We start from the raw sequence: 57,671 nt of genomic DNA, 5'->3' as shown, positions 1-57,671 counted from the left end.
AGGGCGCGACCCTCAGCGACGGGCGCACCACCGACATCCTTCTCGGACCAGGATCCAGCGGCACCGCCTCCCGCGCAGCCGTCAAGGCGCTCGGAACGAACCTGTCCGAGGCCGGCGCCACGGTCATCGACGCCGACGGCCTCCTCGCGCTGCCGGGCCTCGTCGATCTCCACACCCACCTGCGCGAACCCGGATTCGAGGGCAGTGAGACGGTTCTGACCGGCTCGCGCGCCGCCGCGAAGGGTGGCTTCACGGCGGTCAACGCGATGGCGAACTCGTCGCCGGTCGCCGACACCGCCGGTGTCGTCGAGCAGGTGCAGGCCCTCGGAGATCGCGCGGGCTACGTCACCGTCCGGCCTATCGGCGCGGTGTCACAAGGGCTGAAGGGCACCCACCTCTCCGAGATCGGCGCGATGGCGAACTCGCGCGCGGCCGTCCGCGTCTTCTCGGACGACGGGCTCTGCGTCGCCGACCCGCTGCTGATGCGCCGAGCCCTCGAATACATCAAGGGCTTCGGGGGAGTGCTCGCCCAGCACGCCCAGGAGCCGCGCCTTACCGAGGGTGCGCAGATGAACGAGGGCGAACTCAGTGCGACGCTCGGGCTCGGCGGCTGGCCGGCCGTCGCCGAAGAAGCGATCATCGCCCGCGACGTGCTGCTCGCGCACCACGTCGGCGCCCGCCTTCATATCTGCCACGTCTCGACCGCGGGCAGCGTCGAGGTCGTCCGCTGGGCGAAGTCGCGGGGCTTCGAGGTCACCGCCGAGGTGACTCCGCATCATCTGCTGCTCACCGAAGACCTGGTCTCGACCTACGACGCCCGCTACAAGGTCAACCCGCCGCTCCGCCGCAGCGAAGACGTCGAAGCTCTCCGTGGCGCCCTGGCCGACGGCACCATCGACATCGTCGCGACCGACCACGCTCCGCACACCGCCGAGGCGAAGTCGTGCGAGTGGGCGGGCGCGGCCAACGGCATGGTCGGCCTCGAATCGGCGCTGAGCGTCGTCCAGAAGACCATGGTCGACACCGGCCTCCTCGACTGGGCGGGCGTCGAGCGAGTGCTCTCGGCCGCTCCCGCCCGTATCGGGCAGGTCAGCGGACAGGGTCAGCCGATCGGAGTGGGCTCGCCGGCCGAGATCACGCTCTACGATCGAAGTGTGAGCAGGAGTTTCTCGATCGACGACCTCGCCGGCAAGAGCACCAACTCGCCCTACCTCGAGCGCGAGCTGCCGGGGCGAGTCGTGGCCACATTCCACGGCGGCTACGCGACCGTGCTCGACGGCGCCGTCGTCGACACCGAGACGGTCTCCGCGCACGCCGCCGCGTTGGTCGGCGCTCCGTGATCCGCTGGCTGATCGGCGCCGGGTTCCTCGTCGCGGCCGTGGGCATCTACTTCTGGATGCGCGCGGGCTGGCTCGCGCGACGACGACGACAGGCCGACGTGACCCGTCCGACCCCGGCACCGGCCTCCGCCGAACTCGGCGAGCTCCTTGCCGAGCGCGACCTGTTCTACGTCGCCACGACAAAAGCCTCCGACCGGCTCGACCGGATCGTGGTCGGTGGCCTCGGCTTCCGTGGCCGTGCCGTCGTCAGCGTCCACCCCGACGGTGTCGTGCTCGACATCGCGGGGGAGCCGCCGATCCTCATCGCCCGAGCCGACCTGCGCGACGTCGGCCGCTCGACCTGGACCATCGATCGAGTCGTCGAGACTGACGGGCTGATCAAGCTCGGCTGGCGCCTCGGCGACCTCGACGTCGACACCTATCTCCGCGACTCCGACGATCCCCGAGAACTCGTCGCCGCGATCAGCACCCTCATCAGCACTGGAGAGAAAACCTCGTGACAGATTCGTCCACCGCGAACACGGCCGTCCTCGTTCTCGAAGACGGCACCCGCTTCGTCGGTCGCCCCTACGGCGCCACCGGGCGCACCCTCGGCGAGGCGGTCTTCGCCACCGGCATGACCGGCTACCAGGAGACCCTCACCGACCCGTCCTACGCCGGGCAGATCGTCGTCATGACGGCGCCGCACATCGGCAACACCGGTGTCAACGACGAAGACCCCGAGTCGAGCCGAATCTGGGTCTCCGGCTTCGTCGTCCGCGACGCCAGCCGCGTCGTGTCGAACTACCGCGCCCAGGGCAGTCTCGACGAGCAGCTCACCGACGACGGCATCGTCGGCATCCGCTCGGTCGACACCCGCGCCATCACCCGCCGCCTCCGCGACGTCGGGTCGATGAAGGCTGGCATCTTCTCGGGCGACGAGGCCGGGCTCCCGGACGACGAGCAACTCGCCATCGTGAAGAACGGCCGCGACATGCGCGGGCTCAGCCTCAGCGGCCAGGTCTCCACGCGGGAGCGGTACGACGTTCCTGCGGTCGGCGACCGTGTCGGATCCTTGGCCGTGCTCGACCTCGGCGTGAAGACCTCGACGATCCGCTACCTCTCGGAGCGCGGCTTCGACGTGATGGTGCTTCCGCAGTCGACAACGGTCGACGAGCTCAAGGCCCTCGCGCCCGATGCGCTCTTTTACTCGAACGGCCCCGGCGACCCGTCTGCCTCGGACTCCCAGGTCGAACTGCTGCAGAGCGCCCTCCGCGACGGAACACCGTTCTTCGGCATCTGCTTCGGCAACCAGCTGCTCGGTCGCGCCCTCGGCTTCGGCACGTACAAGCTTCCGTTCGGCCACCGCGGCATCAACCAGCCGGTGTGGGACAAGACCACGGGCACCGTTGAGATCACAAGTCAGAACCACGGCTTCGCCGTCGACGCCCCCATCGACGGAGTGCTCGACTCGCCCGCCGGCTTCGGCCGCGTCGAGGTCAGCCACTTCTCGCTGAACGACAACGTCGTCGAGGGGCTGCGCGCCCTCGACATCCCCGCCTTCTCGGTGCAGTACCACCCCGAGGCCGCCGCAGGCCCCCACGACAGCAACCATCTCTTCGACCGGTTCCGCGCTCTCGTGATCGAGCGCTCATCGACGGCCGACGCCGTCCAGGCCGACCCCAAGGAAAGCAACTGATGCCCAAGCGTTCCGACATCAACTCCGTCCTCGTCATCGGCTCCGGCCCGATCGTCATCGGCCAGGCGGCCGAGTTCGACTACTCGGGCACGCAGGCCTGCCGCGTCCTCCGCGAAGAGGGCGTGCGCGTCATCCTGGTCAACCCGAACCCGGCGACGATCATGACCGACCCGGACTTCGCCGACGCGACCTACATCGAGCCGATCACCTCCGAGGTGCTCGAGTCGATCATCATCAAGGAGCGCCCCGACGCGGTGCTCCCGACCCTCGGCGGCCAGACCGCCCTCAACGCGGCGATCGCGCTCGACGAGGCCGGCATCCTGGCCAAGCACGGCGTCGAGCTCATCGGCGCGAAGGTCGAAGCGATCCAGAAGGGCGAAGACCGCCAGATCTTCAAAGAACTCGTGCTCGAGTCGGGTGCCGATGTCGCGCGCTCGCACATCGTGCACCGGGTCGACGAAGCCCTCGCCGCTGCAGACGATCTCGGCTACCCACTGGTCGTCCGCCCCTCGTTCACCATGGGCGGCCTCGGGTCGGGCTTTGCCCACACGCCCGAAGAGCTGACCCGCATGGTCTCGGACGGCCTGCACTCCAGCCCGACCACCGAGGTCCTGCTCGAAGAGAGCATCACCGGCTGGAAGGAGTACGAGCTCGAGCTCATGCGCGACACGGCCGACAACACCGTCGTGATCTGCTCCATCGAGAACTTCGACCCGGTCGGCGTGCACACCGGCGACTCGATCACGGTCGCCCCGGCGCTGACCCTCACCGACCGCGAGTACCAGAAGCTCCGCGACATCGGCATCGACATCATCCGTCGCGTGGGCGTCGACACCGGTGGCTGCAACATCCAGTTCGCGATCGACCCGGCCGACGGCCGCATCATCGTGATCGAGATGAACCCCCGCGTCTCGCGCTCCAGCGCCCTGGCGTCGAAGGCCACCGGCTTCCCGATCGCCAAGATCGCCGCGAAGCTCGCCATCGGCTACCGCCTCGACGAGATCCAGAACGACATCACCAAGGTCACCCCGGCCTCGTTCGAGCCCACGCTCGACTACGTCGTCGTCAAGGTGCCGCGGTTCGCCTTCGAGAAGTTCCCGGCCGCCGACACCACCCTCACCACCACCATGAAGAGCGTCGGCGAGGCCATGGCCATCGGCCGCAACTTCACGCAGGCCCTCCAGAAGTCGCTCCGGTCGCTCGAGAAGCGCGGCTCGAGCTTCCACTGGAAGGGCGAGCCCGGAGACGTCGCCGCCCTGCTCGAACTCGCGAGCGTCCCGACCGACGGCCGCATCGTCACGGTGCAGCAGGCCCTCCGCGCCGGCGCCACCGCCGAGCAGGTCTTCGAATCGACCAAGATCGACCCCTGGTTCATCGATCAGATCGTGCTGATCAACGAGGTGGCCGAGCGGGTGGCCGCAGCCGACGAGCTCTCGTACGAGGTCATGGAAGAGGCGAAAGACCACGGCTTCAGCGACGCACAGATCGCCGAGCTCCGCGGTCGTCTCGAACACGACATCCGCGACCACCGCCACTACCTCGGCCTCCGCCCGGTCTACAAGACCGTCGACACCTGCGCGGGGGAGTTTCCCGCCACGACGCCGTACCACTACTCGTCGTACGACTTCGAGACCGAGGTCGTGCCCTCCGACCGCCGCAAGGTGATCATCCTGGGCTCCGGCCCGAACCGCATCGGGCAGGGCGTCGAGTTCGATTACTCCTGCGTACATGCCTCGTTCGCCCTGTCCGATGCGGGCTTCGAGACGATCATGATCAACTGCAACCCCGAGACGGTCTCCACCGACTACGACACCAGCGACCGGCTGTACTTCGAGCCCCTCACGCTGGAGGACGTCCTCGAGATCGTGCACGCCGAGAGCCAGGCGGGCGAGCTCGTGGGTGTCGTCGTGCAGCTCGGCGGCCAGACCGCTCTCGGCCTGGCCCAGGGCCTCGCGGCGGCCGGCGTGCCGATCCTCGGCACCAGCCCCGACGCGATCGACTCCGCCGAAGAGCGCGGTCTGTTCTCGAAGATCCTCGACGCGGCCGGTCTCCTCGCCCCAAAGAACGGCACCGGAACCGACTTCGAGAGCGCCGTGGCCGTCGCGGACGAGATCGGCTACCCCGTCCTCGTCCGCCCGTCGTACGTGCTCGGCGGACGCGGCATGGAGATCGTCTACTCGTCCGAGCTTCTCGCCGACTACTTCGAGCGCACCCGCGACGAGGTCGTCATCGGCCACGGCCAGCCATTGCTGGTCGACCGCTTCCTGGACGACGCGGTCGAGATCGACGTCGACGCGCTCTACGACGGCACCGAGCTCTACGTCGGCGGCATCATGGAGCACATCGAAGAGGCCGGCATCCACTCCGGCGACTCGAGCTGCACACTTCCGCCGGTGACGCTCGGTCGGGGCGAGATCGATCGGGTCCGCGAAGCTACCCTCAAGATCGCCGAGGGCATCGGAGTCTCCGGCCTGCTCAACGTGCAGTTCGCCATCGCCGCCGGAGTGCTCTACGTGCTCGAGGCCAACCCGCGCGCCAGCCGCACGGTGCCTTTCGTCTCGAAGGCGCTCGGCATCCCGCTGGCCAAGGCCGCTTCGCGCATCATGGTCGGCGCGTCCATCCGCTCTCTGGTCGAGGAGGGCCTTCTTCCGGTCCAGGACGGCTCCGATGTGCCGCTCGATTCGCCGATCTCCGTCAAGGAGGCCGTGCTCCCGTTCAAGCGCTTCCGCACCAAGGAGGGCCAGGTCGTCGACAGCGTGCTCAGCCCCGAGATGCGCTCCACCGGTGAGGTGATGGGCATCGACCGCAACTTCCCGCTCGCGTTCGCGAAGAGCCAGACGGCGGCCTACGGCGGGCTCCCAACCTCCGGCGTGGTCTTCGTCAGCGTTGCCGACCGCGACAAGCGCGCGATCGTGCTCCCAGTTCTCCGCCTGCAGCAGCTCGGCTTCGAGATCACGGCAACCGAGGGCACGGCGACCGTCCTGATCCGCAACGGCATCACCACGCGCATCGTCGGCAAGTACTCCGAGGGCGGCGAGAGCGTGGTCGACCTGATCAACCGCGACGAGGTCGACATCGTGATCAACACGCCGTCGGGCTCCAGCGGCCGGGCTGACGGCTACGAGATCCGCGCGGCGACGGTAGCGGCCGACAAGGCCCTCTTCACCACGATGGCGCAGCTGCAGGCAGCTGTCGCCTCCATCGAGTCGATCCACACGGGCTACGACGTGACGAGCCTGCAAGACTATGCAGTGGAGCGTCAGGCGGGCCTCGACCGGGCTGCCGCGCTGTGAGCGACGCCGCCGGCGGTGCGTCATTCGGCAGCCGCCTGGCGGCGTCGTTCGACCGCTACGGCCACCTCTGCGTCGGCATCGACCCGCACCCGTTCCTCCTCGAGGAGTGGGGGCTCCCGGTGTCGGCGGAGGGCGTTCGGTCGTTCGGGCTGACCGTGATCGAACAGACCGCAGGATCCGTCGGCATCGTCAAGCCGCAGGTCGCCTTCTACGAACGGTACGGCTCCCAGGGTTTCGCCGCTCTCGAAGACGTCTTGCAGGCGGCTCGCGACACCGACCTCCTCGTGATCGGCGACGCCAAGCGCGGCGACATCGGCACGACGATGGATTCGTACGGCGACGCCTGGTTCGCCGACGACTCGCCGTTGCGCGTCGACGCCCTGACCTGCGCGGCCTATCAGGGGCTCGGCGCCAACGCCGGCTTCCTGCGGCGGGCGCGGGAGACCGGTCGCGGCGTCTTCGTTCTGGCCGCGACGTCGAACCCGGAGGCCCGCCTCACCCAGACGGCGCGCCTGGCGAGCGGCAAGACGGTCGCAGCCGGTATCGTCAACGATGTGCTGAACGACAATTCCGCCTCTGACCAGGGCGATTCCCGCGTCGCGCCGATAGCTGCCGACCTCGGCGACGTCGGTCTCGTGCTGGGCGCGACTCTCGACCTCGCCGACTACGGCATCGCCCTCGATCAGCTGGCGTCGACCCCCATCCTCGCTCCCGGCTTCGGTGCGCAGGGAGCCCGGTACGGCGATGTGAAGAGCCTCTTCGGCCCCGCCGCCGCCAGCGTGCTGGTCTCGGCGTCGCGGTCGATCCTCGGGTCCGGCCCTTCGGGTGTTCGCGACGCCGCTCGGCGAGCTTCCGACGAGGTGACCGCATGCCTCGCATGACGCCGCCGCCCGTCGACCGTGCCGCCGCCGCGAAAGCCGCCGTCGCCGCGCGCCGCGCCCGCGCCGAGGTCAAGCACGACGTCTCGGAGCGCCGTCGCACCGCGCTCGACGTCGCCGACGCCGCCTGGGCCGGCGAGGTCACCGCACCCGAGGCGACCCTCCGAGTGCGCGAGCTCCTCACGAGCATCCCCGGCATCGGGCCGACCCGTGTCGCGCGCATCATGGAGCAGCTCGGCATCGCCGACTCCAAGCGAGTCGGCGGTCTGGGTGTGCGCCAACGCGTGATCCTGGGGGACTGGCTCTCGCAGCGGGAGGCCCGTGGGCGCCTCAAATCGAAGCTCGTCGTGCTCGCCGGGCCGACCGCCGTCGGCAAGGGCACCGTCTCGAGCTACATCCGTGAGAACTACGACGTGCACCTGTCGGTGTCGGCCACGACGCGAAAACCGCGCCCGGGCGAGATCGACGGAGTGCACTACTACTTCGTCACCGACGACGAGTTCGACCGGATGATCCGCGACCGCGAACTTCTCGAGTACGCCACCGTGCACAACTCGCACCGCTACGGCACGCCGCGGCCCCCGATCGACGCCGCTCTCGACAAGGGTCAGAGCGTGCTGCTCGAGATCGACATCCAGGGTGCCCGTCAGGTGCGCGCGGTCATGCCCGAGGCCGTGCTGGTGTTCCTGCTGCCCCCGACGTGGGACGAACTGGTTCGCCGACTGATCGGCCGCGGCACCGAAGACACCGCCGAACAGCAGCGTCGCCTCGAGACCGCCAAGGTCGAGCTGGCCGCGCAGGACGAGTTCGACCACAAAGTCATCAACAACGACGTCAGCGAAGCGGCCCGAGAGGTCGTAGACTTGATGGCAATGCCCGCGGCCGCTCGTGCCACGAGGCATCCGAAAGCTTAGGAGGCACCATGGCCGACAGGAACAAGGGCATCATCGACCCGCCCATCGACGACCTGCTCTCGAAGGTCGAGTCGAAGTACGCACTCGTCATCTTCGCGTCGAAGCGCGCGCGTCAGATCAACGACTACTACGCCGACCTCCACGAGGGGTCGCTGTTCGACAACGTGGGGCCGCTCGTCGACTCGACCATCGACGACAAGCCTCTCTCCGTCGCGATGAAAGAGATCAACGAAGACAAGCTCACGTCGAAGCCCCTCGCGGTCGTCGCCGAGTAACACCTTCCCTTCTCAAGCGGGTCGTCCCTTCGGGGGCGGCCCGCTTTTGCGTGGCGCGGTGAGACCTCACAATCGACGGGTTTCAGCGGCGCCGCCGGGCTGATTTTGAGGTCTCACGGTGCCGCGTGCCGGGCGACCCTTGCGGCGCGGCGGCGGATCCTGAGGTGCTGTCGAAACGACGCGAGACGTTCGCGCCAGACATAAGCGAGGGCCATCGCGACGAGCACAACGGGTAGCAGCTCGGGCGCGAGGGCGAAGCTCGTGAAGATGATCTCGAACACCTCGAAGCCGACGAGAGACCCGGCGGCGACCCAGGTCCAGCCCGAGAACAGCCAGAGCTTCTCGGTCACGGTGTGGATGAGTTGGCGCAGTTGCGCGAACGGGCGAATCGGGCGTGAAATGGGCATGCGGTTGCCTTACTGGTGCGATGCGGACTCGAACGGGAGTCTTCGTACCGGCAGGCTTCAGCGGGTACGAAGAGCCCAGGATCCGGGCGCACGCGCCCCAGCCCCACCGCACGGGGCCTCCCGGCGTGCCTGCTGCCGCCGTCGCCGCTCACGGGGTCGGCGTGGCTCGGGGGCGCTCGCCACGGGCACGTCGATCGCCGGGTACTTCGTGGCCCCGTGCACGACGATCGCGATCGCGATCGCTCCGACGACGGCTAGGAGCAGGAGCCCGAGAGCGAGGTGCGGCAGGGCGTTCAGATAGGTCCGAAGCCAGATGTCGAGGGGCAGGACGAGTTCGAGCAGCGTCCAGCTGAACTCGGTCATCTCGTTTCCCTCCGTCTGCGGTCCACCGTAGCGTCGCCCGGGCAGCGAGTGTCCACGATGTGCTGATGTTCGGCCCCGAACACCAGCAGATCGTGGACGATCAGCTCATGGCGAAGCCGCGAGGCGGCGTATGGTCACAGCGTGAGCGACACTGGCGGATACCGCGTCACCGAGTTCGGTGTCACTCGTGTGGACGACCGCACCGTCGTTGCAGTGCTTGCCGCGGAGGGGTGCATCGAGAGCTGGCCACAGGTGATTCGCGAAGCTCTGGCAGCAGCCGGCGCACCAACTCTGACCACGACGAGCCTCGACGACGAGCAGGCCTTTCTGGTGCCGAAGGGCTTTCTGGCCTTCCACTACGGGGGCGTGCAGCTCGAGTTCTCTAGCTCGGCCACCGTCTCGCGCGTCACGGCACGCAGCCATGTGATCGTGGCCGGAGGCTTTCGCAAGCCGAGTTCGCCACCGTGGATCGCCCCTGACGTGCGGAAGCTATTCGAGGCAATTCGTCAAGTACTCGAGCAGCCCGCCACCGCTCTCTAAGCCCCGAACCGCCCCGTCAGCCGCGAGTGGAACAGCGTGCTCCGCTGATCCAGGCCGTCGAAACCGACCTCGATCCCGTGGTCACGGTACTTCGTCTCGATCGCGTCGAGGGAGGCGACGGTTGAGGCGTCCCAGATTTGCGCACGACTCAGGTCGATCGTGACGGTTGCGGGATCCTCGCTGTACGAGAACCGATCGACGAGATCGTTGCTGCTGCCGAAGAAGAGGGGCCCGGTGACGTCGTAGTGAACGGCTGAGCCATCGGCCGACTCCGTGCGCTCGACGCTGATGACGTGCGCGACCCGGCGGGCGAAGAGGACCATCGCGAGCACGACTCCGACGAGCACTCCGTAGGCGAGGTTGTTCGTCGCGACGACGACCGCCACCGTCAGCCCCATGACGAGCGTCTCAGGAAGAGGCATTCGGCGGAGCGTGGAGGGTTTGAGGCTGTGCCAGTCGACCGTTGTGACGGCGACCACCATCATGACGGCGGCGAGGGCGACCATCGGGATCTGGCCCATGATCGAGCTCAATCCCGTCACGAGGGCCAGGAGGAAGACCCCGGCGACGACGGTCGAGATGCGGGTGCGAGCGCGACCGGTCTTCACGTTCAAGACCGTCTGGCCGATCATGGCGCAGCCTGCGATGCCGCCGTAGAAACCGGCGAGGATGTTCGAGACGCCGAGTGCCCACGACTCACGCCCCTTGTGCGACGGGGTGTCGGTCATCTCGTCGACCAGCTTGGCGGTGAGGAGGGTCTCCATGAGTCCGACGAATGCCACGCTCAGAGCTGTCGGCCAGATCAACTGGAGGGTCGCGAGGTTGAGCGGCACGAGGAACGGCGTGATACCGGGAAGTTGGCCCGTGAGCGGGCCCTCGTCGGCGACATCCGGCACGACGAGCTTCGCGACGATGACGATCGCCGTCACGACCACGATCGCGATCAGCGGCGAGGGGACGACCCGCGTGAACCGCGGCACGATGAAGATGATGGCGAAGGTCAGAGCGAACAGCACATAGGCCAGCCACGGCACGTTCAGCACGTGCGGCACCTGCGCGGTGAAGATCAGCACACCGAGCGCGTTGACGAACCCGACCATGACCGAGCGGGGGATGAACCGCATCAGTCGTGCGAGCCCCGCGAAGCCGAAGACGATCTGCACGATGCCGGCGAGGATGACGGTCGGCAAGACGTACTGCACGCCATGGTCGTGCACCAGCGGGGCGATGACGAGGGCGACTGATCCGGCGGCGGCCGTGATCACACCCGGCCGACCTCCGAGAATCGACATCGTGAGGGCCAGCACGATCGACGCGACGAGGCTGACCATCGGGTCGACCCCGGCGACGATCGAGAACGAGATGACCTCGGGCACGAGGGCGAGGGTCGTCACCATGCCCGCGAGGACCTCGCGGGAGAGCTGCTGCGGCGAGCGCAGGGCGCTGAGCACGGTGATCGGCTTGGTGGCCGGGCGGACTGAGGGCAAAGCTGAGGCCATGGGGCGGCTCCTGCGTGGTCGGCTCTCTCGGGAGAGCGATTGATAAGACGGAGGCGCGCCCCGTTGCGCGTGAGCCCACGCCGTCGTGATCTGCGAGGAGTGGGAAGATCGAGAGGGCCGGTGTATTCGCGGCCCTTTCTTCAACCCTACCGTAACGTAAGGGTTGAGCGACGAGGATGGTGACGGTGGCTACTGAGATGACGGCGGAAGAGGTCGTGGCGACGATGCACATCGGAGAGATGGCCGACCGGTCACAGATGTCGCTCCGCACGATTCGCCACTACGACGAGGTCGGGCTCCTCACGCCGTCGGGGCGCACCGAGGGCGGATTCCGCCTCTACACCGAGCGCGACTTCTCGAGGCTGATGGTCATCCGCCGCATGAAGCCCCTGGGGTTCACTCTCGACGAGATGGCCGAGCTTCTGCGGGTCGTCGACCGCCTCGGCGAATCCGAGGCCACCTCCGGCTCCGGCTCCGGCACCGGAGCAGGGGCAGGCGAGGCCCGCGCAGCGCTCGACGGTTTCATCGAGCAGGCGACCGCTCGGCGAGCGAAGCTCGAGGAGCAGATCAGCATGGCGGACGAGTTCATCGAGCTACTCAAAGCGCAGTAGCGCCCGCAGTGTGTCGGATCCTGCCCCCTGAGTGCCGCCACTTGCGAGGCTGCCCGCCTAGCCGCGGGCATTTCCCGTCACTCGACGCACGCCGGAGTCGCACTCGGGCGAGGCTGAGCGCCGATCGGCCGCATCGGGAGCAAGCTCGATGGGGCAGCAGATACACCCGACGCCGCCAGACAAAGAGGAGACATATGCAGACCCGCACACTGGGCGACCTCGAGGTCGGAGCACTCGGCCTCGGCACCATGGGAATGAGCGCCTTCTACACGGGCGCCGGCACCGACGACGACGAATCGGTCCGCACCATCCACCGCGCCATCGACCTCGGTGTCACCCTGTTCGACACTGCGGAGGCGTACGGCCCGTACTCGAACGAGGAGTTGCTCGCCAAGGCTCTCGGTGATCGCCGCGACGACGTCGTCATCGCCACGAAGTTCGGCCTGCTGCGCCATACGCCGGGGGAGTCGACCCCGAGCACCGAGCGTCACATCACCTCCGACCCCGGCTCGATCCGAGTGGCCCTCGAGGGGTCCCTCCGACGCCTCGGCACCGATCACATCGATCTCTACTACCAGCACCGCGTCGACCCCGACGTGCCCATCGAAGACGTCATCGGTCAGCTCGCGGGCTTCGTCGAGGAGGGCAAGATCCGGCACATCGGGCTATCCGAGGCGAGTGCGGCGACGATCCGGCGAGCGCACGCCGTCCACCCGATCACTGCCCTGCAGAGCGAGTACTCCCTCTGGACCCGCGACCCCGAGGGCGACGTCCTCGACACCCTGCGCGAGCTCCGGATCGGCCTCGTGCCGTACTCTCCGCTCGGCCGCGGCTTCTTGACGGGGGCGATCACGAAGCCGTCCGACCTCGACTCCGACGACTTCCGTCTCGCGAACCCCCGGTTCCAGGAGGAGGCGTTCGCGACGAACATGCGTCTCGTCGACGAGGTCCGTCAGGTGGCGGGCGAGGTCGATGGCACTCCCGCCCAGGTGGCCCTCGCTTGGCTGCTCGCGCAGGGCGACGATCTGGTGCCGATCCCGGGCACGAAGCGCGTGACGAGACTCGAAGAGAATCTCGGTGCCGCCGACCTCACGCTGAGCGCCGATCAGGTCGCACGACTCTCGGCGTTGCCGGCAGCCTCGGGCGACCGCTACCCCGACATGTCGCCGATCGGCCGCTGAGCCAGTTCGGGGAGAACCGCCACGAGACAGAAGCCGAGGATCCGCGGGCCGGATCCTCGGCTTCCGTCTCTTCCGCTGTGTGAGCCGCTCTGCCCCGGCCCGTCCACCGCGTCTCCACAACCGCGATCTCGTTCACACGTCGTCACGCGACGGGGGGAGTGTCGCCACCCCCGGCTAGAGTTGCAAACGCCGAATCGAACGGCATCTCCACCGCTTTCGTCTTAGGGAATCCGTGTCCTCCAGCAGCCCCAGCACCACCGGTAGCCTCCGCCTCTTCACGTCCGAGTCCGTGACGGAGGGGCACCCCGACAAGATCTGCGATCAGATTTCCGACCGCATCCTCGACGCGCTTCTCGAGGTCGACCCGCACAGCCGGGTCGCCGTCGAGACGCTCGTCACGACCGGTCTGGTGCACGTCGCGGGCGAGGTCACGACGACGGGCTACGTCGACATCCCCACGATCGTGCGCGACCTCATCACGGGCATCGGCTACAACGACTCGTCGGTGAGTTTCGACGGCCGCACCTGCGGTGTCGAGGTGTCGATCGGGGCACAGTCGCCCGACATCGCTCAAGGCGTCGACAATGCCCTCGAGGCCCGCACGGGTGCGGGCTCGACCGACGACGCCCTCAACTCGCAGGGTGCCGGCGACCAGGGCATCATGTTCGGGTTCGCCACGACCGAGACCCCGCAGCTCATGCCGATTCCGGTGTGGCTCGCGCACCGTCTCGCCGAGCGCCTCACGGCAGTCCGCAAAGACGCGGTGCTCGACTACCTGCGTCCTGACGGCAAGACGCAGGTCACGATCGGCTATGACGGCTACACACCGAAGACGGTCGACACGGTCGTGCTCTCGACGCAGCACTCGCCGAGCGTCTCGATGGAGCAGCTCGAGCGCGACGTGATCGAGCACGTCATCCGCCCGGTCCTCGCCGCCGAGGCGCCCGGTCTCGACACCTTCGCAACGAAGTTCATCATCAACCCGACCGGGCGCTTCGAGATCGGCGGCCCCCAAGGCGATGCGGGTCTGACCGGCCGCAAGATCATCGTCGACACCTACGGCGGGGCCTCGCGTCACGGCGGCGGCGCGTTCTCGGGCAAAGACCCGTCGAAGGTCGACCGGTCGGCCGCCTACGCGATGCGCTGGGTGGCGAAGAACGCCGTTGCCGCTGGCTTCGCCGAACGTCTCGAGATCCAGATCGCCTACGCGATCGGCCGCGCCGCACCGGTCGGTCTCTATGTCGAGACCTTCGGCACCGCTCACGTGCCCGACGAGACGATCATCGACGCCATCGGCCAGGTGTTCGACCTTCGGCCCGCCGCAATCATCCGCGATCTCGACCTTCTCCGACCGATCTACGGGGCGACGTCGACCTACGGGCACTTCGGTCGCGACCTCCCCGACTTCACCTGGGAGGCACTCGACCGCGTCGATGCCCTCCGAGCCGCGGCAGGCCTCTAGAGACCATCGTCGAAGGCGAGTCACGCATGTCACGGGCCGTCGCGCGGGTGCTGGTCGACACTCCGCTGCCGCAGCTCGACCGCCTGTTCGACTACGCCGTGCCCGAACGGCTGGTCGGCACGGTCGGCCCCGGCATGCGCGTCAAGGTGCCGTTGCGCTCGGCCGGGCGGATGGCCGACGCGTTCGTGATCGAAATGGCCGACGGCTCCGAGCACGAGGGCAGCCTCAGCGAGATCGAAGAGCTCATCTCAGAGGTGCCGGTGCTGGCACCCGAGGTCTGGCGTCTGGCGCGCGCGCTCGCCGATCGCGCCGGCGGGTCAGCGAGCGACGTGCTTCGGCTCGCCGTGCCCACGCGACAGGTGCGGGTCGAAAAGGCGTGGCTCGCCGCGCGTGCGGCAGCCGCCGACGCAAAGGCGGAGGCAGAGGCCGAAGACGCAACGACACCGGCAAAGGCGGAGACCAAGACAGGCAGCACCGACAACGTGTCGGCGCCCGAGCGCGACGAGGTGACCACCCGCGGCATCACGGGCTACCGCTCGGTCGATCTCGTCGCCGCCGTGCGCGGCCGCGCCCGTCTCGCCCTCGACGCGGTGCCGCTCGTGGTCGAGCTGCCCGCGGTGCCGGGCCTGCCGCCGCGCTGGGTCGGCCGCTGGGCCGTCACGCTCGCCGAGCTGGCCGCCGTCGCGGTGGCGGATGGCGAATCGGCCATCCTCGCCGTTCCCGACTACCGCGATCAAGAGCAACTCGTCTCGGCCCTCGAGGCCGTGCTTCCGCCCGAGACGATCGTGCGGCTCGACTCCAAGCAGTCGAACCCCGACCGCTACCGCGCCCTCCTCCGGGCGCGGGGTGACGAGGCCCTGGTCATCGTCGGCAACCGCTCCGTGCTCCTCGCCCCGTCGACCACACTCGGGCTGATCGCCCTATGGGACGACGGCGACCCGCTCTTCTCCGAGCCGCTGACCCCCTACGCCCATGCCCGCGACACCGCCCTGCTCCGCTACGAGCAGCAGCACCCGGCCCTGGTCTTCGCGGGCCACGCGCGCTCCACCGACGTACAGCGACTGGTCGAGATCGGGTGGCTGAGCGAGGTGCTACCGGATCCTCGGTATCAACCGCACGTGATCCCCACTACCCAGCAGGGTTCCCGCGACGGCTTCGCGGCCAACGCGCGCATCCCGTCGACGGCCTATCTCGAGGCCCGGAACGCCGTCGAGCACGGTCCCGTGCTCGTGCAGGTGGCGCACCCCGGGTATGCGCCTCGGCTGGCGTGCACCGAGTGCGGCGACACGGCGCGGTGTCTGCGCTGCAGCGGGCCGCTGCAGAAGAAGAGCGCCGACGCGACGCCGGCGTGCGCCTGGTGCGGTGCCCTCGCGGTCGGCTGGCACTGCGTCACGTGCGAGAACACGATGATGCGGTCGGTCGGCACCGGCGCGGGTCGAACCGCCGACGAGCTCGGGCGGGCGTTCCCGGGCGTGCGCGTCATCGTCTCCGACGGGTCGCGGCCGGTGCTCGAGGTCGACGACGAGTCGGCCATCGTCGTCGCGACGCGCGGCGCCGAACCGATCGCGCCAGGAGGCTACCGGGCCGTGCTCCTGCTCGACGGCGAGCGGATGCTGGCCCGCGAGAGTCTGCGCGTGGCCGAAGACTGCGTGCGCTGGTGGGCCGACGCGATCGCCCTGGCCCGCCATCGCGCCCCGATCTTCCTCGTCGGGGTCGGCGGCACGATCGCCTCCGCCATGGCGACCTGGAACCTCGCCCGATTCGCCTCGTCCGAGCTGGCGGATCGACGGCAGCTCCGATTTCCGCCGTCGGTGCGCGTCGCCACAGTCACCGGTCGCACCGACACCGTCGAGACCGCTCTCGACGCCCTCCCCGAATCGATTCGCAAAGAGACCCTCGGCCCCGTCGACGTCGAGGGCGGCACCGTTCGCGCCATCGTCCGGTTCGACTACGCGCACGGGCACGACGTGGCATCGATCCTCCGCGGTCGGGTGATCCGTGCTGCGACCGACCGCCGCAAACCACCGCGCGATCTGCGCCCCGGCGATGCCCGCAACACGAACCGCCGCACGCCCGCTCCTACACTCAGAGTGCGGTTCGACGACGTCGAGCCCTTCTCCGATTGATTTCAGTCGCCCGTCCCACCCCGATCACCACTCGAAAGCCTCGAATTGCGCCTCGTCTTCGCCGGTAGCCCCGCCGCCGCTGTTCCCTCCCTCCGAGCTCTCGCCGCCGGTCAGCACGACATCGTCGCCGTCCTCACCCGCGACGACACGCCCCAGGGCCGAAAGCGCGTGCTCACCCCGACTCCTGTCGCCGACGCCGCCGTCGAACTCGGCATCCCCGTGCTCAAGGCCCGCCGCATCACCGACGAGATCACCGCCGCGGTCCGAGCCACCGGGGCCGACCTCGGAGTCATCGTCGCGTACGGCGCCCTCCTCCGCGAGCCGCTGCTCTCGACCCCGAGCCACGGCTGGATCAACCTGCACTTCTCCCTCCTGCCGAGCTGGCGGGGTGCCGCACCGGTGCAGCGCGCCCTCATGGCGGGCGATGCCGAGACCGGGGCAACCGTCTTCCAGCTCGTGCCCGAACTCGACGCCGGCGAGCTCCTCGGCTCGATCCACAAGCCGCTCCGCGGCGACGAGACGGCGGGCGAGCTCCTCGGCGAGCTGGCCATCTCGGGCGCTCTGCTGCTAACGCAGGTCGTCGATGAGATCGCATCAGGATCCCCGACCCGCACCAAGCAGACGGGTCCCGTCACGCTCGCGCCCAAACTCGCTCTCGACGACGGGCTGCTCGACTTCACCAACGGCCGAGCCGCCCTCCACAATCGCTGGCGCGGCGTCACGCCCGAGCCGGGGGCGCACGCTCTGCTCGATGGTGCCCGGTTCAAGGTGCTCGAGCTGCGGGTGCCCGAAGCGGGGCCGAGCGCCGAGGGGGCGCCGAGCAAAGTGGCGCCGGGGCGGATCCTTCTCGACGGTCGACGGGTTCTGGTCGGAACCTCGACCGAGCCGCTCGAGCTGATCACCGTGCAGCCGTCCGGCAAGAAGCCGATGGGGGCCGCCGATTGGCTGCGCGGGGTGCCCGACAGAGACTCGCTGGCCTTCGACCGGGCAGGAGCAGCCTCGTGAGCGAACAGCGCGATTCCGGCGAGAACCGCTCCGGGGCGAACCACCCAAGGGCAAACCACGACGGAACAGGCCGCCGTCGACCGAACCGCACCGGCCCGCGCGGCGGCTCCGAGCGCACCCCGCGCGTCGAGCCGCGCGTCCAGCCGGCCCGACAGGTGGCGCTCGACGTGATCCGCGCGGTCGAGCACGACGACGCCTACGCCAACCTCCTGCTGCCGCAGCGCATCGTGCGAGCCGGATTGTCGCCCCAAGACGCCGGGCTCGCCACCGAGCTCACCTACGGCACCCTGCGCATGTCCGGCTACTACGACCGTGTCCTCTCGATCGCCGCTCGCCGGCCGACCGATCAAATCGATCCGGCCCTTCTCGACGTGCTCCGTCTCGGGGCGCACCAGCTGCTCGCGACCCGGGTCGCTCCGCACGCCGCCGTCGACGAGTCGGTCTCACTGGCGCGTCAGGTCGGCAGTCGCTCGGGCACGGGATTCGTCAACGGCGTGCTGCGAACCGTCTCGCGCTCGACCCCCGACGAGTGGCTCGCCCGGGTGCTGGCCGAGACGACCAGCCCCGACGATGCCCTGGCCGCTCGCTACTCGCATCCCGAATGGGTAGTTCGCGCCCTTCGCGGGGCCCTCGCGGCGGAGGGTCGCGCCGACGAGCTCGAGACCCTGCTCGAAGCGGACAACGAGCCGGCCCGCGTCAGCCTCGTGGCCCTGCCCGGCCTCGCCGACCCTGCCGCCGTCGAGGGTGTCGAGGGGGGCCGGTTCTCGCCCGTCGCTCTCACAGCACCGCACGGCGACCCCGCGAGCCTCGCCGACGTCCGATCCGGCACGCTTCGAGTGCAAGATGAAGGTTCACAACTCGCCGCCCTCGCCCTCTCGCGCCTGAAGCCGATCGAGCCGGGGGAGCGCTGGCTCGACATGTGCGCGGGGCCCGGCGGCAAGGCGGCCCTGCTCGCGGCCGAAGCCGCCGTCGGCGGTGCGAGACTGACTGCCAACGAGCTCGTCCCAGGTCGTGTCGGTCTGGTCAAGCAGGCCCTCGCCGCCGTCACCGCCGCAGCCCGAGCGGCGGGTTCGTCGTCGCCGGCCGCCACGGCCTCCGTACCCGAGCTCGTCGAGGTCAGGCAGGGCGACGCCACCGAGATCGGGGCGTCCGAGCCCGAGACGTACGCGCGGATCCTGCTCGATGCCCCCTGCACCGGCCTCGGCGCACTCCGCCGACGCCCCGAAGCCCGATGGCGCAAGCAACCGCGCGACGTTGCCGAGCTGACCGGGCTGCAGTCCGAGCTCTTCTCGTCGGCCCTCGCCGCGCTCGCGCCCGGTGGCACGCTCGCCTACGTGACCTGCTCACCGCACACGGCCGAGACCCGCGGAGTCGTCGAGTCCGGTCTGAAGCGCTGGGCTCGCGACGGCGGTACGCCGATCGACACGATCGACGCCACCGAGGTGCTGCAGAGCGTGGCGGTCGCCGAGCTCGACCTCGGTGCCGGGCCGTTCGCGCAGCTCTGGCCGCACCGACACGGCACCGACGCGATGTTCGTGGCGTTGCTGCGCAAGCGCGCCTAGCTCGCGTCTCGCCGTCCGCGCGGGCCGACACCGCTTTGCGGGCAGACACCGCTTTGCGGGCGAAAAACCGCCGAAAGGCGGCGTCCTGCCCGAAAAGTCGTGCTGCAGACCGCCCGATAGGCTTGACGCGTGCCCAGCAATCACCCCATCCGCATCAGCCCCAGCATTCTCTCGGCCGATTTCGTCAACCTCGAGCGCGACCTCGGTCGCATCTCGACGGCCGACCTCGTGCACGTCGACGTGATGGACGGCCATTTCGTCCCGAACCTCACGCTGGGCCTGCCCATCGTCGATCGCATCCAGCAGGTGAGCCCGCTGCCCCTCGACGTCCACCTGATGATCGAGGACCCGCTGCGGTGGGCCCCGAAGTACGCCGAGACCGGCGCTTTCTCCGTCACGTTCTCGATCGAGGCGGCACCCGATCCCCGTGCCGTCGCCAAGGCGATCAAGAGCGCAGGATCCCGGGCGGCCGTCGCCATCAAACCGGGCACCCCGATCGAGCCCGTTCTCGACCTCCTCGACGACATCGACATGATCCTGGTCATGACCGTGGAGCCGGGGTTCGGCGGGCAGTCGTTCATGGGCGAGACGATGCCGAAGCTCCGAGCCGCTCGCGAAGCCATCGATGCGTCCGGCCGCGAGATCTGGCTCGAGGTCGACGGGGGTATCACCGCCGAGACCATCGTGACCGCCGTCGAGAACGGTGCCGACACGATCGTCGCGGGATCCTCCGTCTATGGTCCGGCCGGTACCCCGGAGCCCATCGACCGCATCGCCGCGCTCCGCGCGAGCGCGAGCCAGGTAGCGTAGGCGTCGTGAAATCGTTCGACGACCTGTTTGCAGAGCTCAGCGCCAAGATCACGGAGCGCCCCGAGGGCTCCGGCACCGTCAAAGAATTCGACGCCGGAGTGCATCAGATCGGCAAGAAGATCGTCGAAGAGGCCGCCGAGGTGTGGATGGCTGCCGAGTACGAGGGCGACGTCGCCACCGCCGAAGAGATCTCGCAGCTGCTGTACCACCTGCAGGTGCTCATGCTGGCCAAGGGCCTCACCCCGGCCGACATCTACCGACATCTCTGAGCCCGGCTCGACGTTCCGAGCCCCACCGGCCCCGTCACTTCTAGAGAAATCGGACTCATGCTCCGCGTAGCTGTACCCAACAAGGGCTCGCTCTCCGAGACCGCCAGCCAGATGCTCACCGAGGCCGGCTACACCGGTCGTCGCGACCCGAAGTCGCTCTACCTCGCCGACGAGCGCAACGGCGTCGAGTTCTTCTACCTGCGTCCCCGCGACATCGCGACCTACGTCGGCTCCGGTGCCCTCGACGTCGGCATCACCGGCCGCGACCTGCTGCTCGACTCGGGCTCGCCGGCGCGCGAGGTCACCAGCCTCGACTTCGGCTCGTCGACCTTCCGCTTCGCCGGCCCCGCGGGCAAGTACCACCAACTGTCCGACCTCGAGGGCGTCCGCGTGGCCACGAGCTACGCGGGTCTCGTCCGCGAGTTCCTACGGGAGAACGGCGTCACCGCCGAGCTCGTCAGCCTCGATGGCGCCGTCGAGAGCGCCGTTCAGCTGGGCGTCGCAGATGCCATCGCCGACGTCGTCGAGACGGGTACGACCCTCCGGGCGGCCGGTCTCGAGACCTTCGGCCCGGTGATCCTCAAGTCGACGGCCGTGCTGATCGCCTCCGACGAGTCCATCGCCGGCCTCGACGTCCTGCAGCGTCGCCTTCAGGGTGTGCTGGTCGCGCGCCAATACGTCCTGATGGACTACGACCTCCCCGTGCGCCTGCTCGACCAGGCGACCAAGGTCGCTCCGGGCATCGAATCGCCGACGGTCTCGTCTCTCCACGACCCGGAGTGGGCTGCCGTCCGCGTCATGGTGCCACGCACCGACACAAACCAGATCATGGATGCCCTCTACGACCTCGGGGCTCGAGCGATCCTGGTCAGCCCCATCCACGCCGCGAGACTGTGACGGGCGAGCGACCGTGACTCACCGAACGCATGCCTCGGGTGACTCGACCCTCGCCATCCGGGTGATTCCCTGCCTCGACGTGGCTGAAGGCCGTGTCGTGAAGGGCGTCAACTTCCTCGACCTGCGTGACGCGGGCGATCCGGTGGAGCTCGCGCGCACCTACTACGAGCAAGGTGCCGACGAGATCACCTTCCTCGACGTGACCGCGTCGGTCGAGGGTCGGGGCACCACCTACGACATGGTGCGCCAGACCGCCGAGCAGATCTTCATCCCACTCACGGTGGGCGGGGGAGTGCGCTCCACCGACGACGTCGCGCGCCTCCAGGGCGCCGGAGCCGACAAGGTGGGCGTCAACAGCGCCGCGATCGGCCGCCCGGAGCTCCTGGGCGAGATCGCCGACCGGTTCGGCGCCCAGGCACTCGTCCTCTCGCTCGACGTCAAGCGATCGCCCACGACGCCGTCCGGCTTCGTCGTGACCACCCACGGCGGTCGGCGCGAGACCACTCTCGACGCGGTCGCCTGGGCCCGCGAGGCTGTCGAGCGCGGGGCCGGAGAGCTGCTGGTCAACTCGATCGACGCCGATGGCACGAAGCGCGGCTTCGACCTCGAGCTCATCACCCTGATGCGCGAGAACGCCGCCGTGCCGGTCATCGCGTCGGGTGGCGCCGGGCGGCTCGACCACTTCGCCCCGGCGATTCAGGCCGGCGCCGATGCGGTGCTCGCGGCCAGTGTGTTCCACAATGGAGAGCTGACGATCGGCGACGTCAAGTCGGCCCTCGCAGAATCCGGTGCCATCGTCCGCTGACCGGGCGGCCGGGGCACCGTGCGCCTCACCAATCGAAGGATCACCATGACCGAGCAGCTCACCCGCGAGACCGTCGAGCCCGTCGTCGAGCGGGCCGCCTTCGATGCGAAGGGGCTGCTGCCGGCGATCATCCAAGAAGAGAGCACCCGAGACGTCTTGATGATGGGCTGGATGGACGCCGAGGCGCTCCGTCGCACGCTGACCGAGGGTCGGGTCACGTTCTGGTCGCGCTCGCGCCAAGAGTACTGGCGCAAGGGCGACACCTCGGGTCACGCCCAGTTCGTGCGCAGCGCCGCTCTCGATTGCGACGGCGACACCCTGCTCGTCATCGTCGAGCAGATCGGCGCCGCCTGCCACACCGGCGAACACGCCTGCTTCGACGTCGACCCCCTCGTTCCCGCGACCGGCTCCTCCTCGATCGGCTCTCCGCATGTCTGACAGCACCACCCGCGCCGAATTCGACGCGCTCCTCGACGGCCACCGGGTCATCCCGGTCGTTCGCAATCTCTTCGCCGCCGAAGAGACCCCGGTCGGCATCTACCGCAAGCTCGCCGACGGCCGTCCCGGTACGTTCTTGCTCGAGTCCGCCGAGCAGGGCGGCATCTGGTCGCGCTATTCGTTCATCGGCGTCTCGTCGTTCGGCGTTCTCACCACGAGCGGAGTCACGACGCGAGAAGGATCCTCGATCCAGACCGAGTGGATCGACTACGGCGTGTCACGCGAACGGGCGCTGGGTGACGCTTCGGGTGCTCCCCTCGACGTCCTGTCTCACCTCCACGACCGCTGGAAGACCCCCGTGATCCCCGGCCACCCGCCGCTCACCGGTGGTCTCGTCGGATTTATCGGCTGGGAGGCCGTGCGGCAGCTCGAGAATCTGCCCGATGCGCCACCCGCCGAGTTCGACGTGCCGGCTCAGGCGCTGAGCTTCGTCTCCGAGCTGATCGTGCTCGACCACCGCACGGGCACGGCGCTGCTCATCGCCACCGCCCTCAACGACGGCACCGACGACGCCGAGACCCTGTGGACGACGGCGCAGAAGCAGCTCGATGCCCTGCAGACGAAGCTCGCCGGGCCGAGCCCCGCGCACCTCGCCCAGGTGGACATGTCTCTCGAGCCGTCGCCGGTGCGCCGGTCGACCGATGCCGAGTACGCCGAGGCCATCGCTCGCTCGAAGCAGTTCATCCACGACGGCGACGTGTTCCAGGTCGTGATCTCGCAGCGCTTCGACCACGAGCTGACGGCGCCGGCCATCGATGTGTACCGGGTGTTGCGAACCCTCAACCCGAGCCCGTACATGTACCTGGTCAGTCTCGAAGACAGCGCCGGCGTTCCGTATCAGATCGTGGGTTCCAGCCCCGAGGCCCTGGTCAAGGTCCAGGGCTCTCGCGCCTACTCCCACCCGATCGCGGGCTCGAAGCCACGCGGCGCGACCCCCGAAGAAGACCTCGCGTTCGCGACCGCGCTCGAGAGCGACGACAAGGAGCGCGCCGAGCACCTGATGCTCGTCGATCTCGCCCGCAACGACCTCCTCAAGGTCTGCGTGCCGGGCAGCGTCGAGGTCACCGAATTCATGCACGTCGAGCGCTTCAGCCACATCATGCACCTGGTCTCGAGCGTCGAGGGCGACCTCGCCCCGGGCCGCAACGCCATCGACGCCTTCCGCGCGACCTTCCCGGCCGGCACGCTCTCCGGGGCGCCCAAGCCCCGAGCCCTCGAGATCATCGACGCCCTGGAGCCCGCCCAGCGCGGTGTCTACGGCGGCGTGGTCGGATACTTCGATTTCGCAGGATCCGCTGACGTCGCGATAGCCATCCGAACCGTTCTTCTCCAGCCCGGCATCGCCCGCGTCCAGGCCGGCGCCGGCCTCGTGGCCGACTCCGATCCCGCGTCCGAGAACCAGGAGGCCCGCAACAAGGCCGCCGCACCCCTTCGAGCGGTCGCCGTGGCCAACGCCATGACGACCCTTCACTGATCCGTGCCGGTCGACCAGGCCGACGCCAGACAGGCAGCGTCATGACAATCACTCCTCAACGCACCCGCTCGACCAAGCTCCCGTCGATCCTCGCCGGACTGGCTCTGGCCGGTCTCACCCTGCTCACGTACACGCAGACCTGGGTCAACTCGACCGTCACGAGCCCGAGCGGCGGCACCGTGCGGGTGGTGGCCGACGGCAGCGCAGCGGCGCCCGCCCTGTCGGCGCTGGCGTTGGCGGGGCTCGCCCTCTTCGGGGCGATCACGATTGCGGGCCCGGTGTTCCGCGTCATCCTGGGGGTCCTCGAGATCCTCCTGGGTGGGTGCGTCGCCCTGTCCGCGATCCTCGCGGTCTCCGACCCCATCGGCGCTGCGGCCCACGCGATCACGAAGGTGACCGGCGTCGACGGCGACTCGTCCGTCCGTGACATCGTCCAGAGCCACTCGATGACCGCCTGGCCCTGGGTCGCACTCCTCGCGGGCGTTGCCATGGCGGCGCTCGGCGTGGCGGTCATCCTCACCTCGAAGCGTTGGCCCGCCTCCACCCGTCGCTATCAGGCCGTCCGCCTCGTCGACGAGAACGGCACCACCGATCCGGTCGTGGCCTGGGACACTCTCTCGACGGGAGCAGATCCGACAGCTCGCCGCGAGGATGACCCGAGCGACAACCGATAGACTCGGGGCTCGTACCCCCAGCATTTCAAGGAGCACCGTGAGTATCGAGAGCACGAACCATGTGACGAAGGCGTCGGCCGGCAAGGCCGCCGAGGCGAGCCACGACAGCGACTCCGACGGGCACGGCAACTCGCCGGCCGCCTGGACGGCCGTCGTCATCATGCTCGTCGCATTCGCCGTCGGCACCATCGCCTTCTGCGCCGATGTGCCGATCGTGGTCTGGATCGCGGCCGGGTTCATCGTGATTGGGGCCCTCGTCGGCCTCGTCCTCAAAAAGATGGGCTACGGCGTCGGCGGCGCCCGCTACGTTCCGAAGGCTCACCAGTAAGTGCTCGACGACCTCTACGCCGGCGCTCTCGCCGACGCCGAAGCGCGCCGTTCTCTCGTCTCCCTCGCTGACGTAGAACGCGCTGCGCTCGCCCAGACCTCTGCCCTCGACGCCCGTGCTGCGCTCCAGCCAGCCGACCGGGTGAAGATTATCGCCGAGGTGAAGCGCGCGAGTCCGTCTCGCGGTGCCCTCTCCGAGATCGCCGACCCTGCCTCCCTCGCGCACTCGTACGAGACCGGTGGCGCGAGTGCCATCAGCGTCCTCACCGAGGGGCGCAAGTTCAAGGGCACCCTGGCCGACCTGGTCGCTGTCCGCGCGGCCGTCTCGGTGCCGGTGCTCCGCAAAGACTTCATCGCCGAGCCGTACCAGGTGTTCGAGGCACGAGCCGCCGGGGCCGATCTCGTGCTCCTCATCGTCGCGGGCCTGCCGCAGCAGAAGCTCGTCGAACTCCACCAGCTCACTCTCGAGCTGGGCATGACGGCCCTCATTGAGACGCACTCCGCCGACGAGGTCGTTCGCGGTCTCGATGCCGGGGCCACCGTCCTGGGCGTCAATGCTCGCGACCTCACCACGTTCGAGCTCGACCAAGACCTCTTCGGCTCGCTTGCCGGCAGCATCCCCTCGGGTGTCGTGCGGGTCGCCGAGTCCGCCGTCAAGTCGCCGGCCGACGTGGCTCACTACCGCCGTTCGGGGGCCGACGTCGTCCTGGTCGGCGAGGCTCTCGTAGTCCACGGCGACCCTGTCGACGCCCTCACCACTTTCCTGGAGGTCTGATGACCACCCTGCACGATGTAGTTGGCCCGTATTTCGGCGAGTTCGGCGGGCGCTATGTGCCCGAATCTCTCGTCGCAGCCCTCGATGAGCTCGACGAGGCCTACAAGGCGGCCGCCGTCGATCCGTCCTTCCAGGCCGAGCTCGCCGAGCTGCACAAGACCTACACGGGTCGTCCGTCGATCATCACGGAGGTGCCCCGCTTCGCGGAGCACGCCGGCGGCGCACGCGTCATCCTGAAGCGCGAAGACCTGAACCACACCGGCTCGCACAAGATCAACAACGTGCTCGGGCAGGCGCTCCTCGCGAAACGGCTCGGCAAGACCCGCCTCATCGCCGAGACCGGTGCCGGCCAGCACGGGGTCGCGACGGCCACCGCCGCCGCCCTCTTCGGCATGGAATGCGTGGTCTACATGGGCCAGGTCGACACCGAGCGCCAGGCACTCAACGTCGCCCGCATGCGCCTCCTCGGCGCCGAAGTCGTGTCAGTCGCCACCGGCTCGCGCACGCTCAAAGACGCGATCAACGATGCCCTCCGCGACTGGGTCGCCAGCGTCGAGACGACCCACTACGTGCTCGGCACGGTCGCCGGCCCGCACCCCTTCCCGACGATGGTCCGCGACTTCCACAAGATCATCGGCGAAGAAGCTCGGGAGCAGGTGCTGGCACTCACCGGCAAGCTCCCCGACTACATCACCGCGTGCATCGGCGGCGGTTCCAACGCCATCGGCATCTTCAACGCGTTCCTCGACGACCCTTCGGTCGAGCTCTACGGCTTCGAGGCGGGCGGCGACGGCATCGAGAGTGGGCGCCACGCCGCCTCGATCACGCTCGGCAAGACCGGCGTACTCCAGGGCGCGAAGTCGTACCTCATGCAAGACGACGACGGCCAAACCGTCGAGAGCCACTCGATCTCGGCCGGGCTCGACTACCCGGCGGTCGGCCCCGAGCACGCCTGGCTCGCCAAGATCGGCCGCGTGCACTACGAGCCGATCACCGATGCCGAGGCGATGGAGGCCTTCCGCCTCCTCACCCGCACCGAGGGCATCATCCCCGCGATCGAGTCGGCTCACGCGCTGGCCGGAGCGATCAAACTCGGGCTCAAGCACGGGCCTGATGCGACGATCCTGGTGTCGCTGAGCGGGCGAGGCGACAAAGACGTGGCATCCGCGAGCCGCTACTTCGGTCTGCTCGAGGGCGAGATCGTCGACGACGGGGCGGTGCAACTGTGATCGACTCCACCACCAGCAAGGTCGGCGCGGCGATCCACGCCCGGAAAGACGCCGGGTCGGGTGCCGTCATCGGTTATCTGCCCCTCGGGTTTCCCGACATCCAGACGAGCATCGACGCCGCTGTCACCCTGGCGAACAACGGGGTCGACGTGCTCGAGCTCGGTCTGCCCTACTCCGACCCGGTGATGGACGGCCCGGTCATCCAGGCGGCCACCCAGCGTGCTCTCGCTGAGGGGTATCGCGTTCGCGACACGTTCCCCGCCGTCCGCGAGATCGTGTCGCAGGTGAAGACGCCGGTGCTGGTCATGACGTACTGGAACCCCGTGGCGCAGTTCGGCGCTCAGAGGTTCGCCGACGAGCTGTCCGCCGCCGGGGGAGCCGGGCTCATCACCCCCGACCTCATTCCCGACGAAGGCTCCGAATGGATGGCTGCGGCCACCGCCGCCGACCTCGACCGGGTGTTCCTCGCCGCCCCCTCGTCCTCCGAGACACGCCTGAAGCAGGCCGTCGAGGCGAGCCGGGGCTTCGTCTACACCGTCTCGACCATGGGCATCACGGGTGCCCGCTCCGACGTCGACTCGGCCGCGGCCACTCTGGTCGCACGCCTGCGGGCCGTCGGGGTCGACAATGCCTGCGTGGGCCTCGGCATCTCCACCGCCCAGCAGGTGCGAGAAGTCCTCGCGTACGCCGACGGAGCCATCATCGGCTCCGCTTTCGTCCGTGCCCTCGCCGAGGGTGGCCTCGAGCGACTCGCGGCCGTGTCGAGCGACCTCGCTTCGGGCAGTAGAGTCTCGTAGCGGCGGGGTTCGTCGCACGACACCGCACGAACACCCCGGTTTCGGCCGTGACGGATCCTTCGGTCCGGCCCCTGTTTCCCCACGAAAGGCACCTGAACGTTGCTGCCCCTGAGCATTCCGAGCCCGTCTGCCTCGTGGCAGTACTTCGACCTCACGGGGTGGATCAACGACACGTTCGGTGCGTCGATTCCCTTTAGCCTCCGGATCCACGCGTACGCCATCTGCATTCTGCTCGGCATCGTCGCGGCGGTCCTCGTCACCAACTACCGGCTGAACCGTCGCGGTGCCGAGCGCTGGATCATCATCGACCTCGCCATCTGGTGCGTGCCGTTCGGCATCGTCGGCGGGCGCGTCTTCCACGTGGTCACGCACCCCGACGACTACTTCAACGGCCAGCCGCTCTGGCACGTCTTCGCGATCTGGGAGGGCGGGCTCGCCATCTTCGGCGCGCTGATCTTCGGTGCCCTCGGCGCCTGGCTCGGATGCCGCCAGACCGGCCTCCGCTTCACCGTCTTCGCCGACGCACTCGTGCCCGGCCTGATGCTCGCGCAGGCGTTCGGCCGCCTCGGCAACTACTTCAACCACGAGCTGTTCGGCACCCCGACCACGCTGCCCTGGGGCCTCGAGATCGAGACCACCAACGCCGCGTACCCCGTGGGCCTGCCCGCCGGCACGCTGTTCCACCCGACGTTCGCCTACGAGATCATCTGGAACCTCTTCGGCCTCGCCGTGATCCTGCTGATCAACCGCAACGTGAAGCTCGAGTGGGGCAAGACGCTCGCCCTCTACTTCATCTGGTACGGCGTCGGCCGCGCCTGGTTCGAGTCGATTCGCACCGACTACAGCCAGCTCTTCTTCGGTATCCGCACCAACGTCTGGGCCGCCGTGGCTGCCGTCATCCTCGGCATCATCATCTTTGCGTGGCAGAGCCGAAACCACACCGGTATGGTGCCGAGCGCCTACGTCCCCGGCCGCGGGCCGAACGACGTCGACACTCGCGCCGACGCCCACACCGCTGACAGCGACGACGCTGAGCTAGACTCCGTAGACGAGACCGCCGCCGACGACGCCGACGCGACCGCCGCCACCAGCGACAGCGATACCGTCAAAGCCTGACCAGGCTCCTGCCGGCCGCACCCTGTAAGACAAGCACTCCTGCACCAAGCAACCCTGCAGCACCGCACCAGCACCACCCCGCACCACTGGCAGCCGCATCACAGCAGCGGCACCAGCATCCGCTCCACCTCTCCGATCCGCACACAGATCGCCGAGACGTCCACGTGGGTCTTTTTAGACCCACCGCGACGAGACGCCCCGAAGGCCACGACCCCGAGCCCCCGGCGCCTGCCACACCCACTCGGTTTTCTGCCGAGTGCCAGCGAATCGGGCCAGCGACGCCCCGCCCTGCGTAAGTTTTCCTCTACTAGTCAGTCACGACTAGTCCCACATCGTGAGGACGGATCGACATGGCTCTCACGCCAGCGCACCAGACCTTCAGCACCATTCCCGCCGCCCAGGGTCTCTATGACCCTGCCCAGGAGAAAGACGCCTGCGGACTGGCCATGGTCGCCACGCTCCGCGGCACCCCGGGCCACGACATCATCGATGCCGCGCTCGGGGCCCTGCGCAACCTCGAGCACCGCGGGGCGGTCGGCTCGGACGCCGGCACGGGCGACGGTGCCGGGATCCTGATGCAGGTTCCCGACGCTTTCTTCCGCGAGGTGGTCGAGTTCGACCTGCCCGAGGCGGGTCACTACGCGGTCGGCATCGCCTTCCTCCCCACCGACTTCGACGAGCGGAAGACCCTTCAGGCGGCGATCGAGAAGATCGTGGTCGAAGAGAGCCTCCGGGTCGTCGGCTGGCGCGACGTCCCCGTGCGCTCCGGCGAGCTCGGCACCCTGGCTCGCAACGCCATGCCGGCCTTCGAGCAGCTCTTCGTCGCGGCCGCGCACGGCTCCGACCACGTCGAAGGCGTCGCCCTCGACCGCCTGGCGTTCCGCATGCGCAAGCGTGCCGAACGCGAGCTCGGCGCCTACTTCACGTCGCTCTCGAGCCGCACCATGGTCTACAAGGGCATGGTCACGACCCTCCAGCTGGAGCCGTTCTACCCCGACCTCTCCGACGAGCGGGTGGCCTCGAAGCTGGCTATCGTGCATTCGCGCTACTCGACGAACACGTTCCCGTCGTGGCCCCTTGCGCAGCCGTTCCGCATGATCGCGCACAACGGCGAGATCAACACGGTCCGCGGCAACCGCAACTGGATGCGGGCCCGGCAGTCGCAGCTCGAGTCCGAGCTGATCGGTGACGTGACCCCGCTGCTGCCCATCGTCACGCCCGGCAACAGCGACTCGGCCTCGTTCGACGAGGTGGTCGAGCTCCTCAGCCTGACCGGTCGCTCGCTGCCGCACGCGATCATGATGATGGTTCCCGAGGCATGGGAGAACCAGGTCGGCATCGACCCGGTGCTCCGCGACTTCTACGAGTACCACTCGATGCTCATGGAAGCATGGGACGGCCCAGCGGCGATTACCTTCACCGACGGTTCGCTTGCCGGTGCCACCCTCGACCGCAACGGCCTCCGCCCGGGTCGCTACCTCGTCACCGACGACGGACTCGTGGTGCTCGCCAGCGAGATCGGCGTGCTGCCCGACATCGACCAGTCGAAGATCGTCCGAAAGGGCCGTCTGCGCCCCGGCAAGATGTTCCTGGTCGACACCGAGGCCGGCCGCATCATCGAAGACGACGAGATCAAGCAGCAGCTCGCCTCGTCCGAGGAGTACGGCGAGTGGCTCGAGATGGGTCGCATCCACCTCAAAGACCTCCCCGAGCGCGAGCACATCGTGCACACGCCGGCGTCGGTCACGCGCCGCCAGCGCACGTTCGGCTACACCGAAGAAGAGGTCAGGATCCTGCTGACCCCGATGGCCAAGGCCGGTGCAGAGCCGTTGGGCGCGATGGGCAGCGACACCCCCATCGCGGTGCTCAGCGATCGTCCGCGCCTCCTGTTCGACTACTTCACGCAGCAGTTCGCCCAGGTGACGAACCCGCCGCTCGACTCGATCCGCGAATCGGTCGTGACGTCGCTGAAGCTCGGGCTCGGCCCGGAGCGCAACCTGCTCGACGCCACGCCCGAGCACGCCCGCCAGGTGATCCTCGACTTCCCGGTGATCGACAACGACGAGCTAGCCAAGATCCAGCACATCGATCCCGCACCCGGCTCGCGTCTCACCGCAACTCTTCGTGGTCTGTACCGCGTCGACCAGGGTCCGCGCGCGATGGAGGACCGCATCGCGGCCCTCTGCGCCGAGGTCGACGAGGCGATCGCCGAGGGCTCGGAGTTCATCGTGCTGTCCGACCGCGACTCCACCGCGGAGTTCGCGCCGATCCCGTCGTTGCTCATGCTCGCGGCGGTCCACCACCACCTCATCCGCACCGAGAACCGCATGAAGGTCGGCTTGATCGTCGAGGCCGGCGACGTGCGCGAGGTCCACCACGTGGCGACCCTCATCGGCTACGGTGCGTCGGCGATCAACCCGTACCTGGCGATGGAGACCTGCGAGAACCTCGTCCGTAGCGGCATGATCACCGGCATGTCGCCGGAGCAGGCCGTGAAGAACGTGATCAAGGCGCTCGGCAAGGGCGTGCTCAAGATCATGTCGAAGATGGGCATCTCGACCGTGTCGTCGTATGCGGCCGCCCAGGCGTTCGAGGCCGTGGGCCTCAGCCAGGAGTTCATCGACACCTATTTCACCGGCACCTCGACCCGCCTCGGCGGTGTCGGCGTCGACGTGATCGCGGCCGAGAACGCCGAGCGTCACCTCAGCGCCTACCCGGCCGACGGTGCGAGCCCCGCTCACGAGCGCCTCCAGACCGGCGGCGAGTACCAGTGGCGCCGTGAGGGTCCGCCCCACCTCTTCAACCCCGAGACGGTGTTCCGCCTGCAGCACGCGACTCGCACGAGGCGCTACGACATCTTCCGCGAGTACACGAAGATGGTCGACGACCAGGCCGAGCAGTTGATGACGCTCCGAGGTCTCTTCACTCTCCGCACACACGCCCGCCCGACTGTTCCCCTCGACGAGGTCGAGTCGGTGGAGTCGATCGTCAAGCGCTTCTCCACGGGTGCGATGAGCTACGGCTCCATCTCGAAAGAGGCTCACGAGACGCTGGCGATCGCGATGAACCGCCTTGGCGGCAAGTCGAACACCGGCGAGGGCGGCGAAGACGTCGACCGTCTCCTCGACCCGGAGCGTCGCAGCGCCGTCAAGCAGGTCGCCTCCGGGCGGTTCGGTGTCACGAGCATGTACCTGACGCACGCGACCGACATCCAGCTCAAGATGGCTCAGGGTGCCAAGCCCGGCGAGGGCGGTCAGCTGCCACCGTCGAAGGTGTACCCCTGGGTGGCCCGCACTCGTCACGCGACACCTGGTGTCGGCCTCATCTCGCCGCCGCCGCACCACGACATCTACTCGATCGAAGACCTCAAGCAGCTGATCTTCGACGTCAAGCGCGCCAACCCGACCGCTCGGGTGCACGTGAAGCTCGTGTCGCAATCGGGCATCGGCGCCGTCGCCGCGGGTGTGACCAAGGCTCTCGCCGACGTCGTCCTGGTCTCCGGCCATGACGGTGGCACCGGTGCCAGCCCGCTCAACTCGCTCAAGCACGCGGGAACCCCGTGGGAGATCGGCTTGGCCGAGACGCAGCAGACGCTCATGATGAACGGCATGCGCGACCGGGTCGTCGTTCAGGTCGACGGTCAGATGAAGACCGGTCGCGACGTGATCGTCGCCGCCCTGCTCGGTGGTGAGGAGTTCGGTTTCGCGACCGCACCCCTCGTCGTGTCGGGCTGCATCCTGATGCGGGTCTGTCACCTCGACACCTGCCCCGTCGGTGTCGCCACGCAGAACCCCGAACTCCGCGCCCGGTTCACCGGCAAGGCCGAGCACGTCGTCAACTTCTTCGAGTTCCTCGCACAGGAGGTGCGCGAGTACCTCTCCGAGCTCGGCTTCCGCTCGCTTGACGAGGCGATCGGCCACCACGAGTTGCTCGGCGTCGACCGCGCCATCGACCACTGGAAGGCGTCGGGGCTCGACCTCTCTCCCGTGCTCGTCGGCCCGGTGTTCGCCGACGACGAGCCGCGCCGCAACTTCGTCCAGCAGGATCACGAGCTCGAGAAGCACTTCGACAACCAGCTCATCGCCGCGTCCGCCGATGTCATCGCCACCGGCGGCTCCATCGCGCTCGACCTCCCGATCCGCAACACGGAGCGTGCCGTCGGAACGATGCTCGGCCACGAGGTGACCGTTCAGCGCGGCGAGCACGGCCTCCCCGCGGGCAGCATCGACATCACCCTCCGAGGATCCGCCGGGCAGTCGCTCGGTGCCTTCCTTCCGGCGGGCATCACGTTGCGACTCGTCGGCGACAGCAACGACTACGTCGGCAAGGGCCTCTCCGGCGGCACGGTCATCGTGCGTCCGCCCGAGGAGGCGAGCTTCCCGGCCGAAGACAACGTCATCGCCGGCAACGTCATCGGCTACGGCGCGACCCAGGGCAGCATGTTCATCCGCGGCATCGTGGGGGAGCGCTTCCTGGTCCGCAACTCGGGCGCCAGCGCCGTCGTGGAGGGCGTGGGCGACCACGCGCTCGAATACATGACGGGCGGTCTCGCCGTCATCCTCGGGGAGACCGGCCGCAACCTCGGCGCCGGCATGTCGGGCGGTACCGCCTACGTGCGCGGTCTCCGCCGCGAGAACGTCAACGACGACTCGCTGACGGCCGGCGAGCTGCTGCTCCAGCCGCTCGGAAGTGCGGACATCGAGATCCTCGAGGATCTCCTTCAACAGCACCTCGCCGAAACCGGATCGCCGGTGGCGGAGAAGCTGCTCGTCGACATCGAGAAGTCCGCGGAGGAGTTCGTGAAGGTGCTGCCTCGCGACTACGCCGCTGTCATGGAAACCCGTAAGACCGCTGCTGCCGAGGGCCTCGACCTCGACGGTGACGAGGTCTGGAATCGAATCATGGAGGTGACCGGTGGCTGACCCCAAAGGTTTTCTGAAGGTCCAGAAGCGCGAGCTTCCCCAGCGTCGTCCCGTCTCTGTCCGGCTCATGGACTGGAAAGAGGTCTACGAGCAGCAGGAGAGCGGTGAACTGCGCCGTCAGGCGGGTCGCTGCATGGACTGTGGCGTGCCGTTCTGCCACCAGGGCTGCCCCCTCGGCAATCTCATCCCTGAATGGAACGATCTCATGTGGCGCGGTGAGGGCCGCCAGGCCATCGAGCGTCTGCACGCGACGAACAACTTCCCGGAGTGGACGGGTCGACTCTGCCCCGCGCCCTGCGAATCGTCCTGCGTGCTGGGTATCAACCAGCCGCCGGTCACGATCAAGCAGGTCGAGGTCTCGATCATCGATCAGGCCTTCTCGAACGGCTGGGTCACCCCGCACCCGCCCGAGCGTCTCACCGGCAAGACCGTCGCCGTCGTCGGCTCCGGCCCTGCCGGCCTGGCTGCGGCTCAGCAGCTCACCCGCGCAGGCCACACCGTCGCCGTCTACGAGCGCGACGACCGCATCGGCGGCCTCCTCCGCTACGGCATCCCCGACTTCAAGATGGAGAAGAAGCAGATCGAGCTCCGTCTCGCTCAGATGCGAGCAGAGGGCACCCGTTTCCGCGCGGGCGTCGAGATCGGTCGTGACATCGCCTGGGATGACCTCCGCGCTCGCTACGACGCCGTGATCGTGGCGACCGGGGCGACCGTTCCCCGAGACCTGCCGATCCCGGGCCGCGACCTGCCCGGCGTCCACTTCGCCATGGAGTACCTCGTGGCCCAGAACAGGATCGGGGCCGGCGATTCGCTCGGCGATCAGATCTCGGCCGAGGGCAAGCACGTCGTCGTGCTCGGCGGCGGCGACACCGGTGCCGACTGCATCGGCACCGCGCACCGCCAGGGCGCGCTCAGCGTCACCAACCTCGCTATCGGCCAGCAGCCTCCGTCGGAGCGCCCCGACAGCCAGCCCTGGCCGATGCAGCCGACGCTCTTCGAGGTCGCGAGTGCTCACGAAGAGGGTGGCGAGCGGGAGTACCTCGCTTCCACGGTCGAGTTCCTCTCGAACGACGTCGGCGAGGTTCGGGCCATCCGCGTGGCCGAGACCGAGTTCGTCGACGGCCGCCGCGTGCCGAAGTCCGGCACCGAGCGCGAGATCCCGGCCGACCTGGTCCTGCTCGCACTCGGTTTCACCGGTCCGGAGCGCGAGGCCCTCGAAGGCCAGCTCGAGATGCCCTTCACCGACCGCGGCATGATCGAGCGCAACGTGTCGTACGAGACCAGCCAGCCGGGCGTGTTCGTCACGGGTGACGCCGGACGCGGTCAGTCGCTCATCGTGTGGGCCATCGCCGAGGGCCGCGCCACAGCGGCCGCCGTCGACAAGTACCTCGAGGGTGCGACTTCTCTGCCCTCGCCGGTCAAGCCGACCGACCGGGCTCTGTCTCTCTAACCGATTGCTCGCCCTCCAGCCATCCGCCGGTTAGATTCCAGCCGCTTTGCGGGAATAAACTGGCGACGCGGCCTCAACCGTCACCTGCGTGCATCAGTTCCACCGACGCAGCCACCTCCAACGAAGGAACAAATGAGACGTGCAAAGATCGTCGCCACCCTCGGGCCGGCGACTTCGAGCTATGAAGACATCCGGGCCATCATCGATGCCGGAGTCGACGTCGCGCGGATGAACCTGAGCCACGGCACATACGACGTCCATCAGGGTGTCTACGACAACGTCCGCCAGGCGGCCGCCGATTCGGGCCGCGCCGTCGCCGTCCTGGTCGACCTCCAGGGTCCGAAGATCCGCCTGGGCAAGTTCTCCGATGGGCCGCACGAGCTGGCCGTCGGTGACATCTTCAAGATCACGACCGAAGACATTCTCGGCACCAAAGAGATCTGCGGCACGACCTTCAAGGGTCTCCCTCAAGACGTCTCCGCGGGCGACCCGCTCCTCGTCGACGACGGCCGGGTGAAGCTCCGGGTGCTCGACACCGACGGCACCGTCGTCACGACCGAGGTCGTCGTCGCCGGTACGGTCTCGAACAACAAGGGCATCAACCTGCCCGGAGTCGCGGTCAACGTGCCCGCCCTCTCCGACAAAGACGAGGCCGACCTGCGCTGGGGCCTCAAGCTCGGCGCCGACTTCATCGCCCTGTCGTTCGTGCGAAATGCCGACGACATCGATCGAGTGGCCGAGATCATGGCGGAGGAGGGCCGCAAGGTTCCCGTCTACGCCAAGATCGAGAAGCCCCAGGCCGTCGACAACCTCGAGGCCATCATCGACGCGTTCGACGGCATCATGGTCGCCCGTGGCGACCTCGGCGTCGAACTCCCGCTCGAAGCGGTCCCGATCGTGCAGAAGCACGCAGTCGAGCTGTCCCGCCGCATGGCGAAGCCGGTCATCGTCGCGACTCAGATGCTCGAGTCCATGATCTCCTCGCCCATCCCGACCCGCGCCGAGACCTCCGACGTCGCGAACGCCGTTCTCGACGGAGCCGACGCAGTCATGCTGTCGGGTGAGACCAGCGTGGGCGAGTTCCCGGTCATCACGGTGCAGACCATGGCTCGCATCGTCGCCTCGACCGAAGAGCACGGCCTCGAGCGCATTCCCGCGCTCGGCACCAAGCCGCGCACCCTCGGTGGCGCTATCACTCTGGCTGCGGCCGAGGTCGCCGAATTCGTCCAGGCCAGCTACGTGTGCGTCTTCACCGAGGGTGGCGACACCGTTCGCCGCATGGCGCGTCTGCGTCACGCGATTCCGATCGTCGCTTTCACGACCGACGAGGCGATCCGCCGTCGCATGGCGATGAGCTGGGGCGTCCAGTCGTACCTCGTCGACCCGGTCACGCACACCGACGCGATGTTCGGCCAGGTCGACGACGTCCTCCTGGGCAACACTCTCGCCGAGACCGGCGACAAGGTCATCGTCATCTCCGGTTCCCCTCCCGGAATCTCGGGATCGACTAACGACCTCCGCGTCCACCGGGTGGGCGACGCGCACGCCGGCGCGGCACCGGCGTACGCCCGCGACTAGTCGTCTCGACACAGAAGGCCGACACCTCTTCGGAGGTGCCGGCCTTCTCTGTCGGTCCGTCTCCTTCAGGGCCGTGTTCCTCCTGAGAATCGAGGATCCCACCGCTCACCCGATCCTAGGATCGTCACCATGGCGATCAACGGCTCGCATCCCGGATGCTTCATGCTCGGCGCACGGCTCTACGCCGTCCCCTCCGACACCGGGCACGACGTCGCCGAGACTCAGGCCAGCTGGGCCCGTCCGGGTTCACCGCACCACCGCCGCCCTCGCATTCACTGGAGCGTCGTGGTCGGGGGAGTGGCCGGTGGCATCCTGATCGATGCCTCGGCAATCAGGTCGTCCAATCTGGCCGACCCTGTTGCGCTGCTCATGATGTTCATTCTCGGCGGCCTGGTCGGTTTCGCCAGCGCCTACGGGATCCGCGAGGCGTGTCTCGGCCGGAAGCCCGAGCCCGAAGTGGTCCGGCTTCCCGCCGTCGAGATCCCGGGAGACGTCGCTCGCGGGGCACCCGACGATGCCACGGCCGACGAGCTCGTGCTGTGGAGCGTCGTGACCAAGCGGTATCGAGCCGCCCTCGCTGCGCGGGATGATGCGCCGTTCGTGCCGGATCCTCGGGTCTCGACACCGTCGTCGACGGGGGCGACGACGTCGACCGCGGCCGCAGCGGGTGCGCTGGCCGAGTTGGCGTACATCACGGCGCGACACGATTTCGAGCCGGTTGCCGAGTTGCTCGGGTTGGCCACTCCGCGCTGAACGCGTCTCCGCGCCACTAGAACAGGCTGTCGCGCGCGCAAAGAGCTGGTGCGCGCGAAAAGACCCCGCCTGCCGAAGCAGACGGGGTCTTTCGAAGTGCGGGGGTCTTAGAGAACGCGGATGTTCTCGGCCTGGAGGCCCTTGTTGCCCTGAGCGGTCTCGAATTCGACCTTCTGGTTCTCTTCGAGGTTGCGGTAGCCGTCGCCGGAGATCGCAGAGAAGTGCGCGAACACGTCAGTGGATCCGTCGTCGGGGGTGATGAAGCCGAAGCCCTTTTCGGAGTTGAACCACTTCACGGTGCCTGTTGCCATTTTTCTATTCCTTCAATCAGAGGTGTTCGATCCCTTACCTGTGGGATCTCTCGTCGCGGTGCTTTTTTGGTCCGCTCCCTCTAAGAACGATAAGACTCGGACGACCGTTTCGCCTGAAAGACGAACCGATGCCGCGTGCCCCATCGCGAAGTACAAATGCGTAACACAACAACCAGTACTGACAACCGTAGCCCAGGACGATGACTCGCGGGGGGATTCCAGCCACAAAGTCGCGAAGAAAGTGATTCTTTTGGGCCGTCCGGCCTCGAGGCGAGGGCGCGAACACCAGCGACGGCGACCTGTCCGCTAGGATCGACGACTGCGCGAATGTGGTGGAATTGGCATACACGGGGCACTCAAAATGCTCTGCCTCACGGCTTGCGGGTTCGAGTCCCGCCATTCGCACCCTGGCCGCGTCTCCACCGAGGCTCCGGTCGGGATCGCGACGATGCGAGCCCCCTCCTCAGAACAGACCGGTAGGATTCCAATCGTGAGTGACCTAGAAGCAACACCAGCAGCTCCCCGCCGAGTAGTCGTCGCCGAAGACGAGTCACTCATCCGTCTCGACATCGTCGAGATCCTTCGCGACAACGGCTTCGAGGTCGTCGGCGAGGCGGGCGACGGCGAGACTGCGGTCGCACTGGCCACCGAACTTCGTCCCGACCTGGTGATCATGGACGTCAAGATGCCCAAGCTCGACGGCATCTCCGCGGCCGAGACACTGTCGAAGAATCACATCGCTCCCGTGGTTCTTCTCACCGCCTTCAGCCAGAAGGAGCTCGTCGAGCGCGCCAGCGAGGCCGGCGCCCTCGCCTACGTCGTCAAGCCGTTCACCCCCAACGACCTCCTGCCCGCGATCGAGATCGCTCTCTCGCGCTACACGCAGATCATCACCCTCGAGGCCGAGGTCGCCGACCTGGTCGAGCGCTTCGAGACGCGCAAGCTCGTCGATCGCGCCAAGGGCCTGCTGAACGAGAAGATGGGTCTCACCGAGCCCGAGGCCTTCCGCTGGATCCAGAAGGCGTCGATGGATCGCCGTCTCACCATGCACGATGTCGCCCAGGCCATCATCGAGCAGCTCAGCGTCAAGAAGTAAGCGTCAAGAAGTAAGCGTCAAGAAGTAGCTGTACTCACCGCGGCGGCCGGTTCCCTCTGGGAGCCGGCCGCTTCTACGTGCCCGCCCCTCTCCTTCGAATTTGAAGGAGATTTTCGCCCTCGCGCCCGCAGATCCCTATGAATTCGTCAGCTCGCCGAGGTTTCTCCTTCACATTTGCAAAAGGGGCGCGGCCAAGGCTCCAGCCAACAGCCGCCTAAGAGGTACGCGCATCGCGAAGGATGTTGGTGATCCGCACCGTCGAGAGGCGCCGCCCCTCCTCGTCGGTCATGACGATCTCGTGCGTCGTCAGCGTGCGGCCCAGGTGGATCGCGGTGCACGTGCCCGTGACGACGCCCGACGAGGCGGCCCGGCTGTGCGAGGCGTTGAGCTCGATGCCCATGGCGATGCGGCCCGGCCCGGCGTGGACGCTCGCGGCCATCGACCCGAGCGACTCGGCGAGCACGACGTGAGCCCCGCCGTGCAAGATGCCGACCGGTTGCCGATTGCCGTCGACCGGCATGGTGGCGACCGCGTGCTCGGCGCTCAGCGCAACGATCTCGATGCCCATCTTCTCGGCGAGCTCGCCGGCGCCGCGGCCGTCGAGGAAGGCGAGGGCGGCGGGGCTGAACGGCTGGTCGGTCACGATTTCTCCAGGGCGGCGAGAGGGAAAAGAGCCCAGGATCCGAGGCCAAGACGAGTGTCGGAGGGGGCGGCTAGGCTGACGGGGTGCCGAGCTCAGAAAAGCCTACCCTTCTCGTAATCGACGGTCATTCCCTGGCCTTCAGGGCCTTCTACGCCCTGCCCATCGACAGTTTCGTCAATCGTGACGGCCAGCACACTAACGCCATCCACGGCTTCATCTCGATGCTGCTCAACCTGCTCAAGAACGAGAAGCCGACTCACTTGGCGGTCGCCTTCGACATCTCCCGGTATTCGTTCCGCACGCGTGAATACCCCGAGTACAAGGGCACCCGAAACGAGACTCCGGTCGAGTTCGTCGGTCAGATCCCTCTGCTCGAAGAGGCGCTGCACGCGATGGGCATCACCACGATCACCAAAGAAGACTTTGAGGCCGACGACATCCTCGCCACCCTCGCCGCCCGGGGGTCGTCCGGCGGCTACAAGGTGTTCGTGGTCTCGGGTGACCGCGACGCCATCCAGATGGTCAACGACGACGTCACACTGCTCTACCCCTCGGCCCGCGGCGTCACCGATCTCACGCGCTACGACCGCGACAAGGTGTTCGAGCGCTACGGCATCGAACCCCACCAGTACCCCGAGGTCGCGGCCCTCGTCGGCGAGACGAGTGACAACCTGATCGGCGTCGACAAGGTCGGCGAGAAAACGGCCGTGAAGTGGATCAACCAGTTCGGCTCTCTTGACGAGGTCGTGGCGCACCGCGACGAGATCAAGGGCGTCGTCGGCGACAAGTTCCGCGAGCAGTACGACCGCGCCGTCCGCAACCGCAAACTCAACCGTCTCGTCACCGACGTCGATCTGCCGGTCGGCCCCGACGATCTCGAGCGACGCCCGATCGACGTGCCCGCCGTGCGCGAGGTGTTCGATCGACTGCAGTTCCGCACGCTGCTCGAGCGCGTGGTCGCGTTGGCCGAGGGCGGTGCCGCCGGATCCTCGGCTCCCACCGCAGGCGTCGCCGCCGAGCCCGAGGCACCCTCCGGCCCCGTCGTCCCGGTCGTTCGCACACTCGTCGACGAAGAGCTGGCGCACTGGCTGCGCACCCACGCCGCCGCCGACAAACCGCCGGTCGGCGTGTCGGTCGAGTACGGCAGTGACGGCACAGTCACCGGCCTCGGCATCGCGGCCAGCGACGATTCGGTCTACATCCCCTGGGCGGCGGGCCGAGGCGACTACGTGGCTCTCGAGGCGTGGCTCGACGCCGACTCACCGAAAGTCGTGCACGACGCCAAGCGCGCGTACAAGGCGCTCAAGCGAGTCGGCCTCACCCTGACCGGCCTCGTCGGCGACCCGCGCATCGCCGCGTGGCTCCTGCGACCGGGGCGTACTTCGTTCGCACTCGCCGACCTGGTCTACGAGCACCTGGCCGAACGCATGCCGGTCGCCGACCCCGACCAACTCGTGCCCGCCGACGACGCCAGCGGTGCCGCTGCCGAGGCGTGGTTCGCCCTCCGTGTCTCCGCGGAGCTCGACGAGCTGCTCGACGAGGGCTCCCGGGGCGTGTTGCGTGATCTTGAGCTTCCGCTCGTTCCGGTTCTCGGCGATATGGAACTCACTGGCGTGGCGACCGACCGCCCCGCGCTTCGAGCCCTCTCCGCACGCCTGGCCGACACGGCGGCGACGCTCGCGGCCGAGGCTTTCGAGGTCATCGGCCGTGAGGTCAACCTCGGCTCGCCCAAGCAGCTGCAAGAGGTCCTCTTCGAGCAGCTCGACATGCCGAAGACCCGCTCGATGAAGACCGGCTACTCGACCGATGCGGCTTCCCTCGCCGACCTGCAAGAGAAGCACCCCCATCCCTTCTTGGGGCTCCTTCTCAAGCATCGCGACGCCACGAAGCTGCGCCAGATCATCGACACTCTCGACAAGGCGATCGACGACAACGGCCGCATCCACACGACCTACGACCAGACCGGAACGACCACCGGCCGAATCTCGTCGATCGACCCGAACCTGCAGAACATCCCGGTCAAGACCGCGGTCGGCCACGAGATCCGGGCCACATTCCAGCATGGTCCCGACTATCAGACGCTCCTGACGGCCGACTACTCGCAGATCGAGATGCGGATCATGGCGCACCTCTCGGGCGACGAAGGCCTCATCACCGCGTTCACCGAGGGTGAAGACCTGCACCGCTTCGTCGGGGCCCGCATCTTCGGCGTCGAGCCCTCCGAGGTCAGCCCCGCGATGCGCACCAAGGTCAAGGCCATGTCGTACGGCCTCGCCTATGGGCTGAGCGCCTTCGGGCTGTCGAAGCAGCTGCGTATCGAGACCGCCGAGGCGAAGCAGTTGATGACCGACTACTTCTCGCGATTCGGGGCGGTGCGCGTGTACCTCCGCAACGTCGTCGAGCAAGCCCGCGACGACGGCTACACCGAGACGATCTTCGGGCGTCGGCGCCCGTTCGCCGACCTGAAGTCGTCGAACCGCGTGCTCCGTGAAAATGCCGAGCGCGCCGCTTTGAACGCCCCGATCCAGGGCTCCGCCGCCGACATCATGAAGCGCGCCATGCTCGGCGTCCGCTCTGAGATCGACCAGCGCGAGCTGCAGTCGCGGGTGCTGCTGCAGGTGCACGACGAACTCATCGTCGAGGTCGCCGAGGGGGAGGCCGAGATAGTCGAAGACGTCGTTCGGCGCCGGATGGGCTCGGCGGCCGAGCTCCGTGTTCCCCTGGACGTCTCGGTCGGCCTCGGCGAGAGCTGGGATGCCGCCGCGCACTGACTGACCGCCGCCCGAGCCCGGGGGCTCGGGCAGCTGTGCGTGCGCCTCCACCAACGTGCCTCCGGCCTCGTGGGCACCACACCCTCGCGCGGAGCATCATTGGGTAATCCCCGCCGCCGACCTAGGAGCTACCGTGGCCACCCTCGATGGAGCACACGTCAAGAAATTGGTGGTCGCCTGCGACGCCGGCATGGGCTCGAGCATCATGCTCGCGACCACGCTCAAGAAGCAGTTGAAGAAGAGCGGTGTCGAGGTCTCGCACTCTGCCGTTCATGAGATCCCCGCTGACACCGACGTCGTCGTCACGCAGAACAACCTCGCCGCACGCGCCCGACAGGCTGCTCCCGAGGGCACTCCCGTCGTCCCATTCCAACTGTTCATGGGCGATCCGGCCGTCACCCGCCTGGTCGAGGCTATCCAGTCGGGCTCGTCGATCGAGCTGTAGAGAGCCGATGGGGGAGGCCCTGGCTAGGCTCGGTACATGAGCACCGACGCCACCGCCCCCGTCCGTTCGAGTACCCCCATCGATGCCATCGCCGAGCGATGGGTCGACACTCTGGTCGACCTCAGTCCCGACTGGGCTATTTGGCTAGGGCGCGAGGGCGGGCCCAACCGCTACGCCGACTACTCACCAGAAGGCCAGGCTCGGTATGTAGCGGCCGTCCGTGAAACTCTCGCCGAACTCGAGGCGACCGAGCCCGCCGACGATGTCGACCGAGTGACCAAAGATGATCTCACCGCCTCGCTCCAACTCGACCTCGAGTACGACGAGCGGCGTCTGCAGCTTCGCGACCTCAATGTCATCGCCTCCCCGGCGCAGGGCATCCGCGACGTCTTCGACCTGATGCCCACGGCGACCGAGGCCCACTGGAAGGCCGTCGCCGGTCGCCTAGCCGAGGTCGAGACTGCCCTCCACGGCTATACGATCACGCTCGTGCACGGCATCGACGAGGGCGTCGTCCCCGCCAAGCGCCAGGTCGAGGCGGTGGCAGAGCAGTGCGTGCGCAACACGGCCCAGGACGGCTTCTTCTCGACGTTCGCCGCGGATCCTCGTCTCGAATCGGGAGAGCCGGTGTCGGAGGCCCTGCGCGACGAGCTCTCGGCGAACGCCGCCAGTGCGGCGGCTGCCTACCTCCGCTTCCGGGCATTCCTCGTCGAGCAGTTGCTTCCGGCTGCCACCGAGCACGACGGAGTCGGTCGCGAGGCCTACGAGCTCCACTCGCGACGCTTCCTCGGTGCCACCGTCGACCTCGACGAAACCTACGAGTGGGGTCGAGTCGAGCTGGCGCGCATGACCGCCGAGCAGGAGGCGATCGCCCAGATGATCGAGCCGGGGGCCACGGTCGAGCGCGCCATCGAAGTGCTCGACGCTGACGACTCCCGCAGCCTGCACGGCACCGCTGCTCTGCAGAGCTGGATGCAAGAGACGAGCGACCGGGCGGTCGACGAACTGGGCCGGACCCACTTCGACATTCCCGAGGCCATTCGCACGCTCGAGTGCCGCATCGCCCCGACCAAAGACGGCGGCGTCTACTACACCAGCCCGAGTGACGATTTCTCGAGGCCCGGCCGCATGTGGTGGTCGGTTCCCGTCGGCACGACGCGATTCACGACCTGGCGGGAGAAGACGACGGTCTACCACGAGGGTGTGCCGGGACATCACCTGCAGCTCGGCCAAGCCGTCTACAACAGAGCGTCGCTCAACACCTACCGTCGATCGATCGCCGGCACCTCGGGCCATGCCGAGGGCTGGGCGCTCTACGCGGAGCGCCTCATGGACGAACTCGGCTACCTCGCCGACCCCGCCGACCGGCTGGGTATGCTCGACGGCCAGCGCATGCGGGCCGCACGAGTCGTGATCGACCTCGGTGTGCACCTCGGCAAGGAGTTCCCGGGCACACCATCTCGCGAGGCCGGCGGCGTGTGGGACCACGCCAAGGCCCTCGCATTCCTGATGGACAACGCGCACGAGGCCGAAGCGACCCTGCGATTCGAGATCGACCGCTATCTCGGCTGGCCGGGGCAGGCTCCCTCATACAAGGTCGGCCAGAGGGTCTGGGAAGATCTGCGGGCCGAGCGGGCACGGCGCGAGGGCGACTCGTTCGACGTTCGTCGATTCCACTCCGAGGCCCTCGCACTCGGGGGAGTAGGCCTCGACACGCTGCGCCGAGCGCTCCTCGGCTGACGTCGGGCGCGCGCTCGGCCACTTCTCACGGCGCTCACTGACATCCCGCGCGCCGCAGGTTGATCGAGGGGCCGACTAGCCGTTAGACTCGCTGGGCGCAAACTGCGTCGAATCATCCGCACGCTGCACTCTCACACACCCCTGGCACGCCGACTCCGGTCGATCCATGTCAGCGAGATGCGGCCCGAGAAATGCCCAAAACGGAGCAACCACTACATGACAATCGTAACGACCAAGGCACCCAAGCAGGTCGCCATCAACGACATCGGATCTGCTGAAGACTTCCTTGCCGCGGTCGAAAAGACTCTCAAGTTCTTCAACGACGGAGACCTCATCGAGGGCACCGTCGTCAAGATCGACCGCGACGAGGTTCTCCTCGACGTCGGGTACAAGACCGAGGGTGTCATCCCCTCTCGCGAACTCTCGATCAAGCACGACGTCGACCCCACCGAGGTCGTCAACGTCGGCGACACGGTCGAAGCCCTCGTCCTCCAGAAGGAAGACAAAGAAGGCCGCCTGATCCTCTCCAAGAAGCGTGCTCAGTACGAGCGTGCCTGGGGAGACGTCGAGAAGATCAAAGACGCCGACGGCGTCGTCACCGGAACGGTCATCGAGGTCGTCAAGGGCGGTCTCATCGTCGACATCGGTCTCCGAGGCTTCCTGCCCGCGTCGCTCATCGAGCTTCGCCGCGTGCGCGACCTCACGCCGTACCTCGGCCAGGAGATCGAGGCCAAGATCCTCGAGCTCGACAAGAACCGCAACAACGTGGTCCTGTCGCGTCGCGCTCTGCTCGAGCAGACGCAGTCCGAGAGCCGCACCTCGTTCCTCAACAACCTCCACAAGGGCCAGGTCCGCAAGGGCATCGTGTCGTCGATCGTCAACTTCGGTGCGTTCGTCGACCTGGGCGGCGTCGACGGTCTCGTCCACGTCTCCGAGCTCTCCTGGAAGCACATCGAGCACGCCTCCGAGGTCGTCGAGGTGGGCCAAGAGGTCACCGTCGAGATCCTCGAGGTCGACCTCGAGCGCGAGCGCGTGTCGCTGTCGCTCAAGGCCACCCAGGAAGACCCGTGGCAGGTCTTCGCTCGTACGCACGCCATCGGTCAGGTTGCTCCCGGCAAGGTCACGAAGCTCGTTCCGTTCGGTGCGTTCGTTCGCGTCGCCGACGGCATCGAGGGTCTCGTCCACATCTCCGAGCTCTCCGCCAAGCACGTCGAGCTCGCCGAGCAGGTCGTGTCGGTCGGCGACGAGGTGTTCGTCAAGGTCATCGACATCGACCTCGAGCGTCGCCGCATCTCGCTGAGCCTCAAGCAGGCCAACGAGGGTGTCGACCCCGAGGGCACCGAGTTCGACCCGGCTCTCTACGGCATGCTCACGGAGTACGACGACCAGGGCAACTACAAGTACCCCGAGGGCTTCGACCCCGAGACCAACGAGTGGCGCGAGGGCTTCGAGTCCCAGCGCGAGAAGTGGGAGCAGGACTACGCTGCCGCCCAGGCTCGCTGGGAAGCACACAAGAAGCAGGTTGCCGCTTCGCTCGTCGAAGAGGCCACCGCGTTCGAGGCTCCGACCGGTTCGTCCTTCTCGGCCGAGTCCGCTTCGGGTGCCGGCACGCTCGCCGACGACGAGTCGCTCGCCGCTCTGCGTGAGCGTCTCTCGAGCAACAACTAGTCACACCGCCAGCCCCTCGGGGCTCGGCATCCGCAACGGCGGCTCACCCTCGGGTGGGTCGCCGTTCGGCGTTGAGCGGCGCGGCAGTGCGGCAGTGCGGTGGTGCCACCCTTGGCCGCGCGAGATGGCCGGATCTCCCAGCTCGAGCGCCGATACCCGTCGTCTCGGCCATCTCGCCATCACGGTGGCGGCGACACCGACCAGCCGATCTCCTCGGGCGGGCACTAGGGTGTTGCTGTGTTCGTAGTGGGGCTGACCGGCGGGATCGCAGCAGGCAAGACTCTCGTCTCGACGCGGCTCGCCAGCCACGGCGCGGCGCACATCGACGCTGACAAGCTCGCGCGCGAAGTTGTCGAGCCGGGCAGCGCCGGGCTCCGGGCAATCGCCGAGCGATTCGGGCCGACCGTGCTGAGCGACGACGGTTCGCTCGACCGGGCCGCGTTGGGGTCGATCGTCTTCGCGGATCCTGATGCCCGACTCGCTCTCGAGGCGATCACTCACCCCGCCGTCCGTCAGCTGAGCCAGCAGCGCATGCGCGAGGCAGTTGCAGACGACGCCTCCCGGGTCGTGGTGTACGACGTTCCGTTGCTCGTCGAGTCTCGCGGCGCGGGGGATTTCGACCACGTCGTGGTCGTGCACACGCCGCGTGACGAGCGCATCTCGCGCCTCGTCGACCTGCGCGGAATGACCCGGGCCGATGCCGAACGCCGCGTGGATGCGCAGGCGACCGACGAGGCCCGGCTCGCTGTGGCCGACGACGTCGTCGACTCCTCGACGAGCATCGAGTCGACTCTCGAACAGACCGATCAACTTGCCGAGAGACTGCAGGCTCTTGCCCGCGCGAAGGTGTGTCGACAGTAGGCGGGACGGCCCGAAAATACCCGAGGATCCGACGCCTGTTCGCTCCCAGCACCCCGGGGCGGGCTGCTCGAGTCGGACGAGTGTCGGCGGTCGCTCGTAGACTTGTTCTATGGAACCGACTCGCAGTGTGCGCCCCTTCGAAGTGGTCAGCGAGTACCAGCCGAGCGGCGATCAGCCTGCCGCTATCGCTGAGCTCGCCGGCCGTATCAACGCCGGAGAAACCGATGTCGTCCTTCTCGGCGCCACCGGCACGGGCAAGTCGGCGACCACGGCGTGGCTCGTCGAGCAGGTGCAGCGCCCCACGCTCGTGCTGGCCCACAACAAGACCCTGGCGGCCCAGCTGGCCAACGAGTTCCGTGAGCTCTTCCCGCACAATGCAGTCGAGTACTTCGTGTCGTACTACGACTACTACCAGCCTGAGGCGTACGTGCCTCAGACCGACACCTTCATCGAGAAAGACTCCTCGATCAACGCCGAGGTCGAACGGCTGCGTCACTCGACGACCAACTCGCTCCTGAGCCGGCGCGACGTGATCGTGGTCTCGACCGTCTCCTGCATCTACGGTCTCGGCACCCCCGAGGGGTACATGGAGGCGATGATCGCCCTCCAGGTCGGTATGTCGATTCCGCGCGACCAGCTCGTTCGGCGATTCGTGGCGATGCAATACCAGCGCAACGACATCGACTTCTCCCGTGGCAACTTCCGCGTGCGAGGCGACACGATTGAGATCATCCCGATGTACGAAGAGCTCGCGATTCGCATCGAGATGTTCGGCGACGAGATCGAGGCGCTGTACTACCTGCATCCCCTCACGGGTGATGTCGTCCGCACGATCGACGCGGTCTCCGTGTTCCCCGGGTCGCACTACGTGGCGGGCACCGATGTCATGCATCGCGCCATCGGCACGATCAAAGAGGAGCTCGCCGAGCGGCTCGCCGAGCTCGACAAGCAGGGCAAGCTGCTCGAGTCGCAGCGGCTGCGCATGCGCACCACGTTCGACCTCGAGATGATGGAGCAGATCGGCTTCTGCAACGGCATTGAAAACTACTCGGCGCACATCGACGGCCGTCAACCGGGCGAGGCTCCGCACTGTCTGCTCGACTACTTCGCCGACGACTTCCTCGTGGTCATCGACGAGTCGCACGTCACCGTGCCCCAGATCGGTGCCATGTACGAGGGCGATGCCTCACGAAAGCGCACCCTCGTCGACCATGGCTTCCGCCTTCCGAGCGCGCTCGACAACCGCCCTCTCAAGTTCGAGGAGTTCCTCAACCGCGTCGGCCAGAAGGTCTACCTGTCGGCGACCCCGGGGCGCTACGAGCTCGGCATCACCGACAGCGTCGTTGAGCAGATCATCCGCCCGACCGGCCTCATCGACCCCAAGATCATCGTCAAGCCGTCCGAAGGCCAGATTGACGACCTCCTTGAAGAAATCAAGATCCGGGTCGACAAAAACGAGCGGGTGCTCGTCACGACCCTGACGAAGAAGATGTCCGAAGAGCTCACCGACTTCCTCACCGAAGCCGGCGTCCGGGTGCGGTATCTCCACTCCGATGTCGACACGCTTCGTCGCGTTGAGCTCCTGACCGAGCTCCGCCAGGGCGTCTACGACGTCCTGGTCGGCATCAACCTTCTTCGAGAGGGCCTCGACCTTCCCGAGGTGTCTCTCGTCGCGATCCTCGACGCCGACAAAGAGGGCTTCCTGCGATCGTCGACGTCGCTCATCCAGACGATCGGCCGCGCAGCCCGCAACGTGTCGGGTGAGGTGCACATGTACGCCGACAAGATGACCGATTCGATGGCTCAGGCTCTCGACGAGACCGAGCGGCGCCGCGACAAGCAGATCGCCTACAACCTGGAGCGTGGCATCGACCCGCAGCCGCTCCGCAAGAAGATCGCCGACATCACCGAGATCCTGGCCCGGGAGGGCGCCGACACGGCCGAGCTCCTCGCTGGCCGGCAGGGCTCCAAGCGGGCCCCGACGCCGAACCTGCGCCGTGAGGGGAAGGCCGCTGCCGCCGCTGGCGGTATCGAATCGATCATCGCCGACCTCAACGACCAGATGCTCCAAGCCGCGGCCGAGCTGAAATTCGAATTGGCCGGGCGTCTCCGCGACGAGGTCGCCGAGTTGAAGAAAGACCTTCGCGGCATGGAGGCGGCCGGGCATGTCCGCTGAGTCCGACGACGGGTCGCCGAGGCGTCGCGTCGTTGTCACGGGAGCAAACGCCGGTCTCGGGTATTTCGTGACCGAGCAGCTTGCCGCCACGGGAGTGACCGTCGTCATGGCGTGCCGTGATCGGGGCCGGGCCGAGGCAGCTGCCTCCCGCGTACGCGAGCGCGTTCCCGGGGCCGATCTCGAGATCGTCGTCGCCGACCTGGCCGACCTCGACTCGGTCCGCCGGGCCGCCCTCGAGATCCGGTCCGGGGGAGCGGTCGACACCCTCGTGGCCAATGCCGGAGTCGTCGGTTCACGGAAGCGCGCCACTACGGCCGACGGTTTCGAGCTGCAGTTCGGTACGAACCACCTCGGGCACTTTGCTCTGATCGCTCACCTGCTCCCCGACCTGACGGCCGCTGACGCGGGGCGGATCATCCACCTCGGCAGCATCAGCCACCGGTGGGTCCGGCTCGACCTCGACGATCCCATGATGGTGAGCCGCTACCGCAACTATGTGGCCTACGCCCGGTCGAAGCTCGCTGTCATGACGTTCGGGTTCGAGCTCGACCGCCGTCTCCGCGAGGCGGGTTCATCGGTTCGAAGCATCGTCGCCCACCCCGGCTTCGCCCTCGAAAACCTCACCGAGCAGCGCCCCGGCATCGTCCGGCGGCGATGGCTGCCCGCACCCGTCGTGGGGCTCATGCGCACGGTTTCTCAGGGCAAAGACCAGGGCGCTCGCCCGCTGACGCTGGCGGCGACGGGCGCCGACGTCGCCGGCGGGGAATACTGGGGGCCAGACGGGTGGTTCCAGCTCACCGGCGCTCCCGCGGTCGTTCGGGCCAAGAAACACGCTCGCAACCGGAGGGCGGCAGCGCGGCTCTGGAACCTCTCCGCCCGTCTCACCCGCCTGCAGCCCATCATCGGCTGAGCCTCCACTTTTTCTCACCACCGCCTCACGAAGGCCCCCTCCCTAGAATGGACAGAGTGTCGATTTCACCCGCCAACAAGGCCGCCAGCGTGTCTCAGAAGCGTGACTCCACGAACCGGGGCTCCCAGAACAGGGGTTCCGAGAAACGCGATGGCGCTCCCACCGGCATCGAGGGCAGCGACATCACCGCCGTCGACTTCAGCACCGTTCACGCGAGCATCGCCGATCCCGGTGACGTTTCGACTCTGAGCGTTCAAGGCGCGCGCGTCCACAACCTCCAGAACGTCGATCTCGCCATCCCTCGAGACTCGCTGGTTGTCTTCACGGGCCTGAGCGGATCGGGCAAGTCGTCCCTCGCATTCGACACGATCTTCGCCGAGGGGCAGCGGCGCTACGTCGAGTCGCTCTCGGCCTACGCTCGTCAATTTCTTGGCCAGGTCGACCGACCCGACGTCGACTTCATCGAGGGCCTGAGCCCTGCCGTGTCGATCGACCAGAAGTCGACGAACCGCAACCCTCGCTCGACAGTCGGCACGATCACCGAGATCTACGACTACATGCGCCTTCTCTGGGCGCGCATCGGCGTGCCCCACTGCCCCGTCTGTGGTGAGCCGATCGCCAAGCAGAGCGTGCAGCAGATCGCCGACCAGCTGATGACCCTCGAGAGTGGGCGCCGCTTCCAGGTGCTCAGTCCGATCATCTCGCAGAAGAAGGGCGAGTTCGTCGACCTCTTCAAAGAGCTCGCGTCGTCGGGCTACTCCCGTGCGATCGTCGACGGCGAGCAGATCCAGCTGAGCTCGCCGCCCAAGCTCAAAAAGCAGATCAAGCACGACATCTCCGTCGTCGTCGACCGCCTCGTCTCTTCCGACGACATGCTGCAGCGTCTCACCGACTCGCTCGAGACAGCCCTTCGCCTGACCGACGGCCTCGTGACGATTAACTTCGTCGACGAGGTCGGCACGGCCGCCTACCGGACGTTCTCCGAAAAGCTCTCCTGCCCGAACAACCACCCGCTTCAGCTCACCGAGATCGAACCGCGTACCTTCTCGTTCAATGCCCCGTTCGGCGCGTGCCCCGAGTGCTCCGGCCTCGGTACGAAGATGTCGGTCGACTCCGACCTCCTCCTTGGCGACGAAGAGCTCAGCCTGGCCGAGGGCGTGATCCTCCCCTGGACCCAGTCGGGCAAGGGCCTCTACAACTACTTCCAGAAGCTCCTCGAGGGCTTGGCGGGCGACCTCGGCTTCAAGCTGAAAACCCCCTGGCGCGATCTGTCGCCCGAGGTGCAGAAAGCCGTGCTCGAGGGCAACGACTTCGAAGTGACCGTTCGCTACCGCAACCGCTTCGGCCGCGAGATGAAGTACTCGACCGGCTTCGAGGGTGTCATGCCCTACATCGAGCGCAAGTACGCCGAGGCCGAGAGCGACTCGCAGCGCCAGCGCTACGCCAGCTACCTCCGCGAGATTCCCTGCGTCGTCTGCAAGGGCAAGCGCTTGAAGCCCGAGGTCCTGGCTGTGCTGGTGAACGGCCACAGCATCGCCGACGTCTCCGAGCTCAGCCTCACCAACTCGTTCGCCTTCATGAACGACATCGAGCTCACCACCCGGGAAGCGCGCATCGCAGCTCAGGTGCTCCGTGAGATCCGCGTCCGACTGGAGTTCCTGCTGGAGGTCGGCCTGACCTATCTCTCGCTTTCTCGGTCGGCCGGTTCCCTCTCCGGTGGCGAGGCCCAGCGCATCCGTCTGGCGACTCAGATCGGCTCCGGCCTGACCGGAGTGCTCTACGTGCTCGACGAACCGTCGATCGGTCTGCACCAGCGCGACAACCGTCGGTTGATCGACACTCTCGTGAAGCTCAAGAACCTCGGCAATACGTTGATCGTGGTCGAGCACGACGAAGACACCATTCGCACCGCCGACTGGATCGTCGACATCGGCCCCGGAGCGGGCGTCAACGGCGGCACGGTCGTGCACTCGGGGAGCTACGAGGCGCTCCTCGCCAATACGTCGTCATACACCGGTGACTATCTCGCGGGGCGACGCTCCATCGCGACGCCGACGAAGCGCCGCCCGATTGACAAGAAGCGCATGATCACCGTGGTCGGCGCGCGGGCCAACAACCTCGTTGACGTAACGGTCGACTTCCCCCTCGGAACCTTCGTCGCCGTCACCGGGGTGAGCGGTTCCGGAAAGTCGTCGCTGGTCAACGACATCCTCTACAAGGTCCTCGCCAACAACTTGAACGGCGCTCGTCAGATCCCCGGCAAGCACACTCGGGTCACCGGCCTCGACAACCTCGACAAGGTCGTGCATGTCGACCAGGCCCCGATCGGCCGCACCCCGCGGTCGAACCCGGCCACCTACACCGGTGTCTTCGACAAGATCCGCAACCTCTTCGCGGAGACGGTTGAGGCGAAGGCCCGCGGGTATCTGCCGGGCCGGTTCAGCTTCAACGTCAAGGGTGGGCGCTGCGAGAACTGCGCGGGTGACGGCACCATCAAGATCGAGATGAACTTCTTGCCCGACGTCTACGTCGCCTGCGAGGTCTGCGGCGGAGATCGCTACAACCGCGACACCCTCCAGGTGCACTACAAGGGCAAGAACATCTCCGAGGTGCTCGACATGCCGATCAGCGAGGCCGCCGAGTTCTTCGCCCCGATCAGCTCGATCTCGCGGTTCATGTCGACTCTGGTCGACGTCGGTCTCGGCTACGTCCGACTCGGTCAGAGCGCCACGACTCTCTCGGGTGGCGAGGCGCAGCGCGTCAAGCTCGCGACGGAGCTGCAGAAACGCTCCAACGGTCGAAGCATCTACGTGCTCGACGAGCCCACGACGGGCCTTCACTTTGAAGACGTCCGCAAGCTCCTGCTCGTGCTGAACGGCCTCGTCGAGAAGGGCAACACGGTCATCACCATCGAGCACAACCTCGACGTGATCAAGTCGGCTGACTGGCTGATCGACATGGGCCCCGAGGGCGGTGCCGGCGGTGGTCGGGTGCTGGCGACGGGCACCCCCGAGCACCTCGCGACAGTCCCCGAGAGCCACACGGGTCGATTCCTCGCCGAGATCTTGTCGATGCCGAGGGGCGAGATTCCTGCACCGGCGAAGAAGGGGTCGATCGACGCCGCGGCGGGCTCCAAGGCGAAGGGACGCCCGCGCACCAAGGCCTTGGCGAAGTAGGCGGCGATGTCGAACACTGTCTCCTGGCGCCCCAAGGCGAGCGATATTCCCACCGATCCCGGTGTGTATCGATGGCGCGACGAGCGCGGTCGAGTGCTCTACGTCGGCAAGGCGAAAAATCTCCGAGCCCGACTGAGCAACTACTTTGCTCCGCTGCCGTCTCTGCACGAGCGGACTCGACGAATGGTGCTCACTGCCAGGAGTGTCGAGTGGACCACCGTCGGCACCGACATCGAGGCACTCCAGCTCGAGTACACCTGGATCAAGGAGTTCGACCCGCCCTTCAACGTCAAGTTCCGTGACGACAAGTCGTATCCGTTCATGGCGATCACGCTGGCCGATGAGGCGCCCCGTGTGATGGTGACCCGCAACACCCGCATCAAGGGCGCCAAGTACTTCGGCCCGTTCCCGAAGATCTGGGCGGTGCACGACACCATCGACCTGATGATCAAGGTCTTCCCGATCCGGACCTGCTCCGACTCGAGCTACAAGAAGGCCATGGAGACCGGCAAGCCCTGCTTCCCGGGTCAGATCGGGCGGTGCGGCGGCCCGTGCTCCGGGCGGGTGACGATCGACGAGCACCGCGTGATCGTCGACGAGTTCGTCCGCTTCATGGGCAGTTACGACCGTCGGGTGATCGCCGACCGACAAAAGCAGATGAAGCTCGCGGCCGACGAGTTCCGTTACGAAGACGCCGCGAAGTATCGCGATCAGGTCGGCGCCCTCGAAGCGGTCCTCGAGAAATCGGCCGTGGTGCTTCGCGACTCGGTCGACCTCGACCTCTTCGCGGTGGCCGAAGACGAGCTCGCCGCGGCGGTTCAGCTCTTCACGGTCCGGGGCGGTCGCATCCGCGGTGCACGAGCGTGGGTGATCGACAAAGAGATCGAGATCTCGACCGGAGACATCGTCGAGCAGGCTCTCCAAGACGTCTACGCCGCCGGTGCCGAACTCCCGCGTGAGATCGTCGTGCCGACCCTGCCCGACGACTCCGAGGCTCTCGAGGTCTGGCTCTCCAACCTCCGGACGACCGGCAGCACAGACGGTCGAGTCCGAGGGCGTGTGGCTCTGCACACACCTCAGCGGGGCGACAAGGCCAACCTCATGCAGACGGCGTCCAACAACGCCGGGCAGGCCCTGATGCTCTACAAGACCAGACGCAGTGCCGACTTCGCCACCCGTTCGACGGCTCTGGCCGACATCCAAGAGGCTCTCGGCATGGGCGACGCACCGTTGCGGATGGAGTGCTACGACGTGTCGCACCTGCAGGGCACCAACATCGTCGCGTCGATGGTGGTCTTCGAAGACGGCCTTCCTCGCAAAGACCAGTACCGCCGCTTCAGCATCCCCTCTTCGACCGACGACACCGAGTCGATCTATCAGACGCTCACACGGCGCCTTGCGCGACTCGACGACGAGACGGCACCGGTCGAAGAAGTGGGGGAGCAGCGCAAGCGTTTCGCGTACCGCCCCAATCTCCTCATCGTCGACGGTGGCCAGCCCCAGGTCGCCGCCGCGCAGCGCGCGATGGACGACCTCGGCGTGACCGGGATTCAGCTCTGCGGCATCGCGAAACGACTCGAAGAGATCTGGCTCCCCGACGACGACTTCCCGGTCATCCTGCCTCGCAACTCCGACGCGCTGTTCCTCATCCAGCGGATCCGAGACGAGGCGCACCGGTTCGCGATCACGTTCCAGCGGCAGAAGCGCAAGCGCGACATCTCGAGTCAGCTCGCCGAGATCCCCGGCTTAGGCGCCACCCGCGTCAGCGTCCTCCTCAAGCACTTCGGGTCGGTGGCGCGCCTCAAGAAGGCCACGGCCTCCGACATCTCCGAGGTGAAGGGCATCGGTCCGAGGCTCGCGGCGAGCATTGTCGAGACGCTGGGCACGGCGTCGCAGCCGGCCACCTCAGAGACAGAACCGGAAGACCACGACGAGCTTCAGGATCCTGCGCTGTCGCCTTCAACACGAGAGACTGTGTGATGCGCGGCCCGGGTAAGCTCGCCCCGTCGTCGAGAAGCCAGCGAGAGGCCCGGCCGTGAGTGAAACCACCGAACAGCAGGACGTCCTGATCGTCACCGGCATGTCGGGAGCGGGGCGGTCGACGGTCGGAAACGCGCTCGAAGACCTCGGCTGGTACGTCGTCGATAATCTTCCTGCGCAGATGCTGCGACCGCTGATCGACCTGGCTGAGCGGGCCGGCGACTCGTTGCCGAAGATCGCGGCCGTCGTCGATGTGCGTGGCGGGCGGCTCTTCTCCGAGGCGCAGGAGGCCGTCCGGGCGTTGCAGGAGTCCATGCCCACGAAGGTCCGGGTGCTGTTCCTCGATGCGACCGATGCGGCGCTCGTGCGCCGGTTCGAGCAGGTCCGCCGACCGCACCCGCTTCAGGGCGACGGCACCCTTCTCGATGGCATTCTGGCCGAACGAAGCCGAATGGAAGAGTTGCGGGAGTCGAGCGACATCGTCGTCGACACGTCCGAACTCAACATCCACCAGCTCGCCACCGTCATCACCGAGCGCTTCGCCGCACCCGAGACTCCGGGCGTGCAGGTGACGGTGCTCAGCTTCGGCTTCAAGTACGGCCTGCCGACCGACGCCGACATGGTCGGCGACGCACGATTCCTGCCCAATCCTTTCTGGGTGCCCGAGCTCCGGCCGCAAAACGGCCTCGACAAGGCAGTCAACGAGTATGTGCTGGGCCAACCGGGAGCCCGCGAGTTCGTCACCGCTTTCGGTGCTGCGCTCGAGCCGGTCATGGCCGGCTATCAGCGCGAAAACAAGAGACACGCTACGATCGCCATTGGCTGCACGGGCGGAAAACACCGATCGGTGACCCTCGTCGGAGAGCTGGCCGCGCACCTGCGCGAGCTCCCCGGAGTAGCCGTCAGCGTCAAACACCGCGACCTCGGTCGAGAGTGAGACGGTGATCTCCTCCTGACCGCGACAACCCGGCTCAGGGCCACCACCCGGGCATGACGCCCATGGCCAGAACCCTCGGCCATCCACCTGTTCGATCGAGCAGACCGCCACGACGGCCACCACCCCGGCCGCCCACTCCGACCACGTAAGGAACCACCCTTGGCTCAGACCGCCGACGTCAAAGAAGAACTTGCCCGCGTGGAGGTCTCGAAGACCACGGTGCGGGCCGCCGAAGTGGCCACGGTTCTTCGCTTCGCCGGTGGTCTGCACGTGATCTCCGGGCGCATCGCCGTCGAAGCGGAACTCGACAGCGCGCTGCTCGCCCGCCGAGTCCGCAAAGATCTCGCCGAGCTCTACGGTGCTCGAAGCGACGTCTCGGTCGTCGCCGCCACCGGCCTGCGCCGCACCAGCCACTACCTCGTCCGCGTGCACGAGGCCGGCGAGACCCTCGCACGACAGACCGGCCTCATGGATGCCCGCCGACGTCCTGTCCGCGGCCTCCCGAACCGTCTCACCACCGGCTCCCGCGAAGACCTGGCGGCGATCTGGCGCGGTGCCTTCCTCGCCCAGGGCAGCCTGACCGATCCCGGTCGCTCCGCCGCCCTCGAGGTGATCTGCCCCGGCAACGAGGCGGCTATGGCTCTCGTCGGCGCGGCCGGTCGCCTCGGCATCGCCGCGAAAGCCCGCGAGGTCAGGGGAGTGCATCGCGTCGTCATCCGCGACGGCGAAGCCATCGGTGCCATGCTCAAGCAGATGGGTGCTGCCAAGAGCGTGAGCGACTGGGAGGCCCTCCGTCAGCGACGCGAGGTGCGCGCCACGGCCAACCGTCTCGTCAACTTCGACGACGCCAACCTCCGACGGTCGGCCCAGGCCGCGGTCGCCGCCTGCGCTCGTGTCGACCGCGCGATGGAGATCCTCGGGCCCGACATCCCCGATCACCTCAAGTACGCCGGAGAGCTCCGCCTCGCTCACCGCGACGCCAGCCTCGACGAGCTCGGCCACCACGCCGACCCGCCCATGACCAAAGACGCGGTCGCCGGTCGCATCCGACGCCTCCTCGCCATGGCCGACAAGAAGGCCGCCGACGAGGGCATCCCCGGCACCGAAGCGAATCTGCCGGCCGACCTCGATCTCGACTGAACTTATTTGGCCGGCGGTGGTCGGGTGGCGCCGCCGCGAGAGTGCGCAAATGGGCCCCTGCCGAAGCTACCGACGACCACTTGGGCACTGTCGCGGTAGCTCGGGTGCCGGGCAGACGAGGATCCAGCACACGTGTGGCGGATCCTGCGCCCCTGGCCCGTCGGCCGCCCCGAGCGTGTCGGAGACCAGCCGCCCTGGCCAATACCGACCAGATCAGCACGACGTTTCCTGAACGTTCGCGTCAGGCCCGATCATCGTTCTCTGAGCCGTCACTAGACTGAAAAGACCGCGATAGCTAGGAGACCACGA

General features: G+C 67.6%; 47 protein-coding genes and 1 tRNA gene (1 of these 48 running past the window's edge). 43 read left to right on the top strand and 5 right to left on the bottom strand.

The window, feature by feature from the left end; translation table 11 throughout:
• The 7 genes in view from ASF54_RS01480 to rpoZ are tightly spaced (at most 8 nt apart) and all read left to right on the top strand, a layout consistent with a single transcriptional unit that may run on beyond the window.
• Nucleotides 1-1,340, top strand: the 3' portion of a protein-coding gene (locus ASF54_RS01480; RefSeq protein WP_055957926.1) for a dihydroorotase. 19 nt of this gene lie to the left of the window's left edge; the window shows 1,340 of its 1,359 coding nt (coding positions 20-1,359); its start codon lies off the left edge, out of view; its stop codon occupies nt 1,338-1,340.
• Complete coding sequence (locus ASF54_RS01475) at nt 1,337-1,840, top strand: PH-like domain-containing protein (protein ID WP_055957923.1); 504 nt, start codon at nt 1,337-1,339, stop codon at nt 1,838-1,840. The genes ASF54_RS01480 and ASF54_RS01475 overlap by 4 nt, the downstream gene beginning before the upstream one ends.
• Nucleotides 1,837-3,018, top strand: coding sequence for a glutamine-hydrolyzing carbamoyl-phosphate synthase small subunit (gene carA, locus ASF54_RS01470; RefSeq protein WP_055957920.1), 1,182 nt, complete (start codon nt 1,837-1,839; stop codon nt 3,016-3,018). Before ASF54_RS01475 ends, carA begins: the two co-directional genes overlap by 4 nt.
• Entirely contained in the window at nt 3,018-6,311 is a 3,294-nt protein-coding gene (gene carB, locus ASF54_RS01465; RefSeq protein ID WP_055957919.1) for a carbamoyl-phosphate synthase large subunit, read from the top strand. Before carA ends, carB begins: the two co-directional genes overlap by 1 nt.
• The gene (gene pyrF / locus ASF54_RS01460) at nt 6,308-7,192 is read left to right on the top strand and encodes an orotidine-5'-phosphate decarboxylase (RefSeq protein WP_084815865.1); all 885 of its coding nucleotides are present in this window, start codon (nt 6,308-6,310) and stop codon (nt 7,190-7,192) included. The genes carB and pyrF overlap by 4 nt, the downstream gene beginning before the upstream one ends.
• Nucleotides 7,180-8,103: a guanylate kinase gene (gmk, locus tag ASF54_RS01455; protein WP_055957916.1), complete on the top strand. Its 924-nt coding sequence runs from the start codon at nt 7,180-7,182 to the stop codon at nt 8,101-8,103. Before pyrF ends, gmk begins: the two co-directional genes overlap by 13 nt.
• Nucleotides 8,104-8,111: 8 nt before the next feature.
• Nucleotides 8,112-8,378 (top strand): DNA-directed RNA polymerase subunit omega, encoded by a 267-nt coding sequence (gene rpoZ / locus ASF54_RS01450; protein ID WP_055957913.1) that lies wholly within the window; start codon nt 8,112-8,114, stop codon nt 8,376-8,378.
• A 113-nt stretch (nt 8,379-8,491) separates the two neighbouring features.
• Here the strand turns inward: rpoZ and ASF54_RS01445 are convergent, their stop codons facing one another.
• Nucleotides 8,492-8,785 carry a hypothetical protein gene (locus ASF54_RS01445; RefSeq protein WP_055957911.1) on the bottom strand — a complete coding sequence of 98 codons (294 nt, stop codon included), beginning with the start codon at nt 8,783-8,785 and terminating at the stop codon, nt 8,492-8,494.
• Nucleotides 8,786-8,842: 57 nt separating this feature from the next.
• Nucleotides 8,843-9,148, bottom strand: coding sequence for a hypothetical protein (locus tag ASF54_RS01440; protein ID WP_055957908.1), 306 nt, complete (start codon nt 9,146-9,148; stop codon nt 8,843-8,845).
• Between the two features lie 141 nt (nt 9,149-9,289).
• On the opposite strand from ASF54_RS01440, the gene ASF54_RS01435 reads away from it, so the two are divergent.
• Nucleotides 9,290-9,688 carry a hypothetical protein gene (locus tag ASF54_RS01435; RefSeq protein WP_055957905.1) on the top strand — a complete coding sequence of 133 codons (399 nt, stop codon included), beginning with the start codon at nt 9,290-9,292 and terminating at the stop codon, nt 9,686-9,688.
• Here ASF54_RS01435 and ASF54_RS01430 read toward each other — a convergent pair.
• A complete protein-coding gene (locus ASF54_RS01430) occupies nt 9,685-11,187 on the bottom strand; it encodes a SulP family inorganic anion transporter (RefSeq protein ID WP_055957902.1) in 1,503 nt (500 codons plus the stop codon). The two genes, ASF54_RS01435 and ASF54_RS01430, sit on opposite strands and share 4 nt — an antisense overlap.
• Nucleotides 11,188-11,384: 197 nt before the next feature.
• On the opposite strand from ASF54_RS01430, the gene ASF54_RS01425 reads away from it, so the two are divergent.
• From ASF54_RS01425 to ASF54_RS01320, 22 genes are all read left to right on the top strand, one after another.
• Nucleotides 11,385-11,798 carry a MerR family transcriptional regulator gene (locus ASF54_RS01425; protein ID WP_055957899.1) on the top strand — a complete coding sequence of 138 codons (414 nt, stop codon included), beginning with the start codon at nt 11,385-11,387 and terminating at the stop codon, nt 11,796-11,798.
• A 194-nt stretch (nt 11,799-11,992) separates the two neighbouring features.
• The gene (locus ASF54_RS01420; protein ID WP_055957895.1) at nt 11,993-12,979 is read left to right on the top strand and encodes an aldo/keto reductase; all 987 of its coding nucleotides are present in this window, start codon (nt 11,993-11,995) and stop codon (nt 12,977-12,979) included.
• 232 nt (nt 12,980-13,211) lie between these two features.
• Entirely contained in the window at nt 13,212-14,441 is a 1,230-nt protein-coding gene (metK, locus tag ASF54_RS01415) for a methionine adenosyltransferase (protein ID WP_055957892.1), read from the top strand.
• Between the two features lie 26 nt (nt 14,442-14,467).
• Nucleotides 14,468-16,567 carry a hypothetical protein gene (locus ASF54_RS01410; protein WP_055957890.1) on the top strand — a complete coding sequence of 700 codons (2,100 nt, stop codon included), beginning with the start codon at nt 14,468-14,470 and terminating at the stop codon, nt 16,565-16,567.
• A gap of 45 nt (nt 16,568-16,612) precedes the next feature.
• The gene (gene fmt, locus ASF54_RS01405) at nt 16,613-17,572 is read left to right on the top strand and encodes a methionyl-tRNA formyltransferase (protein WP_055957887.1); all 960 of its coding nucleotides are present in this window, start codon (nt 16,613-16,615) and stop codon (nt 17,570-17,572) included.
• Nucleotides 17,569-19,134, top strand: coding sequence for a transcription antitermination factor NusB (locus ASF54_RS01400; RefSeq protein WP_084815864.1), 1,566 nt, complete (start codon nt 17,569-17,571; stop codon nt 19,132-19,134). The genes fmt and ASF54_RS01400 overlap by 4 nt, the downstream gene beginning before the upstream one ends.
• A 129-nt stretch (nt 19,135-19,263) precedes the next feature.
• Entirely contained in the window at nt 19,264-19,944 is a 681-nt protein-coding gene (gene rpe, locus ASF54_RS01395) for a ribulose-phosphate 3-epimerase (RefSeq protein ID WP_055957880.1), read from the top strand.
• Nucleotides 19,945-19,949: 5 nt separating this feature from the next.
• Nucleotides 19,950-20,213, top strand: coding sequence for a phosphoribosyl-ATP diphosphatase (locus ASF54_RS01390; RefSeq protein WP_055957877.1), 264 nt, complete (start codon nt 19,950-19,952; stop codon nt 20,211-20,213).
• 57 nt (nt 20,214-20,270) lie between these two features.
• Nucleotides 20,271-21,110, top strand: coding sequence for an ATP phosphoribosyltransferase (hisG, locus tag ASF54_RS01385; RefSeq protein ID WP_055957874.1), 840 nt, complete (start codon nt 20,271-20,273; stop codon nt 21,108-21,110).
• 13 nt (nt 21,111-21,123) lie between these two features.
• Nucleotides 21,124-21,915, top strand: a complete 792-nt coding sequence (gene hisF, locus ASF54_RS01380; RefSeq protein WP_055957871.1) for an imidazole glycerol phosphate synthase subunit HisF — start codon at nt 21,124-21,126, stop codon at nt 21,913-21,915.
• 45 nt (nt 21,916-21,960) lie between these two features.
• Nucleotides 21,961-22,353, top strand: a complete 393-nt coding sequence (hisI, locus tag ASF54_RS01375) for a phosphoribosyl-AMP cyclohydrolase (protein WP_055957868.1) — start codon at nt 21,961-21,963, stop codon at nt 22,351-22,353.
• Nucleotides 22,346-23,887 carry an anthranilate synthase component I gene (locus tag ASF54_RS01370; RefSeq protein WP_055957865.1) on the top strand — a complete coding sequence of 514 codons (1,542 nt, stop codon included), beginning with the start codon at nt 22,346-22,348 and terminating at the stop codon, nt 23,885-23,887. The genes hisI and ASF54_RS01370 overlap by 8 nt, the downstream gene beginning before the upstream one ends.
• A 41-nt stretch (nt 23,888-23,928) precedes the next feature.
• Nucleotides 23,929-24,561, top strand: coding sequence for a Trp biosynthesis-associated membrane protein (locus ASF54_RS01365; RefSeq protein ID WP_055957863.1), 633 nt, complete (start codon nt 23,929-23,931; stop codon nt 24,559-24,561).
• Between the two features lie 61 nt (nt 24,562-24,622).
• A complete protein-coding gene (locus ASF54_RS01360; protein ID WP_055961830.1) occupies nt 24,623-24,889 on the top strand; it encodes a DUF6704 family protein in 267 nt (88 codons plus the stop codon).
• Nucleotides 24,890-25,663: an indole-3-glycerol phosphate synthase TrpC gene (gene trpC / locus ASF54_RS01355; protein WP_055957860.1), complete on the top strand. Its 774-nt coding sequence runs from the start codon at nt 24,890-24,892 to the stop codon at nt 25,661-25,663.
• Nucleotides 25,663-26,892, top strand: a complete 1,230-nt coding sequence (gene trpB / locus ASF54_RS01350; RefSeq protein WP_055957856.1) for a tryptophan synthase subunit beta — start codon at nt 25,663-25,665, stop codon at nt 26,890-26,892. Before trpC ends, trpB begins: the two co-directional genes overlap by 1 nt.
• Nucleotides 26,889-27,689: a tryptophan synthase subunit alpha gene (trpA, locus tag ASF54_RS01345; protein WP_055957852.1), complete on the top strand. Its 801-nt coding sequence runs from the start codon at nt 26,889-26,891 to the stop codon at nt 27,687-27,689. The genes trpB and trpA overlap by 4 nt, the downstream gene beginning before the upstream one ends.
• Before the next feature lie 108 nt (nt 27,690-27,797).
• On the top strand, nt 27,798-28,805 hold the full coding sequence (lgt, locus tag ASF54_RS01340) for a prolipoprotein diacylglyceryl transferase (protein ID WP_055961827.1): 1,008 nt from the start codon (nt 27,798-27,800) through the stop codon (nt 28,803-28,805).
• 350 nt (nt 28,806-29,155) lie between these two features.
• Nucleotides 29,156-33,727 carry a glutamate synthase large subunit gene (gene gltB, locus ASF54_RS01335; protein WP_055957849.1) on the top strand — a complete coding sequence of 1,524 codons (4,572 nt, stop codon included), beginning with the start codon at nt 29,156-29,158 and terminating at the stop codon, nt 33,725-33,727.
• Complete coding sequence (locus tag ASF54_RS01330) at nt 33,720-35,177, top strand: glutamate synthase subunit beta (protein ID WP_055957847.1); 1,458 nt, start codon at nt 33,720-33,722, stop codon at nt 35,175-35,177. The genes gltB and ASF54_RS01330 overlap by 8 nt, the downstream gene beginning before the upstream one ends.
• Before the next feature lie 132 nt (nt 35,178-35,309).
• Nucleotides 35,310-36,755, top strand: coding sequence for a pyruvate kinase (pyk, locus tag ASF54_RS01325; RefSeq protein WP_055957844.1), 1,446 nt, complete (start codon nt 35,310-35,312; stop codon nt 36,753-36,755).
• A 129-nt stretch (nt 36,756-36,884) separates the two neighbouring features.
• A complete protein-coding gene (locus ASF54_RS01320; RefSeq protein WP_055957842.1) occupies nt 36,885-37,508 on the top strand; it encodes a hypothetical protein in 624 nt (207 codons plus the stop codon).
• 107 nt (nt 37,509-37,615) lie between these two features.
• Here ASF54_RS01320 and ASF54_RS01315 read toward each other — a convergent pair whose 3' ends face one another.
• Nucleotides 37,616-37,819, bottom strand: coding sequence for a cold-shock protein (locus tag ASF54_RS01315; RefSeq protein ID WP_055957839.1), 204 nt, complete (start codon nt 37,817-37,819; stop codon nt 37,616-37,618).
• 323 nt (nt 37,820-38,142) lie between these two features.
• On the opposite strand from ASF54_RS01315, the gene ASF54_RS01310 reads away from it, so the two are divergent.
• Together ASF54_RS01310 and ASF54_RS01305 are read left to right on the top strand one after the other, a co-directional pair.
• A tRNA-Leu gene (locus ASF54_RS01310) sits at nt 38,143-38,224 on the top strand.
• Between the two features lie 85 nt (nt 38,225-38,309).
• Nucleotides 38,310-38,915: an ANTAR domain-containing response regulator gene (locus tag ASF54_RS01305; protein WP_055961824.1), complete on the top strand. Its 606-nt coding sequence runs from the start codon at nt 38,310-38,312 to the stop codon at nt 38,913-38,915.
• Between the two features lie 214 nt (nt 38,916-39,129).
• Here ASF54_RS01305 and ASF54_RS01300 read toward each other — a convergent pair whose 3' ends face one another.
• A complete protein-coding gene (locus tag ASF54_RS01300) occupies nt 39,130-39,483 on the bottom strand; it encodes a hotdog fold thioesterase (RefSeq protein ID WP_084816109.1) in 354 nt (117 codons plus the stop codon).
• A gap of 158 nt (nt 39,484-39,641) precedes the next feature.
• Here ASF54_RS01300 and polA point away from each other — a divergent pair, with 158 nt between their 5' ends.
• The 11 genes from polA to whiA all read left to right on the top strand — a co-directional run bounded on the left by polA (nt 39,642) and on the right by whiA (nt 57,362).
• Complete coding sequence (gene polA / locus ASF54_RS01295; RefSeq protein WP_055957834.1) at nt 39,642-42,329, top strand: DNA polymerase I; 2,688 nt, start codon at nt 39,642-39,644, stop codon at nt 42,327-42,329.
• A 133-nt stretch (nt 42,330-42,462) separates the two neighbouring features.
• Nucleotides 42,463-42,774 carry a PTS lactose transporter subunit IIB gene (locus ASF54_RS01290; protein ID WP_055957831.1) on the top strand — a complete coding sequence of 104 codons (312 nt, stop codon included), beginning with the start codon at nt 42,463-42,465 and terminating at the stop codon, nt 42,772-42,774.
• A gap of 36 nt (nt 42,775-42,810) precedes the next feature.
• Nucleotides 42,811-44,514 carry a DUF885 domain-containing protein gene (locus tag ASF54_RS01285; RefSeq protein WP_055957828.1) on the top strand — a complete coding sequence of 568 codons (1,704 nt, stop codon included), beginning with the start codon at nt 42,811-42,813 and terminating at the stop codon, nt 44,512-44,514.
• Between the two features lie 216 nt (nt 44,515-44,730).
• Entirely contained in the window at nt 44,731-46,182 is a 1,452-nt protein-coding gene (gene rpsA / locus ASF54_RS01280) for a 30S ribosomal protein S1 (RefSeq protein ID WP_055957825.1), read from the top strand.
• A gap of 237 nt (nt 46,183-46,419) precedes the next feature.
• On the top strand, nt 46,420-47,043 hold the full coding sequence (coaE, locus tag ASF54_RS01275; RefSeq protein ID WP_055957822.1) for a dephospho-CoA kinase: 624 nt from the start codon (nt 46,420-46,422) through the stop codon (nt 47,041-47,043).
• A gap of 109 nt (nt 47,044-47,152) precedes the next feature.
• On the top strand, nt 47,153-49,219 hold the full coding sequence (gene uvrB, locus ASF54_RS01270) for an excinuclease ABC subunit UvrB (RefSeq protein ID WP_055957819.1): 2,067 nt from the start codon (nt 47,153-47,155) through the stop codon (nt 49,217-49,219).
• Nucleotides 49,209-50,129 (top strand): SDR family NAD(P)-dependent oxidoreductase, encoded by a 921-nt coding sequence (locus ASF54_RS01265; RefSeq protein WP_055957816.1) that lies wholly within the window; start codon nt 49,209-49,211, stop codon nt 50,127-50,129. The genes uvrB and ASF54_RS01265 overlap by 11 nt, the downstream gene beginning before the upstream one ends.
• Before the next feature lie 218 nt (nt 50,130-50,347).
• A complete protein-coding gene (gene uvrA, locus ASF54_RS01260; RefSeq protein WP_084816108.1) occupies nt 50,348-53,305 on the top strand; it encodes an excinuclease ABC subunit UvrA in 2,958 nt (985 codons plus the stop codon).
• Nucleotides 53,306-53,311: 6 nt separating this feature from the next.
• Nucleotides 53,312-55,285 (top strand): excinuclease ABC subunit UvrC, encoded by a 1,974-nt coding sequence (gene uvrC, locus ASF54_RS01255; RefSeq protein WP_084815862.1) that lies wholly within the window; start codon nt 53,312-53,314, stop codon nt 55,283-55,285.
• Between the two features lie 55 nt (nt 55,286-55,340).
• On the top strand, nt 55,341-56,222 hold the full coding sequence (gene rapZ, locus ASF54_RS01250; protein WP_055957812.1) for an RNase adapter RapZ: 882 nt from the start codon (nt 55,341-55,343) through the stop codon (nt 56,220-56,222).
• A 159-nt stretch (nt 56,223-56,381) separates the two neighbouring features.
• A complete protein-coding gene (gene whiA, locus ASF54_RS01245) occupies nt 56,382-57,362 on the top strand; it encodes a DNA-binding protein WhiA (protein WP_055957811.1) in 981 nt (326 codons plus the stop codon).
• Nucleotides 57,363-57,671 lie beyond the last annotated feature (309 nt).

Source organism: Frondihabitans sp. Leaf304 (assembly GCF_001423105.1).
Taxonomy (GTDB): Bacteria; Actinomycetota; Actinomycetes; order Actinomycetales; family Microbacteriaceae; genus Frondihabitans.
Note: the sequence above shows the minus strand (reverse complement) of the source record. Positions and strands in the feature narration are given on the sequence as shown.

What these genes read in the sequence shown, in the direction of transcription:
- carB (WP_055957919.1), top strand. Translation starts at nt 3,018, where the DNA reads ATGCCCAAGCGTTCCGACATCAACTCCGTCCTCGTCATCGGCTCCGGC.
- ASF54_RS01425 (WP_055957899.1), top strand. Translation starts at nt 11,385, where the DNA reads ATGACGGCGGAAGAGGTCGTGGCGACGATGCACATCGGAGAGATGGCC.
- ASF54_RS01445 (WP_055957911.1), bottom strand. Translation starts at nt 8,785, where the DNA reads ATGCCCATTTCACGCCCGATTCGCCCGTTCGCGCAACTGCGCCAACTC.
- ASF54_RS01365 (WP_055957863.1), top strand. Translation starts at nt 23,929, where the DNA reads ATGACAATCACTCCTCAACGCACCCGCTCGACCAAGCTCCCGTCGATC.
- ASF54_RS01285 (WP_055957828.1), top strand. Translation starts at nt 42,811, where the DNA reads ATGAGCACCGACGCCACCGCCCCCGTCCGTTCGAGTACCCCCATCGAT.
- ASF54_RS01315 (WP_055957839.1), bottom strand. Translation starts at nt 37,819, where the DNA reads ATGGCAACAGGCACCGTGAAGTGGTTCAACTCCGAAAAGGGCTTCGGC.
- gmk (WP_055957916.1), top strand. Translation starts at nt 7,180, where the DNA reads ATGCCTCGCATGACGCCGCCGCCCGTCGACCGTGCCGCCGCCGCGAAA.
- ASF54_RS01300 (WP_084816109.1), bottom strand. Translation starts at nt 39,483, where the DNA reads ATGGGCATCGAGATCGTTGCGCTGAGCGCCGAGCACGCGGTCGCCACC.
- ASF54_RS01410 (WP_055957890.1), top strand. Translation starts at nt 14,468, where the DNA reads ATGTCACGGGCCGTCGCGCGGGTGCTGGTCGACACTCCGCTGCCGCAG.
- ASF54_RS01430 (WP_055957902.1), bottom strand. Translation starts at nt 11,187, where the DNA reads ATGGCCTCAGCTTTGCCCTCAGTCCGCCCGGCCACCAAGCCGATCACC.
- trpB (WP_055957856.1), top strand. Translation starts at nt 25,663, where the DNA reads ATGACCACCCTGCACGATGTAGTTGGCCCGTATTTCGGCGAGTTCGGC.
- rpsA (WP_055957825.1), top strand. Translation starts at nt 44,731, where the DNA reads ATGACAATCGTAACGACCAAGGCACCCAAGCAGGTCGCCATCAACGAC.
- pyk (WP_055957844.1), top strand. Translation starts at nt 35,310, where the DNA reads ATGAGACGTGCAAAGATCGTCGCCACCCTCGGGCCGGCGACTTCGAGC.
- uvrB (WP_055957819.1), top strand. Translation starts at nt 47,153, where the DNA reads ATGGAACCGACTCGCAGTGTGCGCCCCTTCGAAGTGGTCAGCGAGTAC.
- uvrC (WP_084815862.1), top strand. Translation starts at nt 53,312, where the DNA reads ATGTCGAACACTGTCTCCTGGCGCCCCAAGGCGAGCGATATTCCCACC.
- ASF54_RS01420 (WP_055957895.1), top strand. Translation starts at nt 11,993, where the DNA reads ATGCAGACCCGCACACTGGGCGACCTCGAGGTCGGAGCACTCGGCCTC.
- rpoZ (WP_055957913.1), top strand. Translation starts at nt 8,112, where the DNA reads ATGGCCGACAGGAACAAGGGCATCATCGACCCGCCCATCGACGACCTG.
- hisI (WP_055957868.1), top strand. Translation starts at nt 21,961, where the DNA reads ATGACCGAGCAGCTCACCCGCGAGACCGTCGAGCCCGTCGTCGAGCGG.
- ASF54_RS01320 (WP_055957842.1), top strand. Translation starts at nt 36,885, where the DNA reads ATGGCGATCAACGGCTCGCATCCCGGATGCTTCATGCTCGGCGCACGG.
- ASF54_RS01265 (WP_055957816.1), top strand. Translation starts at nt 49,209, where the DNA reads ATGTCCGCTGAGTCCGACGACGGGTCGCCGAGGCGTCGCGTCGTTGTC.
- ASF54_RS01370 (WP_055957865.1), top strand. Translation starts at nt 22,346, where the DNA reads ATGTCTGACAGCACCACCCGCGCCGAATTCGACGCGCTCCTCGACGGC.
- hisG (WP_055957874.1), top strand. Translation starts at nt 20,271, where the DNA reads ATGCTCCGCGTAGCTGTACCCAACAAGGGCTCGCTCTCCGAGACCGCC.
- gltB (WP_055957849.1), top strand. Translation starts at nt 29,156, where the DNA reads ATGGCTCTCACGCCAGCGCACCAGACCTTCAGCACCATTCCCGCCGCC.
- ASF54_RS01440 (WP_055957908.1), bottom strand. Translation starts at nt 9,148, where the DNA reads ATGACCGAGTTCAGCTGGACGCTGCTCGAACTCGTCCTGCCCCTCGAC.